Raw genomic sequence first — 57,671 nt, forward strand, 5'->3', positions numbered from 1 at the left:
CGCACCCGCTACCCAGCAGGCAAAACACACCCAACACCCAAGAAAAAGAACACCGTTGCAACCGGCAAAGCCGGTCGCAACGGTAAAAAGTAAAGCTTAGCGTCTATGGCGAAACATCGGACAGCTTGTTCCGGACGTGCGTTCAGTTTGTGCCTTACGTGTGAAGGATCGTGATTCATGCCTTGTGGCGCGATCAAGGGGCATGGCATCGAGCTCGTGCCCTCACAAGGGGAGGATCCGCTGGTGATGAAGAAGACGATCGTCGGGTTGGCGGTGGCTGGTGCGACGCTGTTGGCGGCGTCGCCGGCGTTCGCCGCGTTCGAGAGCCACTCGCCCGGCGGCGCGGCAGGGTCCTGGACCCAGAAGAGTGACACCCAGGTCGCAGCGGTGATCCACAAGAACGGTCTCAAGGCCCACGCGGACTACTGCCGCACTACCGACTCGGGCAGCTACTACACGCTGTGGAACAAGTCGGGGACGCTCAACAGCATTGCCTACAGCGGCATTGGCGGTCGGGTGACCGACTTGCGGACCTGCACCTGGGTTCCGGACAACGACGACCAGTGCAGCCGTTGGGAAATCCGCGGCTGATCTTCACCCTGCACGGCCTGGCCGGCGGGCCGCGCGGTGACTGAAAGCGAATCGGCAGGGTGGGAATGGTGGTGTAAGCCTCCCGCCCTGCCGGTGCCGTGAGTGGATGTGAGAGAGGAATCAGTGGGGCAACACAACGGTGAACAGGCCGGCGAGTGCGTACTGAATATCAGCGGGCTTCACTATGCGATAGCTGATCGTGTGCTGCTGACCGGATTGGACCTGCAGGTCGGAGTAGGGGAGTCGGCCGCAGTGGTCGGCCCCAGCGGCAGTGGCAAGAGCACACTGCTCGGTTGCATCCTCGGGCTGATTCGACCGTCTCAAGGGCGAGTTGAAGTGGTCGGCGAGGACGTTGTTCGGATGCGGCAGCGTGCCCTGGAGCGTCATCGCAGCCGCCACATGGGTGTCGTCTTCCAGTTCGGCGAGCTTCTGCCGGAACTGACACCGGTGGAAAACGTAGCCCTGGCGGCTCTGTTGGGTGGAGCGCCGACAGAAGAATCCTACGAGCGTGCGGAGGGCCTCCTCCACGACCTGGGTGTTCCCTATGACGGAGTTCCGACGGGTCAGCTTTCGGGTGGAGAGCGGCAGCGGACTGCGGTAGCCCGCGCGCTGATCAACCAGCCCAAGATTCTGTTGGCGGACGAACCGACTGGCGCACTCGACCACGCCACCAGGGATGCCGTCTCGGAGCTGCTCTTCGACGTGCCGCGGCGTTGGGGCTGTGCGTTGGTAGTAGTAACGCATGATGCCGAAGTCGCGGAGCGCGCCGACCGTTGCCTGGAACTCACCGGTTCCGCACTCGTGCCGCGGACGACGGGAGGGCGTTCGTGAAGCGCAACTCCCTTTCCTGGCAATTGCTTCGCATGGGACGAGCAGCCGGGAAACGAGTCGGCGGCGGACGTGTGCGTGCAGTGGCACTCCTGCTCGCCACGGCCGTTCTGGCTCTGGGACTGACGTCGGTGGCGGCAACCTACGCCGCGTACAACGGAATCGCCCAGCGGACGGATGCCCGTAGCGTCCAGTTCCACGATGCCCATCCGGCTCAGCCGATCGCGGCCCTGGCGAAGCCTACCTTCGACGAGATCGGAGGTAGGCAGTTCAGTCTGGTCTACGTGCGTCCGCTTTCCGGGCACGCGCAGCTGCCACCCGGCGTCGACCATTGGCCCGCGCCAGGCCAGGCACTCCTGTCTCCCGAACTCGAGCGCCTGCTCCAGGCAGAAGGAGCACCGGACCGGTATGGCAAGGTCGCCGGCATCATCAGCACCGAGGGCTTGGCGAGCCCCGGCGAGCGATACGCCTACGTCAATCCGACAGACCGGCAACTCGACAAGCAACGAGCCTTTCCCATCGTCGGTTTCGGCTCAGGAGGCATGCCGACCGGTGATGTGCGCTTCATCGCCGATCGCGGGAAGTTTCTGACCGCCCTCTATCTGCTCCTGCTGCCTGCTGCCGTGCTGGTCATCGTCGCGGTACGCATGGGTTCTACCGGACGGGACAAACGCACAGCTCTGGTCAGTGCACTGGGCGGAGGCCGGCGCCACCGCGCTCTGCTCAACCTTGGTGACGCTGCCGTCCCCGTGGTGTCGGGCGCTGTTCTGGGGACGTTGCCGGCGCTGGCCGTGCAGGCCATCGGGGATGTACGGCTGCCGTGGATCAACTATTGGTTGTCGTCCTCGGATCTGCGTCGGTGGTGGGAGGGTGTTGCTGTATCCGGCCTTGCAGCCGCCGTCGGGGTGCTGCTCGTCGTGTGCCTGGTGCACCGTCCCGCAGCACGCCGCAAAACTCGCTCGACGCGGCTTTCGGCGGGCAGGACCCGCGCGCTGCATTGGGCGGCGCTTGCCTGTCCGGTCCTGCTCTTCGCCACTGTCTGGGGACCGGCGCAACTTGATCCTTCGCACTACGCCGACCTGCGGATGAAGCTCTACAACGCCGGCGTCGTGGCGGTCATGGCGACGCTGCCGTGTGCGGTCGCGGTGGGGGCCGCGGCTCTCGGGCCTTCGCTGGCGCGTTGGTCGCACCGCACAGGCGACGCCGGTGCCCTGATCTCCGGCCGTCACACCGCGGCGCACCCCGGTGTGGTCGCGCGCTTGGTTGCCGGAGTCAGCATCGCCCTGGTTCTGGTCAGTCAAGTGGAACTGAAAAACGCCCAGTTCGGGGAGAACGCGAAGGCAGCGCAAGCCACTGCGGACCGCGTCGGCCGCAGTGTGCTGCTGGTGAACGTCACTGGTGACGTAGCACGTAACCGCCTCAAGGACGTACTCGGGCATCTCCCGGCCGGGGCTGAAACGTTCGCGGTGTACCGCCCGAAGAACCCCGGAGCCTCGGTGCCGGCACGTATCCAAGGCCCTTGCCGAGCCCTCCGTGCCGTTCAACTCCCTTGCTCATCGCGGCCCACGATCATCACGTCGCGTAGTGCTGATCAGCGTCTGACCGAGACCTTGCGGTGGGTCAGCCCGGTCATCGACCGAGTCGAGGTGCAACAGGCCCCGCCGCTTCCGGACGACTCTTCCATCACCCCTGAGAGGCTGGTCCTCGTCTCTGCCGAGGGCCAGGATCTCCCCCAGGAAGGGATCAAACAGCTGCTGCGGGACGAGCTCCCGGTCGCTGCGGCGATTGCCGATGCCCCGGGAGCGGAGTGGCTGGTCGGAGCTCGGGAATCGGTCGCGCACGGTAAATGGGTGGTGTTTTTCGGCGTACCAGGAGTGCTCATCGTCGGGCTGGCAGTCGCGCTGGCCAACCTGGCGGAGTTCCTGCGGTTCAGTCGCAAGGTCGCGCCGCTGAGCGTGCTCACCGGCCAGCGGAAGGTCTACTACTCCACTGCGGCCTGGGCGCTCCTGGCTCCGTTGCTGGCTTCGGTCGTCTCAAGCGTGATCGCGGCAAGCTGGCTGGCAGCACCGCAAGAAACCCCGGCCGACGGCATCGAATTGTCGAACGGTGTCCTTTTCTCCACGGCAGGCACTCTTGCCGTCCTTGCCCTTTTCACGTGGTGGTGGGGAGCGCGAGCCGCAGTCCGACAGTCCCGGGAGTGGCGCCCTTACGGGGAATGACGTACCGCTGTCGCGGGACCGACGGGCGGCAACCGGGTCCCGGTCGAAGATGAGTGGCTGACTCCAGGTCCCGCGCCGGTGCGACAGGCCGAATTTCCCGGTCCGTCAGGAACTCGAAGGGGCGTACGTCCGTCCTGGCCGGACTCGATGTATCGGGTGGACGCTCGCCGCTTCCGGAGCTGTCGCTGGAACCCTGCCGGTGATCCTGACCGGCCGGAGCCAAGTCTCGCCGGTCTCCTGGATCAAGCCGCTGGGCTGGTCAACTGTGCTTGGTGTGCTGGTCACCGTGACGGTCGCGGTCCTGTGCGCCCTTCTTCCGCAGGCGCACAGGGCTGAGAGCAGGGGCGAGGAAGTTCCGCATGAGCGGGTGCACCTCGCGGCTGTTGCGCTCCCACTCTGTGCGGTGCCGCAGATCGGCCTGGCGTTGATATCGCTCGTCCAACCGCTCTATGTCACCCGCTATGTGCTGTTCGCGAACGTAGGTCTCGCACTCTGCGTAGGCGTCCTCCTGGTCATCATCACCGCACGTCTCCGGACACGCGCTCGCATACTGCTACCCGCCGCTGTCGTCCTCGCCCTCGTAGCGCGGCTCCCGATCGAGCTCCGGCTGCGCACAGTGGAGAGCCGCGTCGATGACGTACTCACCGCGGCGGCCACGGTTGCCCACGTCCAAGGGGATGAACGTTCTGAGCAACGCGGGCAAGGACGCATGGCGCGTATCGAGGCCGAGTGCGGAAGCCGCCGTCCGCGCCTGGCGGACGTAGCTCTCCAGGGTGTGCCCGGGAGCGGCATCGGCGCCCGCGTGCAGGACGAACCAGTTTCCTATGGGTGACGAGGAAGCGAGAGCGGCCTTGAGGCTGCTGATGGATGCCGGCTTGCATGGGCACAAGTACGCGATCGGTGCGGCGGTCGCCGAGGCTGCGCTGCGACAGCACCGCCCCGTGGTCATGCTGACCTCCGATATCGACGATATGACCAAGCTCTGCGGCGATCGGGTCCGGCTCGTCGCGGTGTGATGTCCCTCGGTCCGCGGTTGCGGCAGGGCAGCACCCGTAGCGCCAGACGGATCCACAGCGAGCCCATTCCAACGTGACGGACCGCACTGTCAGGTTGGAATGGGCTCAGTGCATCCGGCCGCCGGACCCGACGGACGTCGTGACTGCACGCTGCAACTCCTGCGCACCAATCCCGCCCGCACTTGGCGTGCCTGCGGAAACGCGTGGTGAACGGCCGCTCGACGTGGCGGGCACGGCGTTCGGCGCCGGGACGATGTTGCGGTGCGGTACGGGAAAGGGCTCGTGTTCCTCGGTAAAGGGACGTTAGGGCGGCGCGCAGGCCGTCATCGCGTCGTATGCGGGAAAGGTGCAGCTCAGCGGCGCTTCGAGCCACCCGGGTGCGGCCTGGAGTGCCCTCTGTCGTTTCCCCCGTCGTTTCGGGGGCCGTTTCCCCCGTCGTTTCCGTGTACGTCCTTGGATGCAACGCCCCCCATCCGCACGTAGCCGCTGGTCATGGGGGCATCGAGCCACCCGCAGGCGAGACAGACTGTATTTCTGTGCAGCAAAGCATTCCGATCCACCTGTCGCGGCCGCGGCACCCCGCGGGCGGCACGCACGGGCCGGCGTCCGCCCCCTCGCCCCACTTTCGACTCCGAAAGATCCCCACGCTCCGCACCGAGATCATCACGGCACAGGACGCGGGCAGGAGCTCAGTCCCACGACACGGCCTGGAGCGTCTCTTCGGTGCATGTGGTGACTGCCTTCTGCAGGCCGGTGGTGTTGTTGGGCGAGGTCGGATCAGGCCCAGCTCCAGAACTCGCCGAGCCTGCCCACCGTTTCACCGCGGGTCCGTATCGGCTCGCTGCCGCTGCGGCGCTCGGTGATCAGCGGGCCTAGACCGGGGGTGCTCACAGTGTCTCCTGACGACGGTCTGGGATGACTGATGCTCATCCTGACAGCAGCCACTGACAAGGGAGTTGGACTCTGAGCGGAGCGTGGGTTGCGACCGCCGTACCGGCGTGAGTGAGGATGGCTGCTGCCCGGGGCTTGCACCGTGGGACGGTGTCCTCGCAGTGATCAGCGGCATGGTGCGTGATGGGGGCGGTCGGTCTCTGGCCGGTGTGGTCGGTCGGCGGGCGCGGCCTTCGGTCGACCGGGGGCGGGCTGCGGCGCGCGTTGTCGGCCATGTCGGGCGTGACGGGGGACGGGTCTCCTGCGGAGGCGATGGCGCTGAGCGTGAGTTTTCAGATGGGGCCGGGTGTGCGCTGAGGTGGGCAACAGCGGGGAGGGGGCGGATGTTTGCCTGGTCGGCGGGGCGGTTGCGGATAGCCGGGGTGAGGGTTGCATGGGGGCTGTTCGGCGGTTTTGGTGCGCCCGACCGCCCGACCGCCCGACCGCCCGACCGCCCGACCGCCCGACCGCCCGACCGCCCGACCGCCCGACCGCCCGACCGCCTCGCACCGTCTCACACCGGCTGGTGGACAGGTGGCTCGGCAGTGGTTCGTTGGTGGTTCGGTACTGGTTCGGTACTGGGCCGGTGCTGGCTCGGGATTGGCTCGTGTGTGGCTGGGCTGGGGAACGCGAGGGTTTAGGGGGTCCAGTGTCGGTATGCCTCCACCCAGGCCCACCCCTCGGGAGCGGGTTCGGGAAGGGGCAGGTCGAGGATGCCGATCCGTTGGCGGTACCTGCCGCGTTTGCAGAGGGCGACGATGCCGCTGCCGGGCCGCAGTTGGATGGCGGTGACGGTGGCCGTGGCACCCAGGACGGTGGTGTCGAACGGGAGGGCAAGGCGGTCGTCGATGACCGTGTGGAAGGCGTCGAGCTGTTCGTGCTCGTCGTAGGCGTCGACGGTCGCCTCGGCGACCATCGCGTCGAGTTCGGTCCTGGTGGGCTTCTTCAAGACGTGCTCGGGCTTTCTGTGCGAAGGAGTTCGGCGAGGCGGTCGCCGACAAGGGTGATGCTCGGCAGGGGCTCACGCGCGTAGTGGCTCTTCTTGCGGCGGCGCAGCAGCGCTTCGCCGTCCCGTTCCCAGGTGAAGGCGGGTTTGCGCAGGAGGGCGCGGAAGACGGCGTCGGCTCCGCCGGGGTGCCGCTGTACGAGGCGGCGGATGACCATGGGGGAGACCGAGTCGTCGTCGAGGTACTCCCGTAGGCGTGCCAGGCGCGTACGGTCGCGGGCCAGGGCCGGGTCGGCGAACAGCGCGTCGAGGTGGCCGAAGTCGGCGTAGTAGCAGAGGCCTTCGCTCTCGTCGTAGATCACGGCGAGGGTTTCCGCGTCGCGGAGGTCCTGCGGCAGGCTGCTGAGTTCGTCGAGTGAGGGCCCGTTTCCCTGAGTCTGTTCGGATGCCTCGCCGTCGAGTTCGGTGCGGATCTTCTCCTGCCGGTGGCGGTGGTACTCCCGAAGCCGCTCCTGCGCCTGACGTGGTTCCAGTACGAGCAGGTCGGTGCCGAACAGTCCGATGAAGTCGGCGCGGGCCTCGGCCTCCATCTCCCGGGCTCTTCGCAGCAGGTCGGGATTGCGGAGCAGCAGCTGCGGATCGGCGGTGAGGGCCTGGACGGCGGCCTGGGCCAGCTCCGGGCCGGCGCCGGACGGGTAGACGGCGAGGTTGCCGCTGACCAGCCAGTCGTCGGTGGCGGGATGGACGGGCACGACGCGAGCGGCGACGAACATCCCCTTGCGGAGCTTCCCGAGAGCGCGTCGCCCCATGGTGGAGTGGGTCCGGTAGACGAGATCGTCGAGGAGGTTGTGCAGGACGACGGCGCCGCGGTCGCGCTGCCACACCTCGAAGATCCCCTCGATCACGTCGCGCCAGCCGAGCAGCATCGCCCGTTCGTCCTCCGGCAGGGGCGGCCGCCGCCGGCTCACGAACCGTTCGACGACGGTGGAGCCGTCCGCCAGCCGGTGCTGGAGCGCGAAGTAGTCGATCGCGTGGATGGCGGTTGTCTCGTCGAGTGAACCGAGCCGGTCGGCGGCCTCATCGAGGAGAGCTTCCAGACGTCTGGCGAACCGCGGGCTCTGCGCGAAGGCCACCAGCTCGCTCTTGAGATCCCCGCTCCGCGTCACCAGTTGCTCGACCGGGGGGACCCCCGTGGGGGAATCGCTCTGTCCCACTTCTTCCTGTCCCACTTCTTCTGCCCGTTTTCCTCTGCCTCTGATTGTTCTCAGTGCTGTGCTTGGGGGCGAGGGCCGTTGGCCTGAGTGACGGGAGATCGGCTAGGCCGATGCCGTGCGCGGCCCCTGAGGGTGAGTCTGGCAGAGGGGGGCGGGGCGCGAGGGGGGCGCCGAGGAATGACCCTGTTGGTGTGAATCCCCAACCGCCTTGCCTGCGAGTTGAGTTCGCGTCACCCCTCTCAGGGACTGCCGGCTTGGCCTCGTGGCGTCGGGGCGTTACCGGAGGCCGTGGCGGTCGAGGCGGAGGATGAGGCCGGGGCGGCGTTGGTACGTCTCGCGCAGGAGGGTCAGGCGTTGGCCGAAATCAGTGCCCTGGCCGGTGTGGTGGTAGGCGTCCCGCAGCTCCGCGAGGAGGGCGACGGCTTTGTCGTAGGCGCTGGTCTTCTTGGTGGCGATATGGGTTTCGACCTGCCGCCAGATGGATTCGGTTTCGCGGGCAAGGTCGGTCAGGTACTCGGCGCGGGCGGCGGCCCGTTGACGTTCGGCGTGCCGGCCTCGCTCGGTGCGCAGGGCGTGGGCGGCCTCCAGGAGCTGGGCGGCTGACTGCTGCCCTGTGACAGGGGCGTGCGCCGTGCTGCCACCGAGGCGGTGCAGAAGGTCGAGACGCAGCCGGGGAGCAGGGCCGATGGCGAGCCGCAGCAGCAGCGCGTCCTTCTCCTCTTGGGGGAGGGCGGCGATCAGCCGGGAGAGTTCCTTCTTCGAGGGGCCGGTCGGTTCCTTGGGCGTGGCGGGGCTGGCCTTGGCTGCGACCGTAAGCAGGTCGGCATCGACGCGCAGGAAGTCGGCGAGCGCGCGCTGCGGGGCGGTCAGCGCGTTGAGGCCGGCCGGGACGGGAGGTTCGAAGGCGGTCTGGAATTCCTCTTCGTCGTCGTCCTCGAATCCCTGGGCGGTGAGGGCGGAGAGCCAGGCGAGATAGAGGGGGCGCAGGTCGCCGGTGGCGAGTTCGTCGCGTACGCCGATGAGGGCGGCCAGTGAGTCGTCGGCGCCCTCGTCCTCTTCACCTTCCTCGTCCTCGCTGGTGAGGTCGAGAAGGAGGTGGGTGGGGGTGGTCCAGGCGTCGACGTGGTGGTCGAGGCAGTACGGTCGCACCGTGGGCAGGGCCAAGGTCTGCTGGGGCAGGCGGAGGATCAGGCGGTGGGTGCCCCAGTTGGCGACGTAGAGGTGGGCGTCGAAGTAGCGCTCGACCATGCGGCGTGGATCTCCGCGCAGATCACCCCAGTTGTAGGTGTTGGTGAAGCTGGTTGCGGTGATCCGGGCCCGGGTGGAGACGGTCCGCAGCTGGTTCTGCTCCTCGTGGCTGAGCGGTCGGTCGAGGGCCTGGAACTCGTAATACTGGTGCTCGCTCACGCGGCGGACATTACCGCTGCCGGTGGTGGGTGGGGCGGGAACAGGGCAGGGCGGGGAGATCTCAGCCGCTGGGCGGCACCAGCGGGCTGGCTCAACTCCCTTGTGGAGAGGGGTGGTTAGGCGGGTGTCGACGCGCGTCCGGCAGCCGCCCTTGGGGCGCCCCGCCAGCTACCCCCTAATGCGGAAACACCTCGAACAGGACCGCCGGGCGCCCCCGGTGGCGGGTGCCTGCGGTGTGGAGGGAGCGGTTGAGGAAGTCGTGGGCGTAGGTATGGGGGTCCTGGTCGGGGGTGGTGAGGGCGGTGAGGTAGGTGGCGTGGGCGGCCAGGGAGGCGATGGCGCGGGGGATGCCGGGGCCCACTTCGACGGCGTGGGTCGGGTGGGGGGAGCCGGCCACGGCGGTCCAGCGGACGCCGGGCCAGGGGGCGAGGCCCTCGGTGTCGGCGAGTTCGGGGAAGATCCAGCGGTTGCCGGCGTCGGTGGCGGCGTCCAGGACGGCGCGGCCCACGATCCGGTGGTCGGGGGTGTTCCATTGGGTGCCGAACCAGGTGTCGTGGTGGTTGAGGGTGAGGAGCAGCTCCGGGCGGTGGCGGCGGACCGCGGCGGCCAGGTCGCGGCGGAGCGCGGGGCCGGCCTCGATGACGCCGTCCCGGTGGCCGTCGAGGAACTCGACGGTGTGGACGCCGACCTGGGCCGCCGCGGCGCGCTGCTCGGCCTCGCGGAGCGCGGCGCACTCGGGCGGGGCGATGCCGTCGATGCCCGCCTCGCCTCGGGTGACCAGGAGGTAGTGGATCTCCCGTCCGGCGTCGGTCCATTCGGCGATGGTCGCGGCGGCGCCGTATTCGAGGTCGTCGGGGTGGGCCACGACGGCCAGCGCCCGCTGCCAGTCGTCGGGCATCGGGTGGAGGGCGCTGACGGCGGCGTTCTCGATCGGCATCGCGGTCCCTTTCGTGGGTGGTGACGATGGTGGCACGGATGGATACGGACCGTGGTGGAAGGTGGGATGGAGTGGGGTGTGGGGTGAGTGTGGGGCGTGGGTGAGCTGCATTCATTACTTTGGGTGAATATTTGGGGGAGGCTTGCGGTCCGCCACGGACGGTTGCCACGCTGTTGCTGACTGTCAAGCTGTTGGGAGGGGCCCGTGTCTTTCGGTGAGCAGCCCGCGTACCTCCGCGTCGCCGGTGACCTGCGTCAGAAGATCGTCGACGGGGTGCTTGCCCCGCACACCCGGCTCCCTTCCCAGGCCCGCATCCGCGAGGAGTACGGCGTCTCGGACACCGTCGCGCTGGAGGCGCGCAAGGTCCTGATGGCCGAGGGGCTGGTGGAGGGCCGTTCCGGCTCGGGGACCTATGTACGGGAGCAGCCGGTGCCGCGCCGGATCGCCCGCGGCGGCTTCCATAGCCGGGGCTGCACGCCGTTCCGGCAGGAGCAGAGCGATGAGCGGGTGCGCGGCACCTGGGAGTCCAGCAGCGAGCAGGAGGCGGCCGGCTCGGCGGTGGCGGCCCGGCTGCGGATTCCGGTGGGGGCCCGGGTGATGCGGACGCACTATGTCTTCCGTGCGGAGGGGGAGCCGTCGATGCTCTCCACTTCCTGGGAGCCGCTGGAGATCACGGGGCGGACGCCGGTGATGCTGCCGGAGGAGGGTCCGCTGGCCGGGCGCGGGGTGGTCGAGCGGATGGCGGCCATCGACGTGGTGGTGGACAACGTCGTCGAGGAGGTCGGGGCGCGGCCGGGGCTCGCCGAGGAGGCGATGGCGCTGGGCGGGGTGCCCGGCCATGCGGTGCTGGTGATCTCGCGGACGTACTTCGCCGGGGGCCGGCCGGTCGAGACGGCGGACGTGATCGCGCTCGCCGCCCGCCATCGGGTGGCGTACCACCTGCCGGTGAAGTAGCGGAGCGGCTTCCGGGCGTCGCGGAGCGTTTTTCGGTGCGGAGGGGCCTGCCGGAGGTGCGCGCGAACTCCCCGTGTTCGCCAAGTCGACGCCCTGTTTGGGGATCTCGTGGGGTGCGCAAGGCTGAACGGTTGCAATTTCCGGCCAACTTGCCTGTCCGTTTTGAGGGAGTTCGACGCTAAAGGTCGGCCGAAAACCAGTGTTGGAAACCTCACAGAGGCTCAACTGGCCAGGAATTTTTCTTCCGTGGGGGGTCCGGAACCTGGGATTCGCTCATACGATGGCGAAGTTTGTGCACGGCACGGGGGAAGACCAGGAGACCAGACGTGAGCACGACGAAAACAACGAGTGCGGAGCAGGGTTCGCATTCGAATTACCGTCGGTCCCTCGGGACCATCGCCCTGACCGCCACGGGTCTCGGGTCCATCATCGGTTCGGGCTGGCTGTTCGGCGCCCAGCGCGCCGCCGCCATCGCCGGTCCGGCCGCGATCCTCGCCTGGGTCATCGGCGCGATCGTCGCCCTGACCATCGCGCTGACCTACACCGAGCTCGGCTCGATGTTCCCCAAGGCGGGCGGCATGGTCCGCTACGGCCAGTACTCGCACGGCTCGCTCGCCGGGTACCTGGCGGCCTGGGCCAACTGGATCGCCATCGTCTCGGTGATCCCGGGCGAGGCGACCGCCTCCGTCCAGTACATGAGCTCGTGGGACTTCGGCTGGGCCAAGGCGCTGTTCGACGGCAAGGAGCTGACCGGCTCCGGCGTCGCGGTGGCCAGCGTCCTGCTGATCTTCTACTTCTTCATGAACTGGTTCGCGGTGACGATGTTCGCCAAGACCAACACCGCGATCACGGTCTTCAAGGTCGTCGTGCCGGTGCTCACCGCGGGCGCCCTGATCTTCGCGCACTTCGACACCGGCAACATCGAGCGCGCCGGCGGCTTCGCCCCCAACGGCTGGAGCGCGGTCTTCAGCTGCGTGGCGCTCTCCGGCATCGTCTGGGCCTACAACGGCTTCCAGTCGCCGCTCAACCTCGCCGGTGAGGCGCGCAACCCGGGCCGTTCGCTGCCCAAGGCCGTCGCGTTCTCGATCCTCATCGCGCTGGTGATCTACATCGCGCTGCAGGTCGCCTTCCTCTTCGCCGTGCCGGCCGCGGACCTCAGCAAGGGCTGGGGCGGGCTCAGCTTCCACTCCCCGCTCGCCGAGCTGGGTCTGGCCTGGGGCCTGAACTGGCTGGCGCTGCTGCTGTACGCGGACGCCTTCGTCTCGCCGTCCGGCACCGGCATGATCTACGCCGCCACCACCTCGCGCATGATCCAGGGCGTCCAGGAGAACGGTCACCTGCCGGGCATCTTCGGCAAGGTGGACGCCAAGACCGGTATCCCGCGCCCGGCGCTGGTGCTCAACCTCTTCGTCGCGTTCCTGTTCCTCGCGGTGTTCCGCGGCTGGGGCTCGCTCGCCGAGGTCGTCTCGGTCGCCACCGTCATCTCGTACATCACCGGCCCGGTCGCCGTGATGGGTCTGCGGCGGCTGTCGCCGCACATGAAGCGGCCGGTGAAGCTGCGCGCCATGCCGGTCATCGCGCCGGTCGCGATGATCTTCGGTTCGCTGGTCCTGTACTGGGGCAAGTGGCCGCTCACCGGCAAGGTCATCTTCATCATGGCCGTCGGCCTGCCGGTCTGGGCCTGGTACGAGATCGTCCGGCCGTGGAAGCGGGGTCTGCTCAAGGAGCTGATGCCGCACCTGAAGGCGGGCGCCTGGATGGTGGTCTACCTGCTGGTCATGGCGGCCGTCTCCTACCTGGGCGGCAAGGAGTTCGGCGGCAAGGGCTACCTGCCGGCGGGCCTCGACCTTGCCGTGGTCGCCGCGATCGCGCTGGCCTTCTACTACTGGGGCGTGCGCAGTGCCTGGCGCAACCCCTCGCTAGTGAAGGTCGAGGCCGAGCTCGCCGCGGCGCGGGACGCCGACGAGGCGGAGGGCGACAAGGCCCCGGCCGGCGCCTGAGCGGCCGTTCGCGGCGCTCTTCCGCCACCACTGCATGACCCGAGTTCCTCGGGCTTCCACCGGCCACTCGCGGCCACACCTGGGATTCCAGGGCCGCGGGTGGCCGGTTCGGTCTCTCTTTGTGCAATTCCATATCCGGTCCGTAAAGGTCGGGCGTAGGCTCGGGCATATGCGGATCGCGATTTCGGCATCAGCACAGGAGGGACGCGCAGCGGCGCGCTGCGCGGCGGACGGAGGGGCCCAATGACCGACAACGAGACCGCGTTGCCCTGGCTCGTCATCCGCGAGGAGGAAGGCGGCAACCGCTATCGCGTCGGCCGCTATGCCACCCGAGCGGAGGCGGAGCGGGTCGCCGAGCGTCTCGACACCCGTGGCAGCCGGCGGCTCTACGCGGTCGAGCGGGTCGGTCGAGGGGCCTCGTAGGGCGTCGGGCCGGGTGAGCGGAGCGGGAAGCGGGAGGCGAGCGGGGGACGTAGGCTGCCGCGCATGACGACGGTGCGCGTAGTGGTGGGCGGTGCGGTGTGCGAGCGGGGGCGGTTGCTGGCCGCCCGACGGAGCGCACCGCCCGCGTTGGCCGGCCGCTGGGAGCTGCCCGGCGGCAAGGTGGAGGACGGCGAGACGCCGGAGCAGGCGCTGGTGCGCGAGCTGCGCGAGGAACTGGGCATCGACGCCGTGCCCGTGGAGCGGATCCCGGGCGAGTGGGTGCTGCGGCCCGGCTATGTGCTCCAGGTGTGGACCGTCCGACTGGTCTCCGGCCGGCCGGAACCGCTCCAGGACCACGACGAGCTGCGCTGGCTGCGGCCCGGTGAGGAGCGCGAGGTGGACTGGCTCGACCAGGACCGCCCGGCGGTCGCCGAGGTGATGCGCCGGCTGGGGTCCAAGCCCGCGGTGGGGATTCCCGGCGCGCGGCTGTAGGAGCCGCCCTGCGGATCATGGCCGGGTCCTGACCTGTTGGACGGGGTCCGGCAACGGGGCCAGGCCCCCGGCGCGCGCCCTCGGTGAGCGCGGGTCGCGTACCGGCCCGTGCCGGTCGCCGGTGTCCGCCCGCTCATGGGGTGTGCCCACCGCGGCGACGCCTTGCCGCGAGATGCGCCATTTGTGCCACAGTGCACGGTTGAAGGCGGTACTGGCCCCTCGATATCGGGTATGTCCTGATTGGCCCTATTCGATGGGGTCGGGTACGGCGGGGGACCCCTCGGCCTGGGAAGTGATCGGCGTGAGCGACGGCGCAGCGGCAGAGGTCCCGGAGTCCGGCGCCACCGATGTCCGCTGGCGCGGCAAGACCTCCGGTGCGCCGAGCGCCGAATGGAGCCTCCCGGCCGACCCCGGCGCGGTGCGCACCGCCCGCACCATGGTCCGTCAGGTGCTCGACGACTGGGGGCTGGACGGCGCCGCCGACGTCGCGGTGCTGCTGGTCAGCGAACTCGTCACCAACTCCCTGCGGTACGCCAGCGGCCCGATCGGCGTGCGCATGGTGCTGCTCGGCGCCGGTGCGCTGCTGGTCGAGGTCTCCGACCCGCTGCCCGATCCGCCCCGGACCCGCACCGCCGCCCCCGACGACGAGGGGGGCCGCGGGCTCCAGTTGGTCGCGCACAGTGCGCGCCGCTGGGGCACCCGCCAGGGAAAAAGCGGCAAGACCGTGTGGTTCGAGCTGTCTGTGGCTGGTTAGGAGTGAGGGGGAGTCCTGATCGTTGCCATTTCATAGACATTTTGTAGATGGCCTGCGATCGAGACTGTGCTGTGATCGTGAAGACCGTGTTCCGGATAGCCGAGGTGCTGGAATACTCGGCAGGTCCGGTCCGGGCACGATGAGCTGGAGGGGACGGGGCTCGTGAGCGAGATGTCATCTGGCGGGGTGGTACCTGCACAGAACGAGGGCCATGGTGGCGCGGAGGGTTCCAAGGCCCCGGGCCACCGTCGTCGTGCCCATGAGCCGCAGGGCGCGCCCGTGTGGCAGAGCAGCCGGCCCGGCTCGATCTACGACTACATCAAGGTCGCCTCGTTCTCGCTCGGGCCCGACGGGCGGATCGACCAGTGGAGCGAGCGCGCCGAGCAGATGCTGGGCATCCCGGCCCGCCATGCGCTCGGGAAGGACCCCGTCGAGGCGTTCGTCCCGCGCGAGTTCCGCGAGACCGGGCGCCGCAAGGTCTCCGAGATCCTCGACGGCCGCGAGTGGACCGGCCTGGTGCCCTACCGCAGGACGGCGGACGGCGCACCGGAGGGGCTCGCCGAGATCTATGTGATGCCCGCCGCGAACGAGGACGGCGACCGCGGCGCGGTCTGCCTGGTCGTCGACGTCCGGGCGCTCCGCGGCATCGAGACCGACCTTGCCGCCGCGCAGGCCGTTTTCGGTCAATCCCCGATGGGCTTCACCCTGTTCGGCACCGACCTGAAGCTGCTGCGGGTCAACCAGCGCTTCGCCACCGTCTTCGGCGGCCCGGCCGGCAAGTACCGGGGCGGCACCCCCTACGACTTCCTGCCCCGCCCCGAGGCCGAGCGGATGACCGTCGCCCTGCGCCGCGTCCTGGAGACGGGCGAGCCGGTCAGCGAGATGCAACTGGTCGGCGTCGTCCCGGGCGAGGACGACCGCCGCCGCTGGTCGGTCTCGCTCTACCGGCTGCACGGCGCCAGCGGCCGCCCCATCGGCGTCGCCGCGCTCGCCTCCGACGTCACCGGCCGCCGCCGCGCCGAACGCGAGGCCGCCAACGCCCGCCGCAACCTCGCGCTGCTCAACGAGGCCGGCGCCCGTATAGGCAACTCCCTGGACCTGGAGACCACCGCCCGCACCCTCCTCGACGTCGCCGTACCGCAGTTCTGCGACCTGGCCTCGGTCGACCTCTACCAGGGGCTGCTGGCCGGCGACGAGGCGCCGCCCGGGATGACCGACGGCAGTGCGGAGCTGCGCCGGGTCGCCTTCGCCAGCGCGGTCTCCGACGCCCCGCTGCCCGGCGGGGAGCCCGGGGAGGAGCCGGTCGCGGTCGGCGCCGTCCACCGCTACCCCTTCAACTCCCCGTGCGCGGCCGCCCTGCGGACCGCCCAGGCGCAGGTCATCCCGAGCCGGGAGAGCGACGAGGCGCGGGAGTTGGGGCCGGTGGTGCACTCCACCCTCGCGGTGCCGATGGTCGCCCGGGACACCGTCGTCGGCCTGGTCCGGTTCTCCCGTACGAAGGGCAGCGAGCCGTTCGGCGAGCGGGACACCGCGCTGGCGGTCGAGCTGGCGGCGCGCGCCGCGGTCTGCATCGACAACGCCCGGCTCTACCGAAGAGAGCACGAACGCGCCCTGATATTGCAGCGCAGCCTGCTGCCGCCCGGCGACCCGGAGGCCGCCGGACTCGACATCGCCTGCCGCTATCTGCCCGGCACCACCGCCACCGAGGTCGGCGGCGACTGGTTCGACGTCATCGAACTCCCCGGGCACCGCACCGCGTTGGTGGTCGGCGACGTGATGGGCAGGGGGCTGCGCGCCGCCGTCGCGATGGGCGAACTGCGTACCGCGGTACGGACGTTGGCGCTGCTCGACCTGGAGCCGGCCGAGGTCCTGGGGGCGCTGGACGAGATCGCCCGGGGGCTGGGCGGCAGCGGGGACCGGGGGGCCATGGCGCGGACCGCGCGCAGCCGCTCGGAGGCCGCGGCCGGCGGCACCGGCCAGGACCGCTCGGCGCGGACCGCCGACCTCTCGGAGGTCTACCTCGCCACCTGCGTCTACGCCGTCTACGACCCGATCACCCGCCGCTGTACCGTCGCCAATGCCGGCCATCTGCCGCCGGTGCTCGTCGAGGAGGGCGAGGAGGCGCTGCTGCTGGACGTCCCGCCGGGGATGCCGCTGGGCGTCGGCGGGGAGCCGTTCGAGGAGATCGAGGTCGAGGTGCCGGACGGCGCGCTGCTCGCGCTGTACACCGACGGCCTGGTGGAGTCCCGGCACCATCCGCTGGACGAGGGGCTCCAGGCGTTCCGGCGCGCGCTCTCGGACGCCGACCGGCCGCTGGAGGACGTCTGCGACCACGTCCTGTCCGCGCTGAACACCTCGCACGGCGAGGACGACATCGCGCTGCTGATGGCCCGGGTGCACGGACTGCCCAAGGACGCGGTGGGCGACTGGAGCCTGGCGCCCGAGCCGCGTTCGGTGGCCCGGGCCCGGGAGCTGGCCCGCGACCAGCTCACCGACTGGGGCCTTGCGGCCCTGGTCGACACCACCGAGCTGCTGGTCAGCGAGCTGGTGACGAACGCCCTGCGGCACGGCCACGGCGAGATCCGGCTGCGGCTGCTGCTGGACCGGACGCTGGTCTGCGAGGTGTGGGACGCCGATCTCGCCCAGCCGCGGCGCCGGCGGGCCCGGGACACCGACGAGGGCGGCCGCGGCCTCCAACTCGTCGGCCTGCTGAGCGAACGCTGGGGCAGCCGGCGCACCCCGCGTGGCAAGACCGTCTGGTTCGAACTCGCGCTGCCCGACGGCGACGCCGCACCGGTGGACCCGGCGGAGGCCCTGCTGAGCCTGTTCTGAGGCCGGGTCTGTTCTGGGACCGAGCCGGTCCGAGGCGCCGTCCACAGGGGCGGTGGTGGGGGCGGGCGCGCCGCTACCCTGGGTGAAAGGGGGGCCGTCGATCCCGTAGGGGATCTCCCGTACGGGCCGCGTCACACCCCCGGAGGTCTCCCGCACGGGCCGGGCCGCGTCACGCCCCGGAGGTCTCCCGTACGGGCCGCGTCACGCGCCGCGTCACGCCCCGCGGATGTGCCGGGCGGCCGACTCCGCCTCGTGGACGACGCGTTCGACGTCGACGTGCAGCAACTCGCCCTGGGCCTTGCGCGGGTGCCCGTCGACGAAGACCTCGCTGACGTTCGGCGGCTGGCCGGTCAGGACGATCTGGGCGGTCCAGTCGTAGCGCGGGGCGAAGTTGAGCGTGCCGGGGTCCAGGACGACGACGTCGGCGCGTTTGCCCGGCGTCAGCGAACCGATCCGGTCCGCCATCCCGATCACCTCGGCGCCGCCCAGCGTCGCCATCCGCAGCGCCGCCGGCAGGGCCGGGTGGATGCCGGCGTCCTCGTGCCGGGCCCGCTGGAGGCCGACCGCCGTCTTCATCAGGTTGAACATGTCCGTGGTGTCGTCGGTGCCGCCGTCGTGGCCGAGCCCGGCCTTGACCGCGTGCCGGTGGAACGCCGGCAGCGGGCAGATGCCGGAGGCCAGCCGCATGTTGCTCAGCGGGCAGTGCGCGATCCGCACGTCGTGCTCGCCGGTCAGCGCGATCTCCTCGTCGGTGAGGTGGATCGCGTGGTTCATCAGCAGCTCCGGGCCGAAGGCGCCGATCTCGCGCAGCGAGCGGATCGGGTCGTGCGCGCGGTCCTCGCGCCGTTCCAGGACGTGGGAGTTGAACATCACGCCCAGGTCCCGGGCGACCTCGTGGAGCGTGCGCAGCGTCTTCAGGCGGTCCATCCCGGCCCGCGCCGACACCTGGGCGGAGGCCAGCGGCAGCGGGTCCAGGAAGTCCCGCTTGATGCGGGGGATGAGGTGGGCGTCGGCGGCGCGCTGCGTCGCGGCGTAGACGAAGCGCAGCCCGGCGTCGTCCAGCGCCCGGACGTACGCCGCGCCGGTGTCGTAGGGGACGGGGTGCACCCAGTCGACGACGGTGGTGACGCCCGCCTGGAGGGCGTTGAGCGCGGCCAGGCGGACGAGGCGGTACATGTCCTGGGGGCGGGGGCCGAGCCTGGCGAGCGCGGGGTTGTCGCAGTGACGCAGCCAGCCGTGCAGGTCCTCGTTCGCGCAGCCGCCGCGGATGCCGGCCTGCCACAGGTGGGTGTGGACGTCGACGAAGCCCGGCAGGACGATCCGGCCCCGGGCGTCCCGTATGCGGGCACCGGCCGGGGCGGTCAGACCACGTCCGACGGCGGCGACGGTGCCGTCCCGCAGGAGCACGTCGACGCCGTTCTCCAGCCGGCCCAGCGGGCCGTCGCCCACGCGGGGGTCCATGGTGAGGACCAGGTCGGCGCCGCGCAGCAGGGTGGGGCGGCGGTCACCGGGGGCGTCGGCCGGGCCGGCGGGCCGGTGCCGGGCGGTCTCGGGGAGAGCGGCAGCGGCGGCCAGCGGAACGGTGCCCAGGCCGGCCAGGACCCGCCGCCGGCTCATCCTTGGCGAAGTCATGCCGTCCTTATACCGCGGCCCGCCGCCTCCCCCGCGAGGATCTTTCCGGACATGCGGACGGCGCCAAGAAGGCTGCCCCGAGGGCGACTTGGGGCGCGGACGGTCACTCCGTCCGGCGCCGGATCTTGTTCCCGAGCCACACCAGGGGATCGTACTTGCGGCCCGCCGCGCGCTCCTTGAGCGGGATCAGCGCATTGTCGGTGATCTTGATGCTCTCGGGGCAGACCTCCGTGCAGCACTTGGTGATGTTGCAGTAGCCCAGCCCGTGCTCGTCCTGCGCGGCGACCTTGCGGTCCACCCCGCGGGCCGGTGCGGCGTCCAGCGGATGCATGTCCAGTTCGGCGATCCGCATCAGGAAGCGCGGACCGGCGTAGGCCGGTTTGTTCTCCTCGTGGTCACGGACGACATGGCAGACGTTCTGGCACAGGAAGCACTCGATGCACTTGCGGAACTCCTGTGACCGGTTCACGTCCTCCTGCCGCATCCGGTACTCGCCCGGCCCCAGGTCGGCGGGCGGCATGAACGACGGGATCTCGCGCGCCTTGGCGTAGTTGAAGGAGACGTCGGTGACCAGGTCGCGCAGGACGGGGAAGGTCCGCATCGGGGTGACGGTGAGGGTCTCGGTCCGCTCGAAGACCGACATCCGGGTCATGCACAGCAGCCGCGGCCGCCCGTTGATCTCCGCGCTGCACGAACCGCACTTGCCCGCCTTGCAGTTCCAGCGGACCGCGAGGTCCGGCGCCTGCGTCGCCTGGAGGCGGTGGATGATGTCCAGCACCACCTCTCCCTCGTTCACCTCCACCTGGAAGTCGCGCAGTTCGCCGCCGTCCGCGTCGCCCCGCCACACCCGGAAGTGCGCCTGGTAGGCCCCGGACCGCTGTTCCGTCTGCCGCTCGCTCACCGGTTCAGCTCCTCGTCCGTCAGATACTTCACCAGCTCGTCCTTGTCGAAGAGTTCGAGGAGGTCGCGGCGGATCGGCGGGGTCTCGCGGCGGGACAGCCGGATCTGGTCCCGCGCCGGGTCCGCCCCGCCCGACTCGGGCCGGGCATCGGCGAGTTCGCAGACCAGGTTGACGTTGCGCCAGCGCCGGTCCATCTCCGGATGGTCGTCCCGGGTGTGGCCGCCGCGGCTCTCCGTGCGCGTCAGGGCCGCCCGTGCCACGCACTCGCTGACCAGCAGCATGTTCCGCAGGTCGAGGGAGAGGTGCCAGCCCGGGTTGTACTGCCGGTGGCCCTCCACGCCCGCCCGCCGCGCCCGCGTCCGCAGCGTCGCCAGCCGCTGAAGCGCCTCGGCCATCTCGCCCTCCCGGCGGATGATGCCCACCAGGTCGTTCATCGACTGCTGGAGCTCCTGGTGCAGGGTGTAGGGGTTCTCCGCCGGGCCGTGGCCGTCCTCGGCGTCGAACGGGCGCAGCGCCTCCGCCTCGGCCGCGTCGATCGCGCGCTCCTCGGTGGCCGGCCGGCCGCGCAGCCCGCCGACGTACTCGGCCGCGTACAGCCCGGCGCGGCGGCCGAAGACCAGCAGGTCGGAGAGGGAGTTGCCGCCCAGCCGGTTGGAGCCGTGCATGCCGCCGGCCACCTCGCCGGCGGCGAACAGCCCCGGCACCCCGGTCGCGGCCGCGGTGTCCGGGTCCACCTCCACCCCGCCCATCACGTAGTGGCAGGTCGGGCCGACCTCCATCGGCTCGGCGGTGATGTCCACGTCCGCCAGCTCCTTGAACTGGTGGTGCATGGACGGCAGTCGGCGGGTGATCACCTCGGCCGGCATCCGCGTCGACACGTCCAGGAACACCCCGCCGTGCGGGGAGCCGCGGCCGGCCTTGACCTCGGCGTTGATGGCCCGGGCCACCTCGTCGCGGGGCAGCAGCTCGGGGGGCCGGCGGTTGTGGTCGGGGTCGTCGTACCAGCGGTCGCCCTCGGCCTCGGTCTGGGCGTACTTCTCCTTGAAGACGTCCGGGATGTAGTCGAACATGAACCGCTTGCCGTCGCTGTTGCGCAGCACCCCGCCGTCCCCGCGCACCGACTCGGTGACGAGGATGCCCTTGACCGACGGCGGCCAGACCATCCCCGTCGGGTGGAACTGGACGAACTCCATGTTGATCAGCGGGGCGCCGGCCAGCAGCGCCAGCGCGTGGCCGTCGCCGGTGTACTCCCAGGAGTTGGAGGTCACCTTGAAGGACTTGCCGATGCCGCCGGTGGCCAGCACCACGGCCGGCGCCTCCAGGACGAAGAAGCGGCCGGACTCCCGGTCGTAGCAGAAGACCCCGGAGACCTTCCCGTCCGTCGTGAGCACCCGGGTGACGGTGCACTCCTGGAAGACCTTCAGCCCCTCCTCGTAGGAGCCGGAGACCTGCTCGTCCTCCTGCTGGAGCGAGACGATCTTCTGTTGAAGGGTGCGGATCAGCTCCAGGCCGGTCCGGTCGCCGACGTGCGCCAGCCGGGGGTACTCGTGGCCGCCGAAGTTGCGCTGGGAGATCCGGCCGTCCGCGGTGCGGTCGAAGAGCGCGCCCCAGGTCTCCAGCTCCCAGACCCGGTCCGGGGCCTCGCGGGCGTGCAGTTCGGCCATCCGCCAGTGGTTGAGGAACTTGCCCCCGCGCATGGTGTCCCGGAAGTGCACCTGCCAGCCGTCGTGCGGGTTGGCGTTGCCCATGCTGGCCGCGATGCCGCCCTCGGCCATCACCGTGTGGGCCTTGCCGAACAGCGACTTGCAGATCACCGCCGTCCGCATGCCCGCCTCGCGGGCCTCGATGGCGGCGCGCAGCCCCGCACCGCCCGCGCCCACCACGACCACGTCCCAGGTCTGCCGGTCCACATGCGCCATCTGCGGCACACCTTCCCTCGAAGTTCCTTGGATTCCCTTGGAGTTGGAGCCGGCCCGTCAGAAGAAGCGTGGGTCAGCGAACGCCCCGCTGGCGAGCAGGAAGACGTAGAAGTCGGCCACCGCCACGCTGATCAGGGAGGCCCAGGCGAGCTGCATGTGGCGCGCGTTGAGCCGGCTGACCCAGCCCCACAGCCGGTAGCGCACCGGGTGCTTGGAGAAGTGCCGCAGCCGGCCGCCGACGATGTGCCGGCAGGAGTGGCAGGAGACGGTGTACGCCCAGATCAGCACGATGTTGGCGAGGAAGACCAGCGAGCCCAGGCCCATGTGGCCCCAGCGGTAGTGGTCGTCGCGGAAGGTCAGCGCGGTGTCGTAGGTCAGGACGCCGGCGACCAGCACCGCGAAGTAGAAGAAGTAGCGGTGGAGGTTCTGGAGGATCAGCGGGAAGCGGGTCTCGCCGGTGTACTTCCGGTGCGGCTCGGCGACCGCGCAGGCCGGCGGGGAGGCCCAGAACCCGCGGTAGTACGCCTTGCGGTAGTAGTAGCAGGTCAGCCGGAAGCCCAACGGGAAGATCAGGATCAGCAGGGCGGGGGACAGGCCCCACCAGCTGCCGAAGATCTCCCAGTTGGGGCCGCCGTGCATGGTGCGGCAGTTCGCCGCCAGACAGGGCGAGTAGAACGGCGAGACGTAGGGGGCGTGGTAGTAGTCGCTGTTCGCGAACGCCCGCCACGTCGAGTAGACGATGAACGCGAGCAGTCCGGCGGCGGTGCCGGCCGGCGCCAGCCACCAGCGGTCGGTGCGCAGATGGCGGGCGGGGATGGCGGCGCGCGAGGCATCGTGCACGCCGGTCGGGCCCGATTGCGGTGCGGGTTCGATGCCAGTGGCCAACGTTTCGTCTCCGTCCTCAGGGAGCGTGCCGGTCCTTGGCGCCCAGGCCCTCGTCCTCGGCGTCCGTCCACAGCGCGGAGTTGTAGGGGGTGTCCGGGACCGGCACCATCTCGTCCTCGGCCGTGGTGCCCCGGTCCCGCGCGGTGCCGGCCAGGCTCTGCTTGAGCAGCGCCAGGCTCTCGCGCAGATGGTCCGTGTCGCTGCGGATCCGGCGGACGTCCAGCCCGCCGCCGATCCGCGTCTCCAGTTTTCCGACCGCCTGGGCCAGGGTGTCCAGGCTGCGTTCAACCGCCGTCAGGTCGTCCTGTACCGACATCACATGCCCTCACTTCACGACGTGTGGTGGGCGATCTCATGCGCCCGAGAGTGTCGCGCGTCACAGTAGGGCTTGGGAAGGGGGCAGGCGCGAGTACGACTCGAACCGGTGCGTTGCGGCCCGCCTTCGCCCCTGGGCGTCGAACTCCGGTACGGGCGGGGGTGGCACGGGCGTGCGGAGCGGTCCGTCGGTCGGTGGGGCCGGGGTTGGGCCGGGCGGGTGGCCTTGCCCGGGCCCCCGACGTGTCGGGCGGCCCGGGAACCGGCGGTCCCCTTCAGTAGGGAGCCCATAGATGTGATGAGCCGCAAAGTCGGCCGGACGTGTTGCGGCGGCTCGGCGCGGCGCGGGCGAGCCCGGAGGGAACAGTCATGACGGACCACGTCAGCCCAGGCGGCGCGGTGTGCCTAAGGCGCCGCTGTGCCGCGCTCGTCGCGGCGGGGGTGCTGCTCCCGCTGCCGGTACTGGCCGGATGCAGCCAGGGCGACACCGCGCCCTCCGTGGCCCAGTCCCAGGACATCGCGCCCGCCCCGCGCGGGATGGTCAAGGACGGCGGCACGGTCCGCTGGGCGATCGACGCGCTGCCGAGCACCTTCAACGCCTTCCAGAGCGATGCCGACGCGGCCACCACCCGGGTCGTCGGCGCCGTGCTGCCCAGCCTGTTCACCGTCGACGCCAGTGGCCGGCCGCAGCGCAACGCCGACTATCTGAGCGCCGCGGACGTCAGCACCCGCGAGCCCCGGCAGGTCGTCACCTACCAGCTCAACCCCAAGGCGCGGTGGAGCGACGGGCGGCCGATCGGCGCCGCGGACTTCGTCGCCCAGTGGAACGCGCTGCGCGGTGCCGACAACGCCTACTGGACCGCCCGCAACGCCGGCTACGACCGGATCGCCAAGGTCGAGCCGGGCGCCAGGCCGCACCAGGTCAAGGTCACCTTCACCCGCCCCTACGCCGACTGGCAGTCGCTCTTCACGCCGCTCTACCCCAAGTCCGTGATGGACGACGCCGACGCCTTCAACGACGGGGTGCGGGAGCGGCTCCCGGTCGGGGCCGGCCCGTTCCTGGTGCAGCGGCGGGACGCCGACCGCGGCACCGTCACCCTCGTCCGCAACCCCAAGTGGTGGGGCGAGCGGGCCAAGCTCGACCACCTGGTGCTGGACGCGGTGCCCCGGGACAGGCGGGCCGCGGCGCTGGCCGCCGGGGCGGTCGACGTGGCCTCCGTCGACCAGGGCGCCGCCAAGCAGGTCGCCCAGGCCGCCGCGCCCGCCAGCGTCAAGGCCGCGGACGGCAAGGCCGCCGGCCGCGCCGCCGGGCACAGCGCGCTGCGCGGCTACACCGTCCGCAAGGCCCTGGAGCCCGCCTACACCCAACTCGCCCTCAACGGCAGCGCCGGGCCGCTCGCCGACCAGCGGGTGCGCCGCGCGGTGGCCCGCGCCATCGACCGGCAGGCGCTCGCCGACACCGTCCTCAAGCCGCTGGGCCTGCCCGCCGCGCCGCTCGGCAACCATCTGCTGCTGGCCGGGCAGCACGGCTACCAGGACCACAGCGACGCGCTCGGCGAGGCGGACGCGGGGGCGGCCAGGAAACTGCTCGCGGACGCCGGCTGGAAGCCGTCCGGAGTGGCCGTGCCGCCGGCGGGCGAGGAGCAGGCCGGTGCCGGCCGCGCGGCGACGTCGGACCGGGCCGACGACGAGGACCCGGCGGACGGCGAGGAGCCCGGGGCGGACGAGCCCGGCGGCGACACCTCCGCCGACCGGCCCGGCGACGCCGGGTCCGACGGCCGCAACCCGAACCGGCCGCCCGGCGAGGCCGCCGCCCGGGTGGAGCGGGACGGTGCCCGCCCGGCCGCCGCCGAGGCGCCGCTGTCCTCCGCCGGGGCGGTCGGCTCCGAGGTTGAGCAGGCCGCCCTGCTGCGGCAGAGCGCGGCGTTCTACAAGGCCGGCGCCGCCGAGGAGAAGGCGGCGGCCCACGGGAACAGCGACTCCGCGGCCTACGGCAGGTACCGGCAGTACCACCAGCGGGCCGCGCAGGCGCTGGGCGCCGCCGAGCTGATCGAGACCGGGCAGGCCCCGCACCTGCCGGGGGCCGCCGCCGGCCACGCGGCCGCGCTGCGGACCGGCGCCGGGCCGCACCAGGCCCAGCGGGCCGGCACCGGGCACTCCCCGGAGGCGGCCGCCGGCCGGGCCCCCGCCCAGGCCATGGTGATGAAGAAGGACGGCCGGCCGCTGGCGCTGCGCTTCGTCCTCCCCGACGGGCCCGGCTCCGAGCAGCTGCGCACCGTGGGCCGGCGGATCGCCGGGATGCTGAACGGGATCGGGGTGCAGACCGCGATCCAGCGGGTCCCGGACGAGAGCTACTTCAAGGACCACATCGCCTCCGGCGACTTCGACCTGGCCCTGTACTCCTGGCCCGGCAGCGCCTATCCGGCGACCGACGGCCGGCCGATCTACGCCAAGCCCCAGCCGGCCCCGGACGGTTCGCTGACCGTCGAGCAGAACTACACCCGGGTCGGCACCGACCACATCGACCAGCTCTTCGACCAGGCCGCCTCCGAGCTCGACGGTGACGCCGCGCACACCCTGGTCGAGCAGGCCGACGCCCGGATCTGGGCCGCCGCCGGCTCGCTTCCGCTCTACCAGCGGCCGGAGCTGGTGGCCGCCAGGAAGTCGCTCGCCAACATTGGCGCGTTCGGCTTCGCCACCCCCCGTTTCCAGGACATCGGTTACACCAAGTAAGAGCTGCGGTCAGAGGCGAAGTTCGACGAGAAATCGCAGGTCAGAGGTGGTGTGTACGGGCTGGGGCGGCTGAAGCCGCCGCAGCCCCGTACCATGGGGTGAGGCCGTGGCGCGTCAAGCCCGGCAGGGCCGCGTAACACAGACGTACGCGCAGCCGACCACTCACTTCGGGAGTTCGCCGCAATATGGCCGTGTCCGCAACTCGTCACGACATCCGCAACGTCGCCATCGTCGCCCACGTCGACCACGGCAAGACGACCATCGTCGACGCCATGCTCAAGCAGGCCGGCGCCTTTGCCGCGCACGCCGCAGAGTCCCTCGACGACCGCATGATGGACTCGAACGACCTGGAGCGTGAGAAGGGCATCACGATCCTCGCCAAGAACACGGCGGTGAAGTATCACCCCAAGGACGGCGGGGAGCCCATCACGATCAACATCATCGACACCCCCGGCCACGCCGACTTCGGTGGCGAGGTCGAGCGCGGTCTGTCGATGGTGGACGCCGTCGTGCTGCTGGTCGACGCCTCCGAGGGTCCGCTGCCGCAGACCCGCTTCGTGCTCCGCAAGGCCCTCCAGGCCCGGATGCCGGTCATCCTGTGCATCAACAAGACCGACCGCCCGGACTCCCGGATCGACGAGGTCGTCAACGAGACCTACGACCTGTTCCTGGACCTGGACGCCGACGAGGACCAGATCGAGTTCCCGATCGTCTACGCCTGCGGCCGCGACGGCATCGCCTCGCTGACCAAGCCGGAGGACGGCACGGTCCCGGCGGACTCCACCAACCTGGAGCCGTTCTTCTCCACCATCCTGGAGCACGTCCCGGCCCCGACGTACGAGGAGGACGCGCCGCTCCAGGCGCACGTCACCAACCTCGACGCCGACAACTTCCTCGGCCGTATCGCGCTGCTCCGCGTCGAGCAGGGCGAGCTGCGCAAGGGCCAGACGGTGGCCTGGATCAAGCGCGACGGCTCGATCCACAACGTCCGGATCTCCGAGCTGATGATGACCGAGGCGCTCACCCGGAAGCCGGCCGAGGTGGCCGGTCCCGGTGACATCTGCGCGGTCGCCGGTATCCCCGACATCATGATCGGCGAGACCCTCGCCGACCCGGAGAACCCGGTCGCGCTGCCGCTGATCACGGTCGACGAGCCGGCGATCTCGATGACCATCGGCACCAACACCTCGCCGCTGGTCGGCCGTGGCGGCACGGGCAAGGGCGCGAGCGCCAAGGCCGCGGTCAAGGACCGCAAGGTCACCGCCCGCCAGGTCAAGGACCGCCTGGACCGCGAGCTGATCGGTAACGTCTCGCTGCGCGTCCTGGACACCGAGCGCCCCGACGCCTGGGAGGTGCAGGGCCGCGGTGAGCTGGCGCTGGCCATCCTGGTCGAGCAGATGCGCCGTGAGGGCTTCGAGATGACGATCGGCAAGCCGCAGGTCGTCACCAAGGAGGTCGACGGCAAGACCTACGAGCCCGTCGAGCGCATGACCGTGGACGTGCCCGAGGAGCACATGGGCGCCGTCACCCAGCTCATGGGTGTCCGCAAGGGCCGGATGGACAACATGTCCAACCACGGCTCGGGCTGGGTCCGCATGGAGTTCGTCGTCCCCTCCCGCGGTCTGATCGGCTTCCGCACGGAGTTCCTGACCAACACCCGCGGCACCGGTATCGCGCACTCCATCCACGAGGGCCACGAGCCGTGGTTCGGCACCCTGACGACCCGTAACAACGGTTCGCTGGTCGCCGACCGCTCGGGCGCGGTCACCGCCTTCGCGATGACCAACCTCCAGGAGCGCGGCGTGCTGTTCACCGACCCCGGCACCGAGGTGTACGAGGGCATGATCGTCGGCGAGAACTCGCGCTCCGACGACATGGACGTGAACATCACCAAGGAGAAGAAGCTCACCAACATGCGCTCCTCCTCGGCCGACTCCTTCGAGGCGATCGTGCCGCCGCGCAAGCTCTCCCTGGAGCAGTCGCTGGAGTTCTGCCGCGACGACGAGTGCGTCGAGGTCACCCCGGAGGCCGTGCGCATCCGCAAGGTCGTCCTGGACCAGAAGGAGCGCGGCCGCACCGCCTCGCGCGCCAAGCACAACTGACGCTGCCGCACGGCTCGTCCCAGCGCCCCGTCGGACCCCGGTCCGGCGGGGCGCCGCCGTGTCAGGGGGCGGAGCGGGGGCACCGGCGGCGCCGCGGATCGGTCATCCGAGGGGTTTCGCCGGGGTTCGGAGCAGGGGCGGCCGGTGCCGGGGTGCGCGGTGCGCGGGTGTGGGCTCTGATGTGGGCTACGGGTGGTCCCTGCGGCCACGGGTGACCCGGAGTCCGGACCTTCAAGGAGGCGCCATGCGCCAAGCCGTGCGCGCGAGGTGGGCCGTCGGCACGGGGGCCCTGGCCCTCGCCGCCACCGCCTGCGGCGGCGGGACCGCGGGACCGGGCGGCTCCGCCGTGGTCAGCGCCTCCTGGGGAGACCCGCAGAACCCGCTGGAGCCGGCCAACACCAACGAGGTGCAGGGCGGCAAGGTCCTGGCGATGGTGCTGCGCGGCCTCAAGCGCTACAACCCCCGCACCGGCGCCGCCGAGAACGTCATCGCCGAGCGGATCACGACCGCGGACGCCCGGCACTACACCGTGGCCCTCCGGCCCGGCTGGACCTTCAGCAACGGTGAGAAGGTCACCGCCAAGTCCTTCGTGGACGCCTGGAATTACGGCGCGCTGCTCGACAACAAGCAGAAGAACGCGCCCTTCTTCCAATACATCGAGGGCTTCGACAAGGTGCACCCGGACAAGGGAAAACCCACCGCGAAAACCCTCTCCGGACTCCGCATGAAGGACGACCGGACGTTCACCGTCACGCTCAACCAGAAGTTCTCCAGCTGGCCGGACACCCTGGGCTATGCGGCGTTCATGCCGCTGCCCCAGACGTTCTTCCGGGACCACGACGGCTGGGTGAAGAAGCCGATCGGCAACGGCCCGTATCTGGTGAACTCCTATGACAAGGGCAGCGTGCTGAGACTGCGGAAGTGGAAGGGGTACCGGGGGCCGGACCCGGCCCAGAACGGCGGAATCGACCTGCGCGTCTACACCGACAACGACACCGCCTACACCGACCTCCAGGCCGGGAATCTGGACCTGGTCGACGACATTCCGGCCGCGCAGCTGAGAAACGTCCGCAGCGACCTCGGCGACCGGTACATCAACAAGCCGGCCGGCCTCATCCAGATCCTCACCTTCCCGCTGTACGACGCGCGTTGGGGGAAGTCGGGAAGCGAGAAGGTGCGGCGCGGGCTGTCGATGGCGATCGACCGGCGGCAGATCACCAAGGAGATCTTCCAGAACACCCGCACCCCCGCCAGCGACTGGACCTCGCCGGTCCTGGGGGAGAAGGGCGGCTTCAAGCCGGGGTTGTGCGGCGCCTGTGTCTTCGACCCGGAAAAGGCCCGGCAGCTCATCAAGGAGGGCGGCGGAATTCCCGGCGGCGGGCTGACCCTCACGTACAACGCGGACACCGGGTCCCACAAGGACTGGATCGACGCCATCTGCAACAGCGTCAACAAGACGCTGGGAAAGGACAAGGCGTGCGTGGGGAATCCGGTCGGCACCTTCGCCGACTTCCGCAACAAGATCAGTGCCCGGCAGATGACCGGGCCGTTCCGGGCCGGCTGGCAGATGGACTACCCGCTGATCCAGAACTTCCTCCAGCCGCTGTACTTCACCGGCGCCTCCTCCAATGACGGGAAATTTAGCAATCCGGAATTCGACCGGCTCGTCAACGAGGCGAACGCGGAGCCCGACACCCGGCGGGCGGTGGCGAAATTCCAGGACGCGGAGCGGGTTCTCGACCGGCAGATGCCGGCCATTCCGCTGTGGTACCAGAACGGCAGCGGCGGCTATTCGGAACGGATCAGCAATGTGCGGCTCGATCCGTTCAGCGTCCCGGTCTACAACGAGATCACGGTCGGCTGACGAGGGAGGCGGGCGCGCTCATGGGACGGTATGTGATCCGGCGACTGCTCCAGATGATCCCGGTGTTCATCGGCAGCACCTTCCTGATCTTCCTCATGGTCTACGCACTGGGCGACCCGGTCGCCGCGATGTTCGGCGACCGGGCGCCGGACCCCGCGACCGCGGCGCAGATCCGCCACGACCTCTACCTCGACCAGCCGCTGTGGAAGCAGTACCCGCACTACATGGGCCAGATCTTCCGGGGGAACTTCGGCACCGCGTTCAACGGCCGGCCGGTCACCGAGCTGATGGCCGAGGCCTTCTCGGTCACCCTCCGGCTCACCCTGGTCGCGATCGTCATCGAGATGCTGGTGGGCGTGGCGCTGGGGGTGTTCAGCGGGCTGCGGCGCGGCCGGGCCGTCGACACCACCGTGCTGGTGCTCACCCTCGTCGTGGTCTCCGTACCGACCTTCGTCAGCGGCTATCTGCTCCAGTTCGTCTTCGGCGTGAGGCTGGAGTGGGCCGCGCCGACCGTCGCCCTGGACACACCGCTGGGCCAACTGCTGCTGCCGGGGCTGGTGTTGGCGCTGGTCTCGCTCGCCTACGTGACCCGGCTGACCCGGACCTCGATCGCGGAGAACGCCCGCGCCGACTACGTCCGGACCGCCGTCGCCAAGGGGCTGCCCCGGCACCGGGTCATCACCCGCCATCTGCTGCGCAACTCCCTGATCCCGGTCGTCACCTTCATCGGCACCGACATCGGGGCGCTGATGGGCGGTGCCATCGTCACCGAGCGCATCTTCAACATCCACGGCGTCGGCTACCAGCTCTACCAGGGCATCCTCCGGCAGAACTCGCCGACCGTGGTGGGCTTCGTGACGATCCTGGTGCTGGTGTTCCTGATCGCCAACCTGCTGGTCGACCTGCTGTACGCCGTCCTCGACCCGAGGATCCGCTATGTCTGAGCCCCATGTCCCCAAGGAAGCCGTCGGCCACGGCCACGGCGACGGCGGCACCGCCGCCCTGGCCATCGGCGAGGCCGAGTCCCTGGAGCGCGCCCCCGGCGCCCGGCCGCGGGCCCCGGGCGGCGAACCCACCGGCAGGCCCCGCAGCCTGTGGAGCGACGCCTGGCATGACCTTTGCCGCAACCCGGTCTTCGTGCTCTCCGCGCTCGTCATCCTCTTCCTGGTGGTCATCGCCCTGTGGCCGCAGGCGATCGCCACCGGCAACCCCTACCGCGCCGACCTGTCCAAGGCCCAGCAGGGCGCCGGACCCGGCCACCCCTTCGGCTACGACACCCAGGGCCGGGACGTCTACACCCGGGTCGTCTACGGGGCCCGCGCCTCCATCACCGTCGGCACCTGCGCCACCGCCGGCGTCGCCCTCCTGGGCGGCCTGCTCGGCGGCCTGGCGGGCTTCTTCGGCGGCTGGTGGGACACCCTGCTCTCCCGGATCGCCGACATCTTCTTCGGCATCCCGGTGCTGCTCGGCGGGCTGGTCTTCCTCTCCGTGATCACCAGCACCACCGTCTGGCCGGTGATCGGCTTCATCGTGCTGCTCGGCTGGCCGCAGATCGCCCGGATCGCCCGCGGCTCGGTCGTCACCGCCAAGCAGAACGACTACGTCCAGGCCGCCCGGGCGCTGGGCGCCGGCAACGGCCGGATGCTGCTGCGGCACATCGCGCCCAACGCGATCGCGCCCGTCATCGTCGTCGCCACCATCGCGCTGGGCACCTACATCGCCCTGGAGGCCACGCTCTCCTACCTGGGCGCGGGGCTGAAACCGCCCACCGTCTCCTGGGGCATCGACATCTCCGCCGCCTCCACCCACATCCGCAACGCCCCGCACATGCTGCTCTGGCCCGCGGGCGCGCTGAGCATCACGGTGCTGGCGTTCATCATGCTCGGCGACGCGGTCCGCGACGCCCTCGACCCCAAGTTGCGCTGAGGAGACGGCAGATGACCCACGGCGGAGCGGCCCCCGAGACCCCCCTGCTCGACGTCCGGGACCTGAAGGTGGAGTTCCGCACCCGCGACGGGGTGGCCAAGGCCGTAGGCGGTGTCAGCCTCACCGTGGCGGCCGGGCAGACGCTGGCGGTGCTCGGCGAGTCCGGCTCCGGCAAGTCCGTCACCGCCCAGGCCGTGATGGGCATCCTCGACTCCCCACCGGGCTTCGTCACCGGCGGGGAGATCCTCTTCCAGGGGCGCGATCTGCTCACCCTGGGCGGGGAGGAGCGGCGGAGGATCCGCGGCGCGAAGATGGCGATGATCTTCCAGGACGCGCTCTCCGCGCTGAACCCGGTGCTCAGCGTCGGCACCCAGCTCGGAGAGATGTTCCGGGTGCACACCGGCGCCTCCCGCAAGGAGGCCCGCGCCAAGGCCGTCGAGCTGATGGAGCGGGTCGGCATCCCGGCCGCCCGGCAGCGGGTGGGGGACTATCCGCACCAGTTCTCCGGCGGGATGCGCCAGCGCATCATGATCGCCATGGCGCTCGCCCTGGAACCGGAGCTGATCATCGCGGACGAGCCGACCACCGCCCTGGACGTCACCGTCCAGGCCCAGGTCATGGACCTGCTCGCGGAGTTGCGCCGGGAGTACCGGATGGGGCTCATCCTGATCACCCACGACCTGGGCGTGGTCGCCGACGTCGCCGACACCATCGCGGTGATGTACGCGGGCCGGGTCGTCGAGACCGCCCCCGTCCACCAGCTCTACAAGGCGCCCGCGCACCCCTACACCCGCGGTCTGCTGGAGTCCGTGCCCCGCCTGGGGCACCAGGGCCGGGAGCTGCACGCGATCAAGGGCCTGCCGCCGAACCTCACCGCCGTCCCACCGGGCTGCGCCTTCCACCCCCGCTGCCCGCTGGCCCGCGACGTCTGCCGCACCGACCGCCCGCCGCTGTACGACGCCGGGCCGGGCCGGGCCAGCGCCTGCCACTTCTGGAAGGAGACGCTCGATGGCGCCTGCTGAACCGCTCCTCGAAGTCCGCGACCTGGTCAAGCACTTCCCGCTCACCCGCGGGGTGCTGATCAAGAAGCAGGTGGGCGCGGTCAAGGCGGTCGACGGGGTCTCCTTCGACCTGCGGCAGGGCGAGACCCTGGGCATCGTGGGGGAGTCCGGCTGCGGCAAGTCGACCGTCGCCAGGATGCTGGTCGGGCTGGAGCGGCCGACGGCCGGTCACATCCGCTACCGCGGCCAGGACCTCACCCGCCTGTCCGGGCGCGCCATGAAGGCCGTCCGCCGCAACATCCAGATGGTGTTCCAGGACCCCTACACCTCGCTCAACCCCCGGATGACGGTCGGCGACATCATCGGCGAGCCCTACGAGATCCACCCCGAGGCGGCACCCAAGGGCGAGCGCCGGCGCCGGGTGCAGGAACTCCTCGAAGTCGTGGGCCTCAACCCCGAGTTCGTGGGCCGCTACCCCCACCAGTTCTCCGGCGGCCAGCGGCAGCGCATCGGCATCGCCCGCGGGCTCGCCCTCCGCCCGGAGATCATCGTCGCCGACGAGCCGGTCTCCGCCCTCGACGTCTCCGTCCAGGCCCAGGTCGTCAACCTGCTGGCCCGCCTCCAGGCCGACTTCGGGCTCTCCTACGTCTTCATCGCGCACGACCTGTCCGTCGTGCGGCACCTCTCGGACCGGGTCGCGGTGATGTACCTCGGGAAGGTCGTGGAGACCGGCACCGGCGAGGAGATCTACGACCACCCCACCCACCCGTACACCCAGGCGCTGCTCTCCGCCGTCCCGGTGCCCGACCCCGGGGCCCGCGCCCACCGGGACCGCATCCTGCTCAGCGGCGATGTGCCCTCCCCGGCCGACCCGCCGTCCGGCTGCCACTTCCGCACCCGCTGCTGGAAGGCCCAGGAGCTGTGCGCCCGGGTCGAGCCGCCGCTGGCGGTCCCGGCGGCGTTCGCGGACGCCCAGGGGCCCGCCCGACACCCCTCGGCGTGCCACTTCGCCGAGGAGCGGCAGGTGGTGCCGAGCGAGTAGCGCCGGAGCCCGCCTCCCCGGGGGAAGGCGGGCTCCGGCGCTGCCGTGCGGTGGCGGTGGGTCAGTCCTTGGCCCCGTCGGTGTCCGCGGCCTGGGCCGCCTCCTCCGCGGCCGCCAGCGCCGGGTCCATGATGATGTCCTCGCCCGCGGTGGTCGGGTCCTCCGGGAAGTGGCACGCGGTCAGGTGGCCGGCGTCGTTCCCGCTGAGCTGGACCAGCGGCGGCTGCTCCGTCGCGCACTTGTCCTGGGCCTTCCAGCAGCGGGTGCGGAACCGGCAGCCGGACGGCGGGTTGACGGGGGAGGGGACGTCGCCGGCGAGCCGGATGCGCGCACGCTCCTCCTCGCCCTCCTCCGCCAGCTTCGGCTCGGGCACGGCCGAGAGCAGGGCGTGGGTGTACGGGTGGCGCGGCCGGGTGTAGATCTCCTCCCGGGTGCCCACCTCGACGATCCGGCCGAGGTACATCACCGCGACCCGCTCGCTGAAGTGCCGGACGACCGCCAGGTCGTGGGCGATGAAGACGAACGCGATGCCCAGCTCGCGCTGGAGGTCCTGGAGCAGGTTGACGACCTGCGCCTGGATGGAGACGTCGAGCGCGGAGACCGGCTCGTCCGCGATGATCAGCTTCGGGTTCAGGGCGAGCGCGCGGGCCACGCCGATGCGCTGCCGCTGGCCGCCGGAGAACTCGTGCGGGAAGCGGTTGTAGTGCTCGGGGTTGAGGCCCACGGTCTCCAGGAGCTCGCGGATCTTCTTCTCCCGGCCGCCGGGCGGGTTGATCCCGTTGATCTCCATCGGGCCGCCGATGATCGTGCCGACCGTCTGCCGCGGGTTCAGCGAGGCGTACGGGTCCTGGAAGATCATCTGGATCTCGGAGCGGATCGGCGCCAGCTCCTTGCGGCCCGCGTGGGTGATGTCCTGCCCCGCGTAGGTGACCTTGCCGGAGGTGGGCTCCATGAGCCGGGTCAGCAGCCGGCCGGTGGTCGACTTGCCGCACCCGGACTCGCCGACCAGGCCGAAGCTCTCGCCGGCGTGGACGGTCAGGTCCACCCCGTCGACCGCCTGGACGGCGCCGACCTTGCGCTTGAACGGGAAGCCGCCGTAGATCGGGAAGTGCTTGGTGAGTCCCTCGGCGGTGAGCAGGGGCTCGCCCTGGGCGGGCGCGGTGGCTCGGGGCCCGGGGAGGGTGTCGTTCTTGGCCATGGTGGTAGCTCCCTAGCCCAGCCGGGGCTTGATCTGCTCGGTGAAGAAGGTCTGCTTCTGCTCGGCGCTGAGGTGGCAGGCGGCGGCCCGGCCCGGCGCCAGCGGCGGGCGCTCGGAGGTGCACAGGCCGCCGTCGACCTCGGCGGTGAAGCCGCAGCGCGGGTTGAAGGCGCAGCCGGACGGCGGGTTGAGCAGGCTCGGCGGGGAGCCCGGGATCGGGTGCAGCTCCTCGCTGACGTCCGCGGAGAGCCGCGGCATCGAGCTCAGCAGGCCCCAGGTGTAGGGGTGCCGGGGCTCGGTGAGGATCTCCCGGACCGAACCGCGCTCGACCGCCCGGCCCGCGTACATCACCAGCAGGTCGTCGGCGGTGTTGGCGACCACACCGAGGTCGTGGGTGATCAGGATGATCGCGGAGCCGAACTCCTGCTGGAGGTCCTTGAGGAGGTCCAGGATCTGCGCCTGGACGGTGACGTCCAGGGCGGTGGTCGGCTCGTCGGCGATCAGCAGCTGCGGGTTGCAGACCAGCGCCATGGCGATCATCGCGCGCTGGCGCATACCGCCGGAGAACTGGTGCGGGTAGTCGTCCACCCGCAGGTTGGGCTGCGGGATGCCGACCTTGGTGAGCATCTCGATCGCGCGCTGCCGGCCCTCGCGCTTGTTGGCGCCGGTGTGCTTCATGAACGGCTCGGCGATCTGCCGGCCGACGGTGTAGTACGGCGACAGGGCGGTCAGCGCGTCCTGGAAGATCATCGCCATCTTGTTGCCCCGGAGCTTCTCCAGGGTCCTCTCCTTGGCGCCGGTGAGCTCCTCGCCGTCGAGGTGGATCTCACCGGTGATCGCGGTGGACTTGGGGTTGTGCAGCCCCAGCACCGCCAGGTTGGTGACGGACTTGCCGGAGCCGGACTCGCCGACGATGCCCAGGGTCTTGCCGCGCTCCAGGTCGAAGGAGAGGCCGTCGACCGCCTTGACGATGCCGTCCTCGGTGGAGAACCGGACGTGCAGGTCGCGAACGGAGAGGAAGGCGTCGGATCCGGATTCCTTCGGGGCCGGTGTTTCCTCGGTCTTGGTGGGTGTGGTCACGTCAGGATCTCCTAGGACAGGCGCACGCGCGGGTCGATGAACGCGTAGGCCGCATCCACAATGATGTTGAACACCAGGATGAGGGCGGCGCTGAAGATCAGGACGCCCATCACCATGGGCAGGTCGAGGGTGGTGACGGAGTCGATCGCGAGCCGGCCCAGGCCCGCCAGCTGGAACGTGTACTCGGTGATCATCGCGCCACCGAAGAGCGCCCCGAGGTCCATGCCGAGGATGGTGACGATCGGGATCAGCGAACCGCGCCAGGCGTACCGCATGAAGACGTAACCGGCCGGCATGCCCTTGGCCTTGGCGGTCCGGACGTGCTCCTCCTGGAGCTGCTCGATCATCGTCGAGCGCGACATACGGGTGTACTGCGCGGTGAAGATCGTCGACATCACCAGCCACGGGATCAGCAGGCCCATGAACCAACCGGCCGGGTTGCTGGTGAGGTTGACGTATTTGGGCGCCGCCATCAGGCCGCTGTAGACGAAGATGCCCAGCACGACCGGGCCGAGGATGTAGATCTGCACCGAGCTGAGGATCATCGAGACACCGGTGACGGCCTTGTCCAGCACCGTGCCGCGCTTCCAGGCGGCCAGCAGACCGGCGCCCAGGCCGATCACCAGGAAGGCGATGGCGCCACCGATGGCCAGCGACGCCGTGGTCGGCAGCCGGTCCATCATCGTCGACCAGACGTCCTGCTTGGTGGTGAAGGAGTAGCCGAAGCAGGGGGCGCTGCAGTGGCCGAGGGTGAAGTCGCGGCCCGCGAAGATTCCGACGAGGAAGGTCCAGTACTGGACCGGCACGGGCTTGTCGAGGCCCAGGTTCTGGTGGATCAGCGCGATGTTGTCCGCCGTGCAGTTCTTGCCGCAGGCCATCATCGCGGGGTCACCGACGGAGAAGAAGACGAAGAAGGTGAAGGCGCTCAGCAGGACGAGGGTGACGACCGCGCCGAACGTCCGGCGAAGTAGGAAGGGAAGCATGGCAATTCGCTGCTCTCAGGACGGCGGCTGCGGACGGGTGTGGGATTGCGGGAAGGCCCCGAAGAGCGCGCGCCCCGCCGTGCGCGCGCTCTTCGGAGAGCCTCCGTGCGCTGCTTACTTCTTGATGAACAGCGTGGTCGGGTCGAGGTAGTTGACGTCCGTGTTGTAGCGGGCGCCACCGATCTTCGAGCCGTACATCTGGAGCAGCTTGGTGTAGAACACCGGGGCGGCCGGGTTGACCTTCTCCACGATGTACTGGTGGAGCTTCTCCCACTCAGCGGTCTGCTGCTGGATGTCCGTGATCTTCTTGATCCGGTCGATCTCGTCGCTGATGTGCTGGTCGCGCACGTGCGAGTAGTTGGCCGCACCGTCCTGGATCTGCCGGCCGTCGTAGGACGGCGGGATCACGGTGGAGGCGTCCGGCCAGTCCTGGCCCCAGCCGGTCATGTAGATGTCGAAGCCGTTGTCGACCTTGCCCATCTGCTGGTACCAGGAGGCCGCGTCGACCTCCTTCTTCTGCACGTTGAAGCCGGCCTTGCCCAGCGCGTCCGCGATCACGACGGCTTCCTTCTGCCGGATCTCGGTGTTGGAGTAGGCGTAGACGAGCTTCATGCCCACCTTGCCGGCCTGCTTCAGCAGCTCCTTGGCCTTCTCCGGGTCGCCGTTGGGCTTGGTCAGCTTGCCGTAGGGGTCGTAGCCCTTCTTGTAGCCCGCGACGGTCGGGGCGAGCAGACCGCCGGCGACCTCACCGCCGTAGCTGCCGCCGTTGATCCGGACGATCTGGCTGTTGGGCATGGCGTAGGTGATCGCATCGCGGATCTTCTTGTCCTTGATGCGGTCCATGTTCATGTTCATCTGCCAGACGTAGGGCTGGTAGCCCTGCACCAGGCGCTTGCTGGCACCGGGGGTGTCCAGCACCTGCTTGGTGAGCGTCGGCTCCACGACGTTGGTGAAGCTGATCGCGGTCTTGTCCACGCCCTGGTCGGCCATCAGCCGCTTGGTGGAGTCGGACGCCTGGTGGTTGAAGGTGATGCTGAAGCCGTCCACGTACTGGTGGCGCATCGGGTCGGTCTTCGGGTCCCAGTTGGTGTTCTTCACCAGCTGCATGGACTTGCCGGACTTGAAGTCCGCGATCTTGTAAGGACCGGCGCAGACCGGCTTGACGTCGTAGTTCTCCTTGGTGTCCTTGTCGCTGTCCGGCACGACGCTGTAGCCGGCCATGGTCAGCGCGTAGGGCAGCTGGGTCTGCGGCTTCTGGAAGTGGAAGACGACGGTCTTGTCGTCCGGGGTGTCCAGGACGGACTTGGGCAGGTGGTCGCCCTTGTACGGACCGTCCGGCAGCGCCTTGCGGTAGGCGGTGCCGTCACCCGAGAGCCACTGCTGGACGTAGGTCGGGCCCTCGGTGATGAACTTGGCGTACTGGCGCTCGAAGGTGTGCCGGATGTCCTTCGAGGTGATCGGCTTGCCGTCCTCGAACTTTATGCCGTCCTTGAGCTTGTACGTCCAGGTCTTGCCGCCGTCGGACATCTGGCCGGCGTCGGTGGCGAGGTCACCGACGACCGTCTTGTTGCCCTCGTCGTCCTGCTTGAAGGTGGTCAGACCGCGGAAGATCAGCTTGGACAGGTCGCCCATGTCGCTGACGTACATCTGGGCCGGGTCCAGGTGGTTGTAGCTGTCCCGCTGGTAGACGGTGATGGTGCCGCCGGACTGGGCGCCCGCGACCGGGGCCGCCGGACCGGTGGACTGCGCGGCGTTGCCCAGCGGCACCGCCTTGGCCTGCGCCGCCGCGTTCTTGTCGGTCTGCGACTTGTCCTTGCCCGTGCCGCCGCCGGAGCTGCAGCCGGTCAGGGCGAGCGAACCGGCCGCCATGGCCACGAAAACCGCGCGTGCTCTGCGCGAGGAGAGAGCGTTCATGAGGTCCAAGCACCTACCTGTCAGTCGTTTATCCAGATGTGCTGTCTGACGGCATCCGGTACGGAACCGGCGCGGGGTGACAGCTGCCCCTTCAAGCGGACGATCAGCGCCCGGACTTGGGGTCGAATGCGTCCCGGACCGAGTCCCCGAGCAGGTTGAAGCAGAGGACGAAGATCACCATTGCGGCGCCGGGGAAGAGCAAGAAGGTCGGGTCGTTCTCGTAGACCATGCCGGCCGTGTGGAACAGCCGGCCCCAGTCGGGGGTCGGCTCCATGATGCCGACGCCGAGGAAGGACAGACCGGCCTCCGCGGTCACGAACAGCGGGAGCATGTAGGTGGCCTGGACGAGGATCGGGGTCACCACGTTGGGGAGCAGTTCCTTGGTGATGATCCGCCAGGGGGAGGCGCCGGTGATCTTCGCCGCCTCGACGAACTCCCGCTCGCGCAGGGAGAGCACCTGTCCGCGCAGCAGACGCGCCAGGGCCATCCAGCCCAGGGCCCACTGCACGAGGATCAGGGCGATGACGCGGATGTAGGTGGGCGTCTCGTCGCTCGGCGGGACGAAGATCGCCACGACGACGGGCATGAACGCCACGAACGTCAGCTGGCTCGGGAAGGCCATCAGGAAGTCGATGATCCGGCCCAGCCAGTAGTCGGTGCGGCCGCCGAGGTAGCCCGCGGTGACACCGAGAATGGTGCCGGTGATGACCACGAGGATGGTGACCGCGACGGAGATTCCCAACGAGGTCCGCATGCCGTACAGGAGCTGGGTGAACAGGTCGCGGCCCAGCGACGGTTCGACACCGAACCAGAAGTCGCCGGATATGCCGCCGTTGGCCCCCATCGGGTAACCGAATTCATCGAGCAGGTTGGCGTTTTCGTTGCCGTAGAGCGTGTACGGATTCTTGCCGTACAGCGAGGCGATCGCCGGAGCGAGGGCCGAGACGACGAAGAAGGCGAGCACGACGATCCCGCAGATCATGCCGGTGCGGTCGCGCTTGAAGCGCGCCCACATCAGCTGCCCGGGGGAACGGCCGACGAGCTCACCGCCCTTGCCCTTCTTCTTTTCCTTCTTCAGACCTTTGGGGGCAAGCTCTGGGGTGTCCGCCGTGCTTGCCGCGGTCTGGGATGGACTAGTCATCGCGAAGTGCCCCCGCGCCGAGTTCTCTTGGAACGTGAAGCGGCACCGGTCGCACCGCTGGATGAGCGCGACTTTCGCAAGTGGTTTATGGCGGAGTCAAGGGTATGAGGTGTGCTTGTACGCAGGGCGTCCGCTTCTTGAGCGAAGATTGCGCAGATTGACGCCCAGGCGTGCTTGACATGCCGTCGTCATAGACGGCAAGTGGGACATCTCAGTATCAATCGCTTTAACGTGAAGGCAACTTGCCTGTCGCATCACCGATATACGGACGCGTCATGCTGAACACCGTACGGCCGTGCGGGTGCCGTGGGTCGGCCGGGGCGTCAGCGACGCCCCGGCCGACCGCCGTTTCGAGTGGCTTTCCCGGTCCGTTCCCCCGATGTCTGTTGTCCGGCGGCCGGGAGGGGGGTAGACCTGCGGTAGCACCTCCGCGGAAGCCGGGGTGCCGTGGACTTCGTGGGTCACCGACGTGGACGGGGGCGGGTCGTGTCCACCATCCGGTCACCTCATCTCAGTCGCGGTGCGCGCCGCGCCGCCGTGGCGGTCTGCCTGCTGCTCACCGCGTCCGGCGCGGCCTGGTGCGTGCGGGACCTGGTCGCCGCCCGGCAGCCGGACGGGGCGCCGGCGGGCCTGCTGGACGGGGCGCCCGGGGCGGCGGTCTACGACCCGCTGCTCGCGGCGACCGGGCTCGTGGCCGCCCACGCCGCCCGGCGCGGGACGCCGACGGCGCCGGGCGCCCTGCTCTCCCTGGCGGCGGCCACCGCGCTGCTGCGCCTGCCGGTCCTGTGGCTGCCGGACCGGCCGCCGGGCCCGGACGGGGCGCTCGCCCTCTGGGCGCAGCTCGCCGCGCTCGCCCAGCTGGTGCTCGCCGCGGCGCTGCTCGCGGTCGTCGCGGGCGGCCGGCGGGCGGCGCCGAACCCGCTCGCGGAGGTCGCGGCGGCCTACGGCGTGGTCCAGGAGGCACCGCCGCACGGCGCCCGGCCCGGGGCTCCCGGCAGTCCGTACCGGGGGCCAGCCGGATGGACCGCGGGGTTCCTGGGCGCCGCAGCGCTGCTCCTCGCCGCCGGGGAACTTCCCGCGCTGGCGCGCCTCGGCGCGGACGGCTACGGGGCCGCCCTGCTCGGCGCCGACGCCCCCGGCGCGCTGCCGGGACCCCCGCCGCACTGGGCGGCCGTCGCGCTCGCCCTTTTGACCGCGGCCGCCGGCGCCGGCGCGCTGCGCCGGGCGCCGTGGTCCCGGCCGGCCGCCATCACCGCCGGGGTCCTGCTGCTCGGCCACGGCGCTGCCGCGCTCGTCACCGCCGTCCGCGCCGGCCTCCTCGGGCACCTGGCCGCGGCGCTCGGCGACGCCCGCCTCACCCTCGCCGCGGCGGCCGTGCCGGCCCTGGCGGGGCTCTGCGGGCTGTGCGCGGCGGCCCTGCCCGGAGTGCCGGGCGGCGCCGCGGGCGGGCGCCGCCCCGTGGCGTACGGCGACGGGCCGGACGAGGCGCGCCCGCCGCACGCCCCGCCGCCGCCCGCGGTGCGCCCGCCGGGCTGGTGAGCCGCTACGCGATCCCCAACGACCGCTTGAGGAAGGCGACTTGGAGCAGCAGCAGATTCTCCGCGACCTGCTCCTGGGACGCCATGTGCGTCACGCCCGTCAGTGGCAGCACCTCGTGCGGCCGGCCGGCCGCCAGCAGCGCGGAGGAGAGCCGCAGGGAGTGCGCCACCACCACGTTGTCGTCCGCCAGGCCGTGCACGATCAGCATCGGACGGTGCGGCTCCACCGCCTCTGACAGCCCCTCGTCCGTCACCAGGGAGTTGTGGGCGTAGACCGCCGGCTCCTCGTCAGGGTGGCCGAGATACCGCTCCTGGTAGTGCGTGTCGTACAGCCGCAGGTCGGTCACCGGCGCCCCCACCACCGCGGCGTGGAAGACGTCCGGCCGGCGCAGCGCGGCCAGGCCCGCCAGATAGCCGCCGAACGACCAGCCGCGGATCGCCACCCGCGTCAGGTCCAGCGGGAAGGAGTCGGCCAGCGCCTCCAGCGCGTGCACCTGGTCCGCCAGGGCGATCGGCCCGATATCCCGGGAGACCGCCTTCTCCCACGCGGGGGAGCGGCCCGGGGTGCCCCGGCCGTCCGCCACGATCACCGCGAAGCCCTGGTCGGCGAACCACTGGGAGGTCAGGTGGGCGTTGTGCGCGGCGACCACCCGCTGGCCGTGCGGGCCGCCGTACGGGTCGAGCAGCACCGGCAGCGGACCGTCGCCCTCCGCATAGCCGGTCGGCAGCAGCACCGCGCACGGGATCCGGCGCTCACCGGCGAGCACCAGCCGCGGCCGGGCGGTGAGATGGGGCGTCTCGGCATACGAGTCGATGACGGCCAGCGTCTTCTCGCCGCCGTCCGCCTCCAGCCGCACCAGCTCCGACCGGGCGCCCGGCTGCTCCAACGACGCCTGGGTGAGCACCATCAGCGCCCCGCTGCGCACCGCCGACGACACCGTCGGATACGGCCGCTCACCGACCCGCTCCCAGCCCGCCGGGGCGGGCGAGGCGCCGCCGCCCTCCTGGCGGCCGTCGCGGTACCACGCGCGGTAGACGCCGATGTCGTGCATCTCCGCGCCGCTCGCCGCGAACAGGACGTCCTCCTCGCCGACGTCCAGCACCGCCCGGACGTGCAGCGGCTCCCCGGTCAGCGGCCGGTCGCCGACGAACAGCCGCCGTGCGCCACCCTCGTCGGCGATCCGCACCAGCCGGCCGTCCGGCGTCCAGGCCGGCACCCCCGGGAACGGCTCGACCCACACCTCATCCTGGTCCTCGTGCACCACGGAGGTTTCGCCGGTCACCGGGTCGACCGTCAGATAGCGCTGGGCGCGCTGGTCCCGGGTCTGCACCAGCAGCAGCGGCGGGCCCGCCGCCGACCAGTGGACGCGGGCCAGATAGGGATAGCGCGCGGTGTCCCAACGGACGTCCGTGCGGGAGCCGTCCAGCCCGAAGAAGGCCAGGGTGACCTCGGCGTTGGCGGTGCCGGCCGCCGGATACGGCACCTGCGCCGGCTCCCGGTCCGGGTGCGCCGGGTCAGCGATCCACCAGCGCGTCACCGGCGCCTCGTCGACCCGCGCGGCCAGCACCCGGTCGCTCTGAGGGGACCACCAGAAGCCGCGGTGGCGGTCCATCTCCTCGGCGGCGATGAACTCGGCCAGCCCCCAGGTGACATCGGGGCCGTCGGGCTCCGCCAGCGCGCGGTCCGCGCCCGCGCCGGCGTCCCCGCCGCCGTCCGCCGCGACGACCCGCAGCGCGCCGTTGGCCACATAGGCCACATGGCGGCCGTCGGGAGCGGGGCGGGGGTCCACTACCGGGCCGGCCGTGGGGAGTTCGCGCGTGGTGCCGGCCCGCAGCTCGGAGACGAACAGCCGTCCCGAGAGCGCGAAGGCGGCCAACTCCACGGCGGCGTCGACCGCGTAGCCGACGATGCCGGCCGACCCCTCGCGGCTGCGCTCGCGGCGCGCCCGCTCCTCCGCGGGGAGGTCCTCGTCCGCCCCGGCCAGCAGGGTGTGCGGGTTTGCGGCGGTGAACTCCCGCCCGCCGTCCAGGTCCAGGACCTGGAGCTGCTGGCTGCGGTCGGTGCCGGAGGCGGAGCGGAGGAAGACGGCGCGGGTGCCGTCGGGGGCCAGGGCGAAGGCGCGCGGGGCGCCGAGCGTGAAGCGCTGGGTGCGCGCGGAGTGCCGGGGGAAGGGCAGCTTTCCGGTCATGCTCCGAGCCTACGGCGACAGCGGCCTTCGCGGGTGAGTCTGTGGAAAACGGTGTGCGCCCCCACCATGCTCCGGTGCACCGACTTATGCGCGCGGTCGGAAAGTTATGATCCCATGCGCGTAGTGGGTGCGGGGTAAAAGAGCCCATGGCATACCCCGGTACGTGGCGCCGATCGATGAGTTCACGTACCGTCAACTCTGTCCGGACCGTGTGTACTTGGAGGTGAGCCGCCGTGGCACTCTCGATTTCGGCGGTGGTGCTGCTGGCGATCATCGTCTTCTTGTTGATCAAGAAGTCCGGGCTGAAGGCGGTGCACGCATTCGTCTGTATGCTGCTCGGCTTCTATCTGGCCAGCTCGTCCATCGCTCCGACGATCAAGAGCCTGACGACCAACGTCGCGGGCATGATCGGCGGCATCAGGTTCTGAGCCGTTCTCCGGCGCACCCGGGGTCTGTCATCGCCCTCCCGATGACGGGGGTGTGACGACAGGCCCTGAGGCTCGTCCGGCGGGCCCCGTCGCGGTCGCCCCGAGCGGCTGCCCGGGGCGCAGTGGGCGGCTCGTAGGCTTGTCGGCATGACCTCCCACCCGCCCGCGCGGCGCAGCGACGCCTCCCGTCGCCTCCTCCTGGTGCATGCGCACCCGGACGACGAGTCGATCAACAACGGCGCCACCATGGCCAAGTACGCGGCCGAGGGCGCGCAGGTCACGCTGGTGACCTGCACCCGCGGCGAGGAGGGCGAGGTCATCCCGCCCGAGCTCGCCCACCTGGCGCCGGACCGCGACGACACCCTCGGCCCGTACCGCGTGCGCGAGCTGGCCGAGGCGATGGCCGCGCTCTCCGTCGCCGACCACCGCTTCCTCGGCGGCCCCGGCCGCTACCGGGACTCCGGGATGATGGGTGCGCCCCAGAACGAGCGGCCGGACTGCTTCTGGCAGGCGCCCGTGGACGAGGCGGCGGCCCATCTGGTGGCCGTCGTCCGGGAGGTCCGCCCCCAGGTCCTGGTCACCTATGACCCGAACGGCGGATACGGCCACCCCGATCACATCCAGGCCCACCGCGTTGCGATGCGGGCCGCGGAGCTGGCCGCGCGGGCGGACTTCCGCCCGGAGCTCGGCAGCGCGTATGCGATCGAAAAGATTTACTGGAACTGCAACCCCCGCCCGGAGGTCGAGGCCGGCCTCGCCGCGGTACGCGCGGCCGACCACGGTTTCGCCGGGGTCGCGGCGGTGGACGAGATCCCCGGCGTGGTGCCGGACGACGAGGTCACCGCCGTGATCGACGGCGCGGGCGGATACGCGGCGGCGAAGGCCGCTGCGATGCGCGCACATGTGACGCAGATCGTGGTCGACGGGGCGTTCTTCGCGCTCTCCAACCACCTGGGCCAGCCGCTGTTCGGCACCGAGCACTACCGGCTGGCACACGGGACGCCCGGTGCGTCCGACGGGGAACGTGAGGACGATCTCTTCGCGGGGATCGCGGAGTCGGCTGGTTCGACGGGTGCGTCGGAGCGCACCCCACGGGAGGAGGCGGCGGAATGACGACGTCGAAGGGCGCCGGCAACGAGGGTGCCGGGGCGGACAAGGGGCAGCGGACCCGGGCGTCCGGCGGCTCGGGCGCGGCCGGCGGCGGTACCCCCGCGGCGCCGCCGACCGGGCCCGCCGCGGGCGCGCCGCTGTCGCCGGGCCGGGTGGGCACCTACGTCCTGCTGCTGGTCACCGGTGTGCTGGTCGCGCTCGCCGGCACGCTCGTCCAAGCCGCCTGGTTCCCCGGCGGGTTGCTGCTGGCACTGGCCGGAACCGGCGGCCTCTTCTACGGGGGCGCCAAGGCCACCGGGACCGCGAGCGGGGTGCTGGTGCCCGGCGCGGCCTGGTTGGTGACGGTGTTCCTGCTGCTCAGCGACGTCCGGCCGGAGGGCGACTTCCTCTTCGGACCGGGGCTCGGCTCGTACGCGTTCCTGTTGGGCGGCCTCGTCATTGCTGTGATCTGCGCCACCGCGCACCAGTTGCGCACTACGGCCGTGCCCCATGGCCGAGTTGGCGGATGACGCGTCCATACCAGGACGGACGGCGCATGTGCACGGGCGGCCGGCCGAGGTGCCCAAGCCGCGGCCGGTGCGGCGGTCTTACCGTGCACCCGGGGTGCCGGTCGACGGCGGACAGTATGGTGGTGCGCGCCGCCGCGCCGCCCTGGGGGCGCCCCTCCAGCTGACGCTGGAGGCTCCCCACCCGGCCCCGAAGCCGGGGGATCATCTCTGACGAGCGGCGGAGCCAACTGGGAGAACCTGCTTTGAGTCGTGAATCTGACAGTTCGTCCTCCGGCCCTCGGGGCCGTGGCGGAGCCGTGTACCCGTCGGGGACACCGCCGTACGGCTCGTCCAGGGGAGAGGCCGGCGAGGCGCCGGTGTCCGGAGCCGCGGATCGGCCGGAGGAGCCCAAGACCGAGACCACGCTGACGACGCGGATCAAGATCAACATTCCGGGGTCCCGCCCCATCCCGCCGGTCGTCGTGCGCAAGCCCGTCGGTGAGGAGTCCGGCATGAACGCATCGGCTGCACCCGGCGGTTCCGCCGGCTCGTCCGGTTCCCAGGGGACGTCCCGTCCGGCCTCCGGCGGTGAGCGGACCGCCGAGCGGACGGCGGAGACGCCGCGACCGGAGGCGGTGGCGGAGGAGCCCCCCGCCGCCCCGAAGGAGAAGACCACCAGCGACTGGTTCTCGCCGCGCAAGGCGCAGGGGCAGGCCGGCAAGTCGTCGACCACCGGCACCCACCCGGTGCCGGCGCCGCCCGAGGCGACGGCGGGCGGCGCGTCCGCGCAGCGCCCGGACCTCCCGTACTTCTCGGACGCCCCGGCGACGGCCTCCGGGCCCGCCCCGCAGAGCGGCGGCACGCCCTTCGGCGGCGCCTCCGGCCACGCCGGTGCGCGCGACGAGAGCGACCCGCTGACCGCCCCGTCGCCCTTCGGCGGCGGTCCCAGCGGCGCGGCGTCGCCGTTCGACGGCGGTCCGCGCGGCACCTCGCCGTTCGACGCCCCGGCGGAGCCCGCCCGCGAGCACAGCCCGTTCGACGCCCCGAAGCGCCCCAGCGGCGCGACGGCCGGCCCGGCGCGCGGCGACTCGGCGCTCGACCTCCCGCCCGGCTTCAGCGACCCCGTCGCCGCCCCGGGCGCCGCGGGCCGGATGGGCGACGACACCGCCGAGCTCACCCCGCAGCCCCCGGCCGGGGCCGGTGGCGGCCTCGGCGTCCCCGGCGGCATCGCGGGCGGCGTGGGCGGCCCCCAACTGGGCAAGGGCCCCAAGCCCGGTCCCAAGGGCGGCCCGAAGAGCGGCGGTCCCGGTGGCCGGGGGTCCGGCGACACCCTGGTCGGCGGGATCCCCAAGGTCCCCGGGAAGGACGGTCCGGCGGCCGCCACCCCGTTCGCCAAGGCACCCGGCAGCGGCAAGGAGAGCGCCGCCGCCAAGCCGCGGCCCAAGATCCCCGAGCCGATCAACCCGCCCAAGAAGGGCCGCAACAAGCTGGTCCTCATCGGCGTCGCCGTGGTCGTCCTGGCGGGCGTCGCCTACGGTGCCGGGCTGCTGCTCGACCACGCCGACGTGCCGAACAACACCACCGCGCTCGGGGTGGAGATCGGCGGCAGTTCCAAGGACGACGCGGTCAAGACGCTGGAGACCGCCCTCAAGGACCGCCGCACCGCACCGCTCAAGATCAGCATCGACGGCACGTCCGAGAGCCTGCTGCCCGCCCGGGCGGGCCTGGACATCGACCTCCAGGCGACGGTCCGCAACGCGGCCGGCCGGGACTACAACCCGGTCTCCGTCGTCGGCTCGCTCTTCGGCGTCAAGCGCACCGCCCAGCCTGCGGTGATCAGCGACAAGGAGAAGCTGGCGGTCGCGCTGGAGAACGTGGCCGGCCCGGCGGGCGCCGCCGCGGACGGCGGGATCACGTTCGAGAACGGCAAGGCGGTGCCGCACTACGGCACCGCCCACAAGGCGCTCGACGCCGCGGCCGCCGAGAGCAAGATCACCGACGCCTACCTCGGCCGTTTCAGCACCGGCAGCGAGGCCCCCGTGGCGCTCGCCACCACCACCCAGCAGCCCAAGGTCGGCAAGGCCGCGGTGGACAAGGCGCTCAAGCAGTTCGCCGAGCCGGCGATGTCCGGGCTGATCACGGTCCGGACGGACACGCAGCACGCGGTCTCCTTCAGCCCGCAGAAGTCCATCCCGAAGTTCCTGTCGTTCAAGATCGTGGACGGTCAGCTGGTGCCCTTCTACGACCGGCCGGCGCTCAAGGAGCTCTACGGGACCACCTTCGACGGCGTCCAGGTGACCAAGGGCGACGGCACCAAGCACCCGGTCAGCGTCGAGGAGGTGGCCGGCGCGGTGGGCAAGGCACTGATCGGAACGACCCCCGCCGAGCGCGTCCAGACCATCGCCACCGACGGCAGCTGACGGCGCACTCCGCGCTTCCCGGCCGCCGTACACTGCGGAAAGAGCAGGTCAGAGGCCCCCTAGAGAGAGTCCTCCGGGATTCCCCCTAGGGGGCCTCACCCATGACAGATGTCATGCCGCATTGCGGACACCTGACACTGCCCCTCCGTTCGCCGATCCAGGAAGCTACTTGCCATGACGACAACAGCTGCCACCACACCCACCACCGCGCCGGACGCGGACGGGACGCCGGTGGTCAGCTTCCAGGGGGTCAGCAAGAGTTACGGCGCGGTGCGCGCGGTGGCCGACCTCCACCTGGAGCTGCACCCCGGCGAGACCGTCGCCCTCCTCGGCCCCAACGGCGCGGGCAAGTCCTCCACCCTCGATCTCCTCCTCGGCCTGCGCACCCCCGACGCCGGCTCGGTGTCCCTCTTCGGCACCACCCCCCAGCGCGCCATACAGCAGGGCAGGGTCGGCGCGATGCTCCAGAGCGGCGGCCTGATGGACGGCGTCAAGGTCCGGGAGCTGGTCCAGCTCGCCCGCGATCTGCACCCCCGGGGCTATGCCGTGGACGAGATCATGGCCACCGCCGGGATCACGGAGATCGCCGACCAGGTGATCGGCAAGCTCTCCGGCGGCCAGGAGCAGCGGGTGCGCTTCGCCCTCGCCACCGCCGGCGCCAACGACCTGATCGTCCTCGACGAGCCCACCACCGGCATGGACGTCTCCTCCCGGCAGACCTTCTGGGGCGCCATGCGCCGCCAGGCCGAGGCCGGCCGCACGGTCCTCTTCGCCACGCACTACCTCGAAGAGGCCGACGAGATCGCCGACCGGGTCATCGTGCTGCACCGCGGCCGGGTGCTGGCCGACGGCACCTCCGCCGAGATCAAGGCCCGGGCCGGCGCCCGCCGGATCACCTTCGACCTCGACGAACTGGCCGACCGCGGCGCGCTGGAGGGCCTGCCGCACCTCACCTCCCTGACGGTGTCCCACAGCGGCCCCGCCACCGGCTCCGCACGCACCGTCCGCATCCAGTCGCAGGACGCCGACGCGACCGTGCACGCCCTCTACGGCCTCGGCCTCTACCCGCGCAACCTCGAAGTCTCCGGCCTCGGCCTGGAGCAGGCGTTCATCGCCATCACCACCGCCGAGGAGGCGGCCCGATGACCACTCTGATCAAGCTTGAGATCCTCCGCGCGCTGCGGAACAAGAAGTTCCTGTTCTTCTCGGTGATCTACCCGACGGCGCTCTACCTGATCGTCGCGGGCACCGGGGACGGCAAGCCGCTCCCCGGGATGCGCCTCGACGTGGGGCTCTACTACATGGTCTCGATGTCCGCGTTCGGCGCCATGACCGCCGTCCTCCTCGGCAACAGCGAGCGCATCGCCAAGGAGCGCGAGCAGGGCTGGGTGCGCCAGCTCCGCCTGACCGCACTGCCCGGCCGGGGCTATGTCGCCGCCAAGATAGCCGCGGCGGCGACGGTCAGCCTGCCCTCGATCCTGCTGGTCCTGATCGCCGCGGCGGTCGTCAAGGGCGTCCGCCTCGAAGCCTGGCAGTGGTTCGCCATCGCCGTCGGCACCTGGCTCGGCAGCTTCGTCTTCGCCGCCCTGGGCGTCGCCATCGGCTATCTGGCCAGCGGCGACTCGGTCCGCCCGATCTCCATGCTCTGCTTCTTCGGGCTGGCCCTCCTCGGCGGCCTGTGGATGCCGATGACGCTGATGCCGCAGTGGGTGCAGAACATCTCCGAATGGCTGCCGACGCACGCCTACGCGGCGCTGGGCACCGCCGTCGAGGCCGGCGGCGCACCCCATGTCAAGGACATGGGCATCCTGTTGGGCTACCTCGTCCTCTTCGTGGGCGGCGCGGCCTGGCTGTACCGCAAGGACACTCGGAAGGCATGAGACCGGTGAAGGCGATGAGCGAGCCCGACGACCGGAACCCGGTGCTGATCGGGCAGCGGCCGCGCAGCCGCCGCCAGGCCCTGAGCAAGACGATGTGGATCGTCGTCTGGCTGTTCTACCTCGCCGGCCCGGTGGGCGAGTTGACCAGCCACGGCTTCAGCACCGTCCAGCGGATCTGGGGCGTCGTCGGCCTCACGCTCTTCGTCCTCGCCTACATCGTCCTGCTCTTCCGCCATGTGCTGGAAAAGCCGCCGCACCACCTCCGGTACATCCCGCTGGCCGTGATGCTGGCGCTGTCCGTCGCCCTGACGTGGACGCTGGGCTTCTCCTGGCTGGTGCTGTTCATCTTCACCAGCGTGGCCTCCGCGGTGGTGCTGCCCTGGCAGCGCTCCCGCTGGGTCATCCCGCTCGTCACCGTCGTGGTGATCGCCGTCGGCGCCCGCTATCCGGAGATACGCAACTACTACCTCTTCGCCTACGCACTGCCCGCGTTCGGCAGCGGCTTCGTGATGGTCGGCGTGCAGAACCTGATCCGTACGACCCAGGAACTGCGCGCCGCCCGGGAGGAGGTCGCCCGCCTCGCCGCCAACGAGGAGCGCCTGCGGCTCGCCCGCGATCTGCACGACCTCCTGGGCCACTCGCTCTCGCTGATCACGCTCAAGAGCGAGCTGGCCGGGCGGATGCTGCCCGACCGCCCCGAGGACGCCGCCCGGCAGGTCGCCGACATCGAACGGGTCAGCCGCCAGGCCCTGGTCGACGTCCGGGAGGCGGTCACCGGCTACCGCCGCCCCCGCCTGGCCGTCGAACTGGCCGGCGCCCGCGTCGCGTTGCGCACCGCCGGCCTCACGCTCACCGTCGACCCCGCGCTGGAGCAGGAGCACCGCGGGCTGACCGCCGACACCGAAGGCGCGCTGGCCTGGGCGCTGCGCGAGGCGGTCACCAACGTCGTCCGGCACAGCGGCGCCCGCCGCTGCGAACTGCTGCTCACCGAGGAGTGGGAGGCCGACGAACGCCGCTACCTCTGCCTGACCGTGATCGACGACGGCGCCGGCCCGCCCCGCGCCCAGCACGACGGCAACGGCCTCGTCGGCCTGCGCGAGCGGCTGGCACTGACCGACGGCCGGCTGGACACCGGCCAGGCCCCCGGGGCCGGCGGCTTCGTCCTGCGGGCCTATGTCCCGATGCGCGCCCCGGCCGCGTCCCCGGACGGTCCGATACCGGTGCCGGACACCTCTCCGGAGCCGGTCAATGGCCCGGCGTGAGGCCCCGTTCCGCCGCGTCCGCCCCGGTGTCCGCGGCGCCGGCTCCCGGCCGCCGGCGCCGCGGCGGCCCGTAAGCTGGCGCGCATGATCAGATTGCTGCTGGCAGAGGACCAGTCGATGGTCCGGGAGGCGCTGGCGGCGCTGCTGTCCCTGGAGGACGACCTGGAGGTCGTCGCCCAGGCGGCGCGCGGAGACGAGGTCCTCGCCCAGGCCAGGGCACACGAGGTCGACGTCGCCCTGCTGGACATCGAGATGCCGGGGATGACCGGACTGGACGCCGCGGCCCTGCTGCGCGACGAACTGCCCGGCGTGAAGGTCGTCATCCTCACCACCTTCGGCCGCCCCGGCTATCTGCGCCGCGCCATGGAGGCAGGCGCGGAGGCCTTCCTGGTCAAGGACGCCCCCGCGGCCCAACTCGCGGACGCGGTGCGCCGGGTGCTGCGCGGCGAGCGGGTCATCGACCCGGTACTGGCGGCCGCCGCGCTGGCCGACGGCGCCAGCCCGCTGACCGAGCGCGAGCGCGAGGTGCTCCGGGCCGCCGCCGACGGCTCCACCAACGCCGAGATCGCCGCCGCCCTGCACCTGTCCCAGGGCACGGTCCGCAACTACCTCTCGCTCGCCATCCAGAAGACCGGCGCCCGCAACCGCGCCGAGGCGGTCCGCACCGCCCGCGACAAGGGCTGGCTCTGACAAGGGGGCGGGGCCGGCCCTGAGGACCACCCCGCCACCGCCCCTTCGCGACGCCCCGTCCCCGCCCCTCAGTTGAGCCGGGCCCGGGCCGCCCCCGCCTCCTGGCGCAGCGCGGTTGCGGCGGTCGGCTGGACCGGTTCCAGTACCCGCGCGTACTCCTCCAACTCGGCCGCCCCGGCCAGGAATTCGCCCCGCTGCACGAGGAGCCGGGCGCGCTCGTGGCGCAGCCGCGCCGGATGGCTGGGCAGCAGCAGCGACAGGTCCAGCGCCCACAGCTGGACCGCGCTGTGCTCCGGGCGGGCCTGCGCCCAGGCCCGGATGTTGTTGAGGATCCGCTGGACGATCTCCAGCGGGCCGGCCGGGGTCAGCATCCCCGGGGTCAGCGCCTCGCCGGTGGCCCCCGCGACGATCGTCGCCGCGTCCTGGTCGGTGAGCAGCCGCCCGCCCTCGAACGGGTCGACCAGCACATGCCCGCCCCTCGCCCGACCACCGCTCCCCGGCGAGGCCCCCTGGGCCGCTGCGACATCCGGACCGGCGGGGTGCCCCAGGCCGACGACGAAGTGGCCCGGCAGCGCCACCCCGTAGACCGGCGCCCCGGCCCGCCGGGCGACCTCCATCCAGACCACCGACAACAAGATCGGCAGGCCGTGGCGCCGCCGCAGCACCTCGTGCAGCAACGACGACGCGAGCCGCCGGTAGTCGGCGGGCGAGCCCCGGAAGCCGTGCCGGGTGCCCAGCAGCTCGGCGAGGTTCCGGGCCCAGGCGCCGGGGCCGCTGTCGGAGGGGCAGCGCGCAGCGCTTCCGGCCGGGGCGGTGGCTGGGCGACGGGCGGGCGAGTACGGCAGCAGGCCGGCCAGTCGGTCCAGTTCGATCTGTGCCGCGTCGATACCGGCCTCGTCCAGGGACGGATCGGCCTCGGCGCCGATCAGCAGGCACAGCAGGGCGAGGTCGGGCCGCTCCTCGCGGGCCGCCGCCGCGAACCGCTGCCGCCGCTCCTCGCGCGCCGCGTCCCGCTCCGGCTCCCCGCCGCGCTCCGCTCGCTCACCCATATCGGACGGATACCCCTTCAGACTCCGGCAGCGCCGCCGGCCGGGCCGCGCCGGTAGTGATAGCCGTGGTGCTCGGTGAACCCGAGCCCGTCGTACAGCGCCAGCGCGCCGGCGTTGTCCGCCTCGACCTGGAGGTACGCCGCCGAGGCGCCCTCATCGAGGGCCCGCTCGGCGAGCGCCGCCATCACCAGTGTCGCCAGTCCCGCGCGCCGCCGCGCGGGCGCGGTCTCCACGGCCGCGAAGCCCGCCCAGCGCCCGTCGACGGCCAGCCGCCCGATCGCCGCGGTGCCGCCGTCCGGCGCCGCCACCTGCGCGAACCACACCGAGGGGCCGCCGGTCAGCACCGCCAGCGCCGCGTCGGTGGCGGTGCCGCCGGCCCGGTTGTAGAGCGCCAGCCAGCCGGCGTCCGGCTGCCGGGACAGCAGCACCCGTGAGGTTCCTTCGGGCCCCTTCTGCGGGGAGCCGGTGTCCGCGAGCGGTGCCAGCGCCGCGGTCCGCACGGAGGTGTGCGCCTCGTCGCGCCAGCCGCGGGCTGCCAGTTCGGCGGCCAGCTGCTCGTTGGCGTCGGCCCGTCCGGTGGCGACGGTGATCAGGGCGGGCAGCCCGCGGTCGGCGTACCACCGGGTGGCCAGGGTCAGCGCCTCGTCCAACGGGACGCCCGGGTCGCCGAGCGGCAGCACGGAATTGGCACGCCGCGTGAAGCCCCCGGAGGCGCGCAGTTCCCATTCCCCGAGACGCTCTGTCTCGATGGCCGGCCAGCTGCGCGCCGCGACCTGCTGGAGCTCGCGCACCGTGGCCGCCGGACCCCTCCGGCGGGCCGGCGCCGCGGGCACGACCTTGCCCGCTACCAGCGAGGACTCCTCGATCCGCACGCATTCGCCGCTGCTGCGTGTGATGCTCAGCACACCGTCGTCCCATGATGTGAGCACGCCCACCGCGTCCGTGAACGCCCCTTCGCCGCTCCGGGCCCCGGTGAGGCGCCGGACGGATACCCTTTTGCCCACGTCAGCATGGGTGATCCGGACCTCCGCGCGACCGCCGGCGAGGAATTCCATCGATCTTTAACCGCCCCTCTTGTTCGTCTCGTGACCGGGAACGGAGATACTAGGTGGCGGGCATCGACGACGCCGCGCTCCCGCGCGCCCAGCGGCGGTACCGCCGATCGGTCCGCCGGCCCTACCGAGGAGGAACGACAGCGTGACCTACGTCATCGCGCAGCCTTGTGTCGACGTCAAGGACAAGGCATGCATCGAGGAGTGCCCCGTCGACTGCATCTACGAGGGCTCTCGGTCCTTGTACATCCACCCGGACGAATGCGTCGACTGTGGTGCCTGTGAGCCGGTCTGCCCGGTTGAGGCGATCTTCTACGAGGACGACACTCCGGAGGAGTGGAAGGACTACTACAAGGCGAACGTGGAGTTCTTCGACGAGCTCGGTTCCCCGGGTGGTGCCAGCAAGCTCGGTCTGATCGAGCGCGACCACCCGTTCATCGCCGCGCTGCCGCCGCAGAACCAGGACCACTGACGAACACCGCCCGGAGGGGCGGAGGGGAGCCGGCCCGCTCTCCCGCACCTCCGAGGCCGCTGGGGGCGGCCCCGGCATGAGCTGGGGCAGGCCGTACGGCGCCTTCCGGTCCCGTACGGCCAGCAGGCTGTACGGGACCGAGGCGTTTTCGCGCGCCGACGTCCCCCGCGCCGCCCCGCGAGAAGGCCCGTACGAGAAAGAGAGCACCGTGGGCGCAGTCTCCTCCCGCCAGCCCGTAGGCACATCGCTCCGCGACCGCCTGCCCGACTTCCCCTGGGACCGCCTGGAGCCGTACAAGGCGACCGCCGCCGCCCACGCCGACGGCATCGTCGACCTCTCCGTCGGCACCCCGGTCGACCCGGTGCCCGCGCTGGTCCAGCGGGCGCTCACCGACGCGGCCGACAGCCCGGGCTATCCGACGGTGTGGGGCACCCCGGCGCTCCGGGACGCGCTCACCGGCTGGGGCGCCGACCGCCTCGGCGCCCCCGACCTCGCGCACACCAACGTGCTCCCGGTCGTCGGCTCCAAGGAACTCGTCGCCTGGCTGCCGACCCAGCTGGGCCTCGGCGCCGGCGACAAGGTCGCCTACCCGCGGCTGGCCTACCCCACCTACGAGGTCGGCGCCCGCCTCGCCGGCGCCGAGCCGGTCGTCTACGACGAGCCCACGGCGCTCGACCCGGCCGGCCTGAAGCTGCTCTGGCTCAACTCCCCGTCCAACCCCACCGGCCGGGTGCTCACCGTCGACGAGCTGCGCCGCACCGTGGCCTGGGCGCGCGAGCACGGCGTGCTGATCGTCAGCGACGAGTGCTACCTCGAACTGGGCTGGGAGGCCGAGCCGGTCTCCGTCCTGCACCCGGACGTCTGCGGCGGCTCCTACGAGGGCATCGTCGCCGTCCACTCGCTCTCCAAGCGCTCCAACCTCGCCGGCTACCGCTCCGCTTTCGCGCTGGGCGACGCCGCGGTCCTGGGCGATCTGCTCCAGATCCGCAAGCACGGCGGGATGATGATGGCCGCGCCGGTCCAGGCGGCCACCGTCGTGGCGCTGGGCGACACCGCCCACGTCGCCGAGCAGCGTGAGCGCTACGCCCGCCGCCGGGCCGCGCTGCGCACCGCCTTCGAGGCCGCGGGCTTCCGCATCGAGCACAGCGAGGCGTCGCTCTACCTCTGGGCGACCCGCGACGAGCCCTGCTGGGACACCGTCGGCGCCCTGGCCGAGCGCGGCATCCTGGTCGCTCCCGGCGACTTCTACGGCACCGCGGGCGAGCGCTTCGTCCGGATCGCCTTCACCGCCACCGACGAGCGGGTGGCGGCCGCGGTGCGCCGGCTGGCCGGCTGAGCCGGTGACGCGCTGAACGCGCGGGGGCCCGGGGAGTGCGCCTCCCCGGGCCCCCGCGCCGTTGCGCGGTGTACGGAAGTCCGGTGGCTCACCGGCCGCCGAGCGGCAGTCCGCCGAGCAGCCCGGCGGCCGGCTTGAGCAGTCCCGTGGGCGAGCCGATCAGGCCCTTGACCACGTCGGTGGCCAGCGTGTTGGTCGAGACGCCCCGCTTCACGACCGGCCGGGCCACGTCCTCGGCCTTGTGGGCGGTCTCCTGGGTGAGCGGCGCGGCCTTCTCGACGACCGGGCCGAGGCTCTTCACCAGCGCGGGCGCGAGGGTCTGCGCGGCCTGGCTGCCGGCCTCGTTGACCAGGCCGACGCCGGTCCGGGCGGTGTTGTCCAGGGTCTTGCCGGTGTTCGCGGAGTCCAGGGTGGTCAGTCCGCCCAGCTCGCCTTTGGGGGGCAGGTCCACGGCGTGCGCGGATCCGGCCGCGGCGACCACGGGAGCGGCGCCCGCGGCGACCAGCAGGGCGGCCCGGGCGATCCGACGCGTAACGGGGAGGGACATGGTGCTCCTTTTACGGAGAAGGACTCGTACTTCTGACAGGTGTGCCATGTCCGCAGGGCGGACGGACGTCCTGATTACCGCGTCAGCCGTCCGAAGGTTGCGGTGAACTCCGGTAAAGAATTGACAATGTGTCACATAATCGGCCCCGCCGAAGAGCGGTCATGTGCATGCGCGCCGAAGGTGTGCCGAAAACGTCACCGACCGTAAAACGCAAGGGAATTGACCGGGAGTGCGGCCGCGGTCGGATGAGATTCCGGGCGGGAAAAGGGAATTGCCGACCCCGCCCGCAGTGCCCGTCCGCGGTATCCGCCCGCGGGGCTACTGCGCGGTGACGATGCGGACCGAGTCGGCCGGGCCCCCGGACGTCGCCGAGCCCTGCCAGCCCTTGCCCGAGTCGGACGCCGTCCACGTCCGCCCGGCGTAGGAGATCTGCTCGATGTGCAGGTCGCCGGCGTGCGCCAGCGCCCAGTTCGCCAGCTGCCAGCCGCGCTGCACGGTGTCGCCCTCGACCGCCGTGCGGTACCCGTCCGGCTGCACCGGCACCGTCACGCTGCGCCCCGACGTCGCGCTCCGCCCGCTGCCGCCGGCCGGCCGCGGCAGCACCTCGGGCCCGAACTCCCGCACCAGCCGCTCCCGGACCTTCGCCGCGCCGTCCGCCCCCGCGCTGTCCACGGGGTGGCTCACCGTGCAGCTCAGCACGTCCCCGCTCCGGCCGGTCAGCGCCCCGGTGAGCAGCGCGGCATTCGCCTCGTGCTTGGCGTACGCCTGCGGATAGCCGCTGCGCTGCACCTTCTGCGCGGCGACGGTCAACGGCAGCCGGGAATAGCCCGGAACTTTCACCAGATGGCGGTAGAACTCCCCGGCCGAATAGACCGGATCCATGATCTCTTTCACGGTGCCCCAGTCCTGGGACGGCCGCTGCTGGAAAAGCCCGACCGAATCCCGGTCGCCGAAATTGATGTTGCGCAGCCCGGACTCCTGCATCGAGGTCGCCAGCGCGATCGTCACCGCCCGCTCCGGCAGCCCGCGCG

General features: G+C 71.3%; 47 protein-coding genes and 1 pseudogene (1 of these 48 running past the window's edge). 29 read left to right on the forward strand and 19 right to left on the reverse strand.

The window, feature by feature from the left end; genetic code table 11:
* The first annotated feature begins 246 nt into the window (after positions 1-246).
* From ACIQE0_RS15750 to ACIQE0_RS15770, 5 genes and pseudogenes are all read left to right on the forward strand, one after another.
* On the forward strand, positions 247-591 hold the full coding sequence (locus ACIQE0_RS15750) for a hypothetical protein (RefSeq protein WP_402332305.1): 345 nt from the start codon (positions 247-249) through the stop codon (positions 589-591).
* A 123-nt stretch (positions 592-714) separates the two neighbouring features.
* Positions 715-1,422 (forward strand): ABC transporter ATP-binding protein, encoded by a 708-nt coding sequence (locus ACIQE0_RS15755; RefSeq protein ID WP_402332308.1) that lies wholly within the window; start codon positions 715-717, stop codon positions 1,420-1,422.
* Positions 1,419-3,638, forward strand: coding sequence for an ABC transporter permease (locus ACIQE0_RS15760; RefSeq protein WP_402332311.1), 2,220 nt, complete (start codon positions 1,419-1,421; stop codon positions 3,636-3,638). The genes ACIQE0_RS15755 and ACIQE0_RS15760 overlap by 4 nt, the downstream gene beginning before the upstream one ends.
* 199 nt (positions 3,639-3,837) lie before the next feature.
* Entirely contained in the window at positions 3,838-4,470 is a 633-nt protein-coding gene (locus tag ACIQE0_RS15765; protein WP_402332801.1) for a hypothetical protein, read from the forward strand.
* A pseudogene (locus ACIQE0_RS15770) lies at positions 4,460-4,654 on the forward strand (DNA-binding protein); the annotation flags it as partial. The gene ACIQE0_RS15765 and the pseudogene ACIQE0_RS15770, both read left to right, overlap by 11 nt.
* A gap of 1,567 nt (positions 4,655-6,221) precedes the next feature.
* Here the strand turns inward: ACIQE0_RS15770 and ACIQE0_RS15775 are convergent.
* The 4 genes from ACIQE0_RS15775 to ACIQE0_RS15790 form a co-directional block, all read right to left on the reverse strand.
* Positions 6,222-6,533, reverse strand: a complete 312-nt coding sequence (locus tag ACIQE0_RS15775) for a hypothetical protein (RefSeq protein ID WP_402332313.1) — start codon at positions 6,531-6,533, stop codon at positions 6,222-6,224.
* Positions 6,530-7,744, reverse strand: coding sequence for a hypothetical protein (locus tag ACIQE0_RS15780; RefSeq protein ID WP_402332316.1), 1,215 nt, complete (start codon positions 7,742-7,744; stop codon positions 6,530-6,532). Before ACIQE0_RS15780 ends, ACIQE0_RS15775 begins: the two co-directional genes overlap by 4 nt.
* A 276-nt stretch (positions 7,745-8,020) precedes the next feature.
* Entirely contained in the window at positions 8,021-9,151 is a 1,131-nt protein-coding gene (locus ACIQE0_RS15785) for a hypothetical protein (protein ID WP_402332319.1), read from the reverse strand.
* Positions 9,152-9,326: 175 nt separating this feature from the next.
* Positions 9,327-10,088, reverse strand: a complete 762-nt coding sequence (locus ACIQE0_RS15790; RefSeq protein WP_402332321.1) for a PIG-L deacetylase family protein — start codon at positions 10,086-10,088, stop codon at positions 9,327-9,329.
* 204 nt (positions 10,089-10,292) lie between these two features.
* On the opposite strand from ACIQE0_RS15790, the gene ACIQE0_RS15795 reads away from it, so the two are divergent.
* The 6 genes from ACIQE0_RS15795 to ACIQE0_RS15820 all read left to right on the forward strand — a co-directional run bounded on the left by ACIQE0_RS15795 (position 10,293) and on the right by ACIQE0_RS15820 (position 17,543).
* Positions 10,293-11,042, forward strand: a complete 750-nt coding sequence (locus tag ACIQE0_RS15795; protein WP_366338325.1) for a GntR family transcriptional regulator — start codon at positions 10,293-10,295, stop codon at positions 11,040-11,042.
* A gap of 326 nt (positions 11,043-11,368) precedes the next feature.
* Complete coding sequence (locus ACIQE0_RS15800; protein WP_366338323.1) at positions 11,369-13,042, forward strand: APC family permease; 1,674 nt, start codon at positions 11,369-11,371, stop codon at positions 13,040-13,042.
* A gap of 243 nt (positions 13,043-13,285) precedes the next feature.
* On the forward strand, positions 13,286-13,465 hold the full coding sequence (locus ACIQE0_RS15805) for an SPOR domain-containing protein (RefSeq protein WP_366338321.1): 180 nt from the start codon (positions 13,286-13,288) through the stop codon (positions 13,463-13,465).
* A 63-nt stretch (positions 13,466-13,528) separates the two neighbouring features.
* Positions 13,529-13,957 carry a (deoxy)nucleoside triphosphate pyrophosphohydrolase gene (locus ACIQE0_RS15810; protein WP_366338319.1) on the forward strand — a complete coding sequence of 143 codons (429 nt, stop codon included), beginning with the start codon at positions 13,529-13,531 and terminating at the stop codon, positions 13,955-13,957.
* Positions 13,958-14,249: 292 nt separating this feature from the next.
* Positions 14,250-14,711 carry an ATP-binding protein gene (locus tag ACIQE0_RS15815; RefSeq protein ID WP_366338352.1) on the forward strand — a complete coding sequence of 154 codons (462 nt, stop codon included), beginning with the start codon at positions 14,250-14,252 and terminating at the stop codon, positions 14,709-14,711.
* A gap of 171 nt (positions 14,712-14,882) precedes the next feature.
* Positions 14,883-17,543 carry a SpoIIE family protein phosphatase gene (locus tag ACIQE0_RS15820; protein WP_402332774.1) on the forward strand — a complete coding sequence of 887 codons (2,661 nt, stop codon included), beginning with the start codon at positions 14,883-14,885 and terminating at the stop codon, positions 17,541-17,543.
* A 213-nt stretch (positions 17,544-17,756) separates the two neighbouring features.
* On the opposite strand, the gene ACIQE0_RS15825 is transcribed toward ACIQE0_RS15820, so the two are convergent.
* The 5 genes from ACIQE0_RS15825 to ACIQE0_RS15845 form a co-directional block, all read right to left on the reverse strand.
* Positions 17,757-19,175, reverse strand: coding sequence for an amidohydrolase family protein (locus ACIQE0_RS15825; protein WP_366338315.1), 1,419 nt, complete (start codon positions 19,173-19,175; stop codon positions 17,757-17,759).
* 103 nt (positions 19,176-19,278) lie between these two features.
* Positions 19,279-20,076, reverse strand: coding sequence for a succinate dehydrogenase/fumarate reductase iron-sulfur subunit (locus tag ACIQE0_RS15830; RefSeq protein ID WP_402332327.1), 798 nt, complete (start codon positions 20,074-20,076; stop codon positions 19,279-19,281).
* Positions 20,073-21,995 (reverse strand): fumarate reductase/succinate dehydrogenase flavoprotein subunit, encoded by a 1,923-nt coding sequence (locus tag ACIQE0_RS15835; RefSeq protein ID WP_402332330.1) that lies wholly within the window; start codon positions 21,993-21,995, stop codon positions 20,073-20,075. The genes ACIQE0_RS15830 and ACIQE0_RS15835 overlap by 4 nt, the downstream gene beginning before the upstream one ends.
* A gap of 57 nt (positions 21,996-22,052) precedes the next feature.
* The gene (locus tag ACIQE0_RS15840; protein WP_366338309.1) at positions 22,053-22,880 is read right to left on the reverse strand and encodes a hypothetical protein; all 828 of its coding nucleotides are present in this window, start codon (positions 22,878-22,880) and stop codon (positions 22,053-22,055) included.
* Between the two features lie 16 nt (positions 22,881-22,896).
* Complete coding sequence (locus ACIQE0_RS15845; protein WP_402332334.1) at positions 22,897-23,196, reverse strand: hypothetical protein; 300 nt, start codon at positions 23,194-23,196, stop codon at positions 22,897-22,899.
* Between the two features lie 368 nt (positions 23,197-23,564).
* On the opposite strand from ACIQE0_RS15845, the gene ACIQE0_RS15850 reads away from it, so the two are divergent.
* The 7 genes from ACIQE0_RS15850 (at position 23,565) to ACIQE0_RS15880 (ending at position 33,863) form a co-directional block, all read left to right on the forward strand.
* Positions 23,565-25,928 carry an ABC transporter substrate-binding protein gene (locus ACIQE0_RS15850; RefSeq protein WP_402332337.1) on the forward strand — a complete coding sequence of 788 codons (2,364 nt, stop codon included), beginning with the start codon at positions 23,565-23,567 and terminating at the stop codon, positions 25,926-25,928.
* A gap of 185 nt (positions 25,929-26,113) precedes the next feature.
* The gene (typA, locus tag ACIQE0_RS15855) at positions 26,114-28,030 is read left to right on the forward strand and encodes a translational GTPase TypA (protein ID WP_402332340.1); all 1,917 of its coding nucleotides are present in this window, start codon (positions 26,114-26,116) and stop codon (positions 28,028-28,030) included.
* Between the two features lie 244 nt (positions 28,031-28,274).
* Complete coding sequence (locus ACIQE0_RS15860; RefSeq protein WP_402332343.1) at positions 28,275-29,894, forward strand: ABC transporter substrate-binding protein; 1,620 nt, start codon at positions 28,275-28,277, stop codon at positions 29,892-29,894.
* A 20-nt stretch (positions 29,895-29,914) separates the two neighbouring features.
* On the forward strand, positions 29,915-30,838 hold the full coding sequence (locus ACIQE0_RS15865; protein ID WP_366338300.1) for an ABC transporter permease: 924 nt from the start codon (positions 29,915-29,917) through the stop codon (positions 30,836-30,838).
* Positions 30,831-31,820, forward strand: coding sequence for an ABC transporter permease (locus ACIQE0_RS15870; RefSeq protein ID WP_402332346.1), 990 nt, complete (start codon positions 30,831-30,833; stop codon positions 31,818-31,820). Before ACIQE0_RS15865 ends, ACIQE0_RS15870 begins: the two co-directional genes overlap by 8 nt.
* Positions 31,821-31,831: 11 nt before the next feature.
* On the forward strand, positions 31,832-32,842 hold the full coding sequence (locus tag ACIQE0_RS15875; protein WP_402332349.1) for an ABC transporter ATP-binding protein: 1,011 nt from the start codon (positions 31,832-31,834) through the stop codon (positions 32,840-32,842).
* Positions 32,829-33,863, forward strand: a complete 1,035-nt coding sequence (locus tag ACIQE0_RS15880) for an ABC transporter ATP-binding protein (protein WP_402332352.1) — start codon at positions 32,829-32,831, stop codon at positions 33,861-33,863. Before ACIQE0_RS15875 ends, ACIQE0_RS15880 begins: the two co-directional genes overlap by 14 nt.
* Positions 33,864-33,924: 61 nt before the next feature.
* Here the strand turns inward: ACIQE0_RS15880 and ACIQE0_RS15885 are convergent, their stop codons facing one another.
* The 5 genes from ACIQE0_RS15885 to ACIQE0_RS15905 form a co-directional block, all read right to left on the reverse strand.
* Positions 33,925-35,061: a dipeptide ABC transporter ATP-binding protein gene (locus ACIQE0_RS15885; protein WP_366338292.1), complete on the reverse strand. Its 1,137-nt coding sequence runs from the start codon at positions 35,059-35,061 to the stop codon at positions 33,925-33,927.
* A 12-nt stretch (positions 35,062-35,073) separates the two neighbouring features.
* Positions 35,074-36,141 (reverse strand): ABC transporter ATP-binding protein, encoded by a 1,068-nt coding sequence (locus tag ACIQE0_RS15890; protein WP_402332356.1) that lies wholly within the window; start codon positions 36,139-36,141, stop codon positions 35,074-35,076.
* 11 nt (positions 36,142-36,152) lie between these two features.
* On the reverse strand, positions 36,153-37,124 hold the full coding sequence (locus ACIQE0_RS15895; RefSeq protein ID WP_366338288.1) for an ABC transporter permease: 972 nt from the start codon (positions 37,122-37,124) through the stop codon (positions 36,153-36,155).
* Positions 37,125-37,238: 114 nt separating this feature from the next.
* On the reverse strand, positions 37,239-39,038 hold the full coding sequence (locus ACIQE0_RS15900; RefSeq protein ID WP_366338286.1) for an ABC transporter substrate-binding protein: 1,800 nt from the start codon (positions 39,036-39,038) through the stop codon (positions 37,239-37,241).
* Between the two features lie 103 nt (positions 39,039-39,141).
* Positions 39,142-40,179 (reverse strand): ABC transporter permease, encoded by a 1,038-nt coding sequence (locus ACIQE0_RS15905; RefSeq protein ID WP_366338284.1) that lies wholly within the window; start codon positions 40,177-40,179, stop codon positions 39,142-39,144.
* A 486-nt stretch (positions 40,180-40,665) separates the two neighbouring features.
* On the opposite strand from ACIQE0_RS15905, the gene ACIQE0_RS15910 reads away from it, so the two are divergent.
* On the forward strand, positions 40,666-41,718 hold the full coding sequence (locus ACIQE0_RS15910; RefSeq protein ID WP_366338125.1) for a hypothetical protein: 1,053 nt from the start codon (positions 40,666-40,668) through the stop codon (positions 41,716-41,718).
* A gap of 4 nt (positions 41,719-41,722) precedes the next feature.
* Here the strand turns inward: ACIQE0_RS15910 and ACIQE0_RS15915 are convergent, their stop codons facing one another.
* Positions 41,723-43,906, reverse strand: coding sequence for a prolyl oligopeptidase family serine peptidase (locus ACIQE0_RS15915; protein ID WP_402332361.1), 2,184 nt, complete (start codon positions 43,904-43,906; stop codon positions 41,723-41,725).
* 233 nt (positions 43,907-44,139) lie between these two features.
* Here ACIQE0_RS15915 and ACIQE0_RS15920 point away from each other — a divergent pair, with 233 nt between their 5' ends.
* The 8 genes from ACIQE0_RS15920 to ACIQE0_RS15955 all read left to right on the forward strand — a co-directional run bounded on the left by ACIQE0_RS15920 (position 44,140) and on the right by ACIQE0_RS15955 (position 52,184).
* Complete coding sequence (locus ACIQE0_RS15920) at positions 44,140-44,334, forward strand: hypothetical protein (RefSeq protein WP_366338129.1); 195 nt, start codon at positions 44,140-44,142, stop codon at positions 44,332-44,334.
* Positions 44,335-44,481: 147 nt separating this feature from the next.
* Complete coding sequence (gene mshB / locus ACIQE0_RS15925) at positions 44,482-45,447, forward strand: N-acetyl-1-D-myo-inositol-2-amino-2-deoxy-alpha-D-glucopyranoside deacetylase (RefSeq protein ID WP_402332364.1); 966 nt, start codon at positions 44,482-44,484, stop codon at positions 45,445-45,447.
* Entirely contained in the window at positions 45,444-45,953 is a 510-nt protein-coding gene (locus tag ACIQE0_RS15930; RefSeq protein ID WP_402332367.1) for a DUF6113 family protein, read from the forward strand. The genes mshB and ACIQE0_RS15930 overlap by 4 nt, the downstream gene beginning before the upstream one ends.
* A gap of 491 nt (positions 45,954-46,444) precedes the next feature.
* Complete coding sequence (locus ACIQE0_RS15935; RefSeq protein ID WP_402332369.1) at positions 46,445-48,352, forward strand: hypothetical protein; 1,908 nt, start codon at positions 46,445-46,447, stop codon at positions 48,350-48,352.
* Between the two features lie 174 nt (positions 48,353-48,526).
* On the forward strand, positions 48,527-49,498 hold the full coding sequence (locus ACIQE0_RS15940; protein ID WP_402332372.1) for an ABC transporter ATP-binding protein: 972 nt from the start codon (positions 48,527-48,529) through the stop codon (positions 49,496-49,498).
* Positions 49,495-50,232: an ABC transporter permease gene (locus ACIQE0_RS15945; protein ID WP_402332375.1), complete on the forward strand. Its 738-nt coding sequence runs from the start codon at positions 49,495-49,497 to the stop codon at positions 50,230-50,232. Before ACIQE0_RS15940 ends, ACIQE0_RS15945 begins: the two co-directional genes overlap by 4 nt.
* Positions 50,229-51,494, forward strand: a complete 1,266-nt coding sequence (locus ACIQE0_RS15950) for a sensor histidine kinase (protein ID WP_402332378.1) — start codon at positions 50,229-50,231, stop codon at positions 51,492-51,494. The genes ACIQE0_RS15945 and ACIQE0_RS15950 overlap by 4 nt, the downstream gene beginning before the upstream one ends.
* Before the next feature lie 84 nt (positions 51,495-51,578).
* Positions 51,579-52,184 carry a response regulator transcription factor gene (locus tag ACIQE0_RS15955; RefSeq protein WP_366338143.1) on the forward strand — a complete coding sequence of 202 codons (606 nt, stop codon included), beginning with the start codon at positions 51,579-51,581 and terminating at the stop codon, positions 52,182-52,184.
* Between the two features lie 68 nt (positions 52,185-52,252).
* Here ACIQE0_RS15955 and ACIQE0_RS15960 read toward each other — a convergent pair whose 3' ends face one another.
* Positions 52,253-53,233, reverse strand: coding sequence for a tetratricopeptide repeat protein (locus ACIQE0_RS15960; protein WP_402332382.1), 981 nt, complete (start codon positions 53,231-53,233; stop codon positions 52,253-52,255).
* A 17-nt stretch (positions 53,234-53,250) separates the two neighbouring features.
* Positions 53,251-54,288 (reverse strand): GNAT family N-acetyltransferase, encoded by a 1,038-nt coding sequence (locus ACIQE0_RS15965; RefSeq protein ID WP_402332385.1) that lies wholly within the window; start codon positions 54,286-54,288, stop codon positions 53,251-53,253.
* Positions 54,289-54,430: 142 nt separating this feature from the next.
* Between ACIQE0_RS15965 and fdxA the strand changes: the two genes are divergently transcribed.
* Both fdxA and dapC read left to right on the forward strand, forming a co-directional pair.
* Positions 54,431-54,757: a ferredoxin gene (gene fdxA / locus ACIQE0_RS15970; protein ID WP_016573354.1), complete on the forward strand. Its 327-nt coding sequence runs from the start codon at positions 54,431-54,433 to the stop codon at positions 54,755-54,757.
* Between the two features lie 208 nt (positions 54,758-54,965).
* Complete coding sequence (dapC, locus tag ACIQE0_RS15975; protein ID WP_402332388.1) at positions 54,966-56,093, forward strand: succinyldiaminopimelate transaminase; 1,128 nt, start codon at positions 54,966-54,968, stop codon at positions 56,091-56,093.
* Positions 56,094-56,181: 88 nt separating this feature from the next.
* Here the strand turns inward: dapC and ACIQE0_RS15980 are convergent, their stop codons facing one another.
* The gene (locus ACIQE0_RS15980; RefSeq protein WP_366338151.1) at positions 56,182-56,640 is read right to left on the reverse strand and encodes an ATP-binding protein; all 459 of its coding nucleotides are present in this window, start codon (positions 56,638-56,640) and stop codon (positions 56,182-56,184) included.
* Between the two features lie 318 nt (positions 56,641-56,958).
* Positions 56,959-57,671 carry the 3' portion of a heavy metal transporter gene (locus tag ACIQE0_RS15985; protein ID WP_366338153.1) on the reverse strand. Its footprint extends 223 nt past the window's final position, so only the last 713 of its 936 coding nucleotides appear in the window; its start codon lies off the right edge, out of view; it ends in the stop codon at positions 56,959-56,961.

Source organism: Streptomyces sp. NPDC093097, from assembly GCF_044754325.1.
Taxonomy (GTDB): domain Bacteria; phylum Actinomycetota; class Actinomycetes; order Streptomycetales; family Streptomycetaceae; genus Streptomyces.

Excerpts from the sequence above, each read along its gene's own strand:
- ACIQE0_RS15860 (WP_402332343.1), top strand. The coding sequence starts at position 28,275 with ATGCGCCAAGCCGTGCGCGCGAGGTGGGCCGTCGGCACGGGGGCCCTG.
- typA (WP_402332340.1), top strand. The coding sequence starts at position 26,114 with ATGGCCGTGTCCGCAACTCGTCACGACATCCGCAACGTCGCCATCGTC.
- ACIQE0_RS15825 (WP_366338315.1), bottom strand. The coding sequence starts at position 19,175 with ATGACTTCGCCAAGGATGAGCCGGCGGCGGGTCCTGGCCGGCCTGGGC.
- ACIQE0_RS15805 (WP_366338321.1), top strand. The coding sequence starts at position 13,286 with ATGACCGACAACGAGACCGCGTTGCCCTGGCTCGTCATCCGCGAGGAG.
- ACIQE0_RS15960 (WP_402332382.1), bottom strand. The coding sequence starts at position 53,233 with ATGGGTGAGCGAGCGGAGCGCGGCGGGGAGCCGGAGCGGGACGCGGCG.
- ACIQE0_RS15945 (WP_402332375.1), top strand. The coding sequence starts at position 49,495 with ATGACCACTCTGATCAAGCTTGAGATCCTCCGCGCGCTGCGGAACAAG.
- ACIQE0_RS15820 (WP_402332774.1), top strand. The coding sequence starts at position 14,883 with ATGTCATCTGGCGGGGTGGTACCTGCACAGAACGAGGGCCATGGTGGC.
- mshB (WP_402332364.1), top strand. The coding sequence starts at position 44,482 with ATGACCTCCCACCCGCCCGCGCGGCGCAGCGACGCCTCCCGTCGCCTC.
- ACIQE0_RS15845 (WP_402332334.1), bottom strand. The coding sequence starts at position 23,196 with ATGTCGGTACAGGACGACCTGACGGCGGTTGAACGCAGCCTGGACACC.
- ACIQE0_RS15810 (WP_366338319.1), top strand. The coding sequence starts at position 13,529 with ATGACGACGGTGCGCGTAGTGGTGGGCGGTGCGGTGTGCGAGCGGGGG.
- ACIQE0_RS15850 (WP_402332337.1), top strand. The coding sequence starts at position 23,565 with ATGACGGACCACGTCAGCCCAGGCGGCGCGGTGTGCCTAAGGCGCCGC.
- ACIQE0_RS15790 (WP_402332321.1), bottom strand. The coding sequence starts at position 10,088 with ATGCCGATCGAGAACGCCGCCGTCAGCGCCCTCCACCCGATGCCCGAC.
- ACIQE0_RS15980 (WP_366338151.1), bottom strand. The coding sequence starts at position 56,640 with ATGTCCCTCCCCGTTACGCGTCGGATCGCCCGGGCCGCCCTGCTGGTC.
- ACIQE0_RS15880 (WP_402332352.1), top strand. The coding sequence starts at position 32,829 with ATGGCGCCTGCTGAACCGCTCCTCGAAGTCCGCGACCTGGTCAAGCAC.
- ACIQE0_RS15885 (WP_366338292.1), bottom strand. The coding sequence starts at position 35,061 with ATGGCCAAGAACGACACCCTCCCCGGGCCCCGAGCCACCGCGCCCGCC.
- ACIQE0_RS15915 (WP_402332361.1), bottom strand. The coding sequence starts at position 43,906 with ATGACCGGAAAGCTGCCCTTCCCCCGGCACTCCGCGCGCACCCAGCGC.
- ACIQE0_RS15870 (WP_402332346.1), top strand. The coding sequence starts at position 30,831 with ATGTCTGAGCCCCATGTCCCCAAGGAAGCCGTCGGCCACGGCCACGGC.
- ACIQE0_RS15905 (WP_366338284.1), bottom strand. The coding sequence starts at position 40,179 with ATGACTAGTCCATCCCAGACCGCGGCAAGCACGGCGGACACCCCAGAG.
- ACIQE0_RS15930 (WP_402332367.1), top strand. The coding sequence starts at position 45,444 with ATGACGACGTCGAAGGGCGCCGGCAACGAGGGTGCCGGGGCGGACAAG.
- ACIQE0_RS15835 (WP_402332330.1), bottom strand. The coding sequence starts at position 21,995 with ATGGCGCATGTGGACCGGCAGACCTGGGACGTGGTCGTGGTGGGCGCG.
- ACIQE0_RS15750 (WP_402332305.1), top strand. The coding sequence starts at position 247 with ATGAAGAAGACGATCGTCGGGTTGGCGGTGGCTGGTGCGACGCTGTTG.
- ACIQE0_RS15900 (WP_366338286.1), bottom strand. The coding sequence starts at position 39,038 with ATGAACGCTCTCTCCTCGCGCAGAGCACGCGCGGTTTTCGTGGCCATG.
- ACIQE0_RS15875 (WP_402332349.1), top strand. The coding sequence starts at position 31,832 with ATGACCCACGGCGGAGCGGCCCCCGAGACCCCCCTGCTCGACGTCCGG.
- ACIQE0_RS15895 (WP_366338288.1), bottom strand. The coding sequence starts at position 37,124 with ATGCTTCCCTTCCTACTTCGCCGGACGTTCGGCGCGGTCGTCACCCTC.
- ACIQE0_RS15965 (WP_402332385.1), bottom strand. The coding sequence starts at position 54,288 with ATGGAATTCCTCGCCGGCGGTCGCGCGGAGGTCCGGATCACCCATGCT.
- ACIQE0_RS15940 (WP_402332372.1), top strand. The coding sequence starts at position 48,527 with ATGACGACAACAGCTGCCACCACACCCACCACCGCGCCGGACGCGGAC.
- ACIQE0_RS15950 (WP_402332378.1), top strand. The coding sequence starts at position 50,229 with ATGAGACCGGTGAAGGCGATGAGCGAGCCCGACGACCGGAACCCGGTG.
- ACIQE0_RS15935 (WP_402332369.1), top strand. The coding sequence starts at position 46,445 with ATGAACGCATCGGCTGCACCCGGCGGTTCCGCCGGCTCGTCCGGTTCC.
- ACIQE0_RS15955 (WP_366338143.1), top strand. The coding sequence starts at position 51,579 with ATGATCAGATTGCTGCTGGCAGAGGACCAGTCGATGGTCCGGGAGGCG.
- ACIQE0_RS15865 (WP_366338300.1), top strand. The coding sequence starts at position 29,915 with ATGGGACGGTATGTGATCCGGCGACTGCTCCAGATGATCCCGGTGTTC.